This is a genomic window from Clostridium sp. FS41 (genome assembly GCF_000954015.1).
Lineage (GTDB): Bacteria > Bacillota > Clostridia > Lachnospirales > Lachnospiraceae > Enterocloster > Enterocloster citroniae.
In genome coordinates, this window is record NZ_JYHN01000070.1 from 1 (window position 1) to 57,671 (window position 57,671).

A 57,671-nucleotide genomic window follows, 5' to 3' on the forward strand; every position below is an offset into this window, starting at 1 on the left:
TTTGTTACATTCTTACGTTTAGTGCCTAACCTTTTCAGCTAGGAACGTGTCGCACTGTCGATCTCCTCAATCCCTGTCCCAAACACGTACTTGGTGAGGAAGGAAAACTCCGCCATCTCAGTATAAATGGTATCCACCAGTTCCTGACGGTCCATCCCCTTTACTGCGATCCGGTAGTCTTGCACATACTTGGTGATATAGCGCTTAATCTGATCCTTGACATCCCCGCTCCCCTGGTCGATGATCAGCGTAGAATATTTACTGGAAATGTACTCCTGCACTTCTTTTAAAACATCCGTAAATTCCCGGCCTTCTCCCTGCGGAGAAAAGAACAGGTTGTGGGCGCGAGGAACCTGCGATTCTTGAAAAAGCCGCCGCTCTTCGTCCTCTTCTTCTGTTCTACTGATCTCTTCTAAACTCAGTTTTTCCAAAACAGGCTGCTTTTCCGGCACAGCGGCTTCTCTTTCTCCTCTCTGTGCTGATTCATCCTCAGTTCGTACATTAAGCCCCTCGGAATCGCTATATTTCTGCAGTTCTACTTCCTGTTCATTGCCGGCCACTCCTGCCATTGCCGCCTGTCCACCAGTTTCCCGCTTCGGTCCCGGCCCCAATATATCCCCGGAGCGCTTTTCCCCTAACATCCAAACACCTCCCTGCTGATTGCCTCAATCACCTTTCGGAACCCTTTGCTCTCCCGCAAAGATAAATCCGCCAGAAGATCCCCGGCTAGACTCTGCGCCGCCAGTTCCGCGCAATAAGGCAGCTTAAACGTCACACTTCCAAGCACCTGCTCCACATGTTCGCTGGCCTCATTGGGTTTGATGTTGCTGGCTACTTTATACTGTTTTTCCGCATCCCATTTGTTGTCCCGCAGCAGAGGAAGCTGGCTGGAAAGGTAGCTGATACTCTTCAAGTCACAGTTTACCAGGCGGAGAACCGCATCGGACTCCATCAGCGCAATGGCAGACAGAATATCATTGGCAATGTAGCTTCCACAGTCAATAATCACATAAGGAGCTATTTCCCGGAGACACGCAATCAACTCCGTTGCCTGCTTGGCATTATAAGGCGGATAGGTATATTCATTCTCTCCCCGTAGCATTCCCATCATAGTCAGGTAGTCGTACTTTTTATGGGTAATCAGGTTATGACGGACCAGGGATTGCGTCACCTGGGCGGCCGCCAGCACACTTCCCAGGGATTGTTCACATTCTAAGTCCGCCGGAGGACAGATACAGGGCAGCATGGGAGCTGTCATATCGCAGGTTAGGAGGATCACGTTCCGCTTCTTTCCGGCCAGGTACTTTGCCAGCTTCACAGCCACTGTGGATTTCCCGCTTCCCGGGCTCCCCCAGACCGCCAGGACCTGATTCCCTGGCTCATCCATGAAATCCTCCTGCGCCTTTGCCGAACGGTCGAAAATACTCCCCTTTTTGAAATTCAGCATTTATTCCACCCCGCTCTCACTTCCTGCGGTTGACTCCGGCTCCCTTCCCTGAATTGTTTCTTCATCGACTTTTTCTACTGCTTCTGTTCCTGCTGTTTTGCTTTCCCCCTCCGTGTTCCCTTCCGTTTCTTCTCCCTCTGGTGGATATAGTTCTTCCAGCATGATTCTCTGGGCTTCCACAAACTTCCGGGCATTTTCCTTTGTTCCCCGGTATACCAGAGATAAATGCAGCTTCCCATCCGCTTCCAGTTCTGCCAAGACCTTTCCCTGCTCCGGTGTAACCAGAAGGGTCACGGTTCCCGGCAGTTCTTTCTCCGTCTCCTCATCGCCCCGTTCTCCTGTATTGGCGTCATATCCGCTATTTGCTGTAACCGCAATAACCTCCACATACTGAAGCTCCGGCGGTATCACCGTTGATCCCTGTTTCCTATAATCCGGCGCAATCACAGATACAATATCCCCGCTGATCAGCTTTCCGGACAACCCATTGGCAAACGCTTTCACACTGACGGAAATAGCCTGCTTTTCCCCGTTTAGGTTATAAAGATAGGCATTCTCCGCTGCTGGCTCCTCCGCCACCTTGGAACAAATGATATAGTCACCCGGTGCCATATCCGCCGATGCATACTTTCCAACCACTTCATCGATATTACGCACAACGGACTCCGGCAGGTTATAGGCTCCCACCTCAACCGATTTCACCATGTCCTTTGTAATCTCATCCCCAATCCGGATATTTTTGGTAACCCGGACAATCTCTGTTTTCTCACTGATTGTCCGGTTAAACATCGGCGTGATTGCAAAGCAGATTACCAGGGACAGTACAATGCATAGCAAGCCAATCACGGTTCTGTTCTTAAAGAAATTCATCTTTGTCTCCCTTCCTTCTACCCTTGACCCCTACGAAATCCAACTGCATCGGATATTTTGTGTATTGCTCTCTCCATTGCCATATTGATTCTCCTTACCTCACTGCAAACGGTCTGCCCTTTTCCTGAACCGAAGGCCGAGAACACTCATACAGCCAATCAATACAAACAAACTCAGCACTCTTTTCTTCATTTTCCTACTCCTTCTAAACATAATAAGCAACCGCATATCCAATGGCCAGAAATGGAGCCATTGGATATGAAGACCACACCGGCCTTTTAAAAAGCGGCAGCACACACCTTGCGCACAGATGAAACAGAAGCTGGAGCAGCAGCCCCAGCATGGTTCCCATCATGGCATGCTGCAGCCCCAGCACAAGGCCGCAGGCTGCCGCCAGTTTCACATCTCCACCGCCAATTCCCCCTCTTACCGCCGCCGCCAGGAAAAACAGTGCCGGGATGATCCCCAAAAGACATTCCGGCCGAATATGCAGGAGGGAGAGGGCGGCTATGCCGCCGCTCACCCAGTCCGGTATCTCCCGCCGCTTCAGATCCACAAAGGAGGCGGCCAGCAGCAGAACAATAAACAGGGCTCCCTGCATCCTACATCTGCAAACCCGGCTGTTCCCCGGCCTGTTCTGGTGTTTCCTGCTGGGGAGCGCCTGTCTGCGGGGCTACAGACTGTTCCAACGCCTGCTGGTAGGCCGATAACACTGCATTGTGAAGCTGTTCCCTAAACTCTGCCGTTACCGGGAAACACACTTCTTTATATCCTTCCGTTGTCTTCCGGCTGGGCATGGAAACAAAGAGTCCACGCTCCCCTCCATCCACTACTTTGATCCCCCGGATTCCAATACAACTGTCGACCGTGGCGGATGCATACCCCCGGATACTCCCCGCTTCTCCTGGCGGGTACATGGATGTAATTCTTACGTCTACAGTAGGCATATAATGTTCCTCCTTCTTTCTTTTTCTTTCTGTGTTTTCTGTTAGCCTGCATAGTTGAACATCTCGGTAATACGCCGGGATAAAGTGGGTAACACATTTTCAGAGAATAATGCGTACAGACCTGCCAGCAGCAAAGCGCCGATCACAACAGCCATCAGAATTTTGATGGCACTATCAATGAAATTTTCTCCGGAACGGCCCATAAGGACAAACCGTACCTTCCACATCTTCTGTTCCGCCGCATGTTTCATATGCTCAAATCTTGCTTTCATGAATTGCTCCTCCTTACATAATAAAAGGCAGTCTTCGCTGCCTGGTTTCCTTTATTACAGCTGAAGCGTTTGGGAATGGGACGGCTCCGGTCCTCCAAACGCAACCGGTTTAAAGTCCGTATAGTCCACGTAATAAAATTCACTGGATCCCTCATCGTATAACTCAATGACGTCCGACACGGAAAGGGAGTGTCCCATATATCCCGGCACCTCCTGCTCACTATTAAATTTCTCAAAAATCCGCTCCATCTCATTGGTTTCAATTTCACCGTCATACACCATGCGGTAATTATCCGGTTCCGGTTCTCCAAATTTCTCAACCAGCATTTCATATCCAATGAATTTCATATAGATATTGACATCCGGTTTCAACTGCCAGATCCGGCAGTTCTTTAAGGGGTCTCCTCCCTGTATCTCGGCCTGGCCATTCATCAATCGGTCATACACACCGCCTTTCCACACCACCTCTTCTATCCCTCCCTGCCGTTCCAGATAGGTCTCCAGCTCTTTCCCCTTAAAAATTGGATCCACCACCGCCTGGCTGCCGGCAATGTAGCCGGCCGGATTTCCGAAGTACATAATCCGCCCCTGTTCCACTCGAATTCCACGCATAGGGCTTCCACTCCTTTCCTCGTCTGTTTTGTTCATCTTTGGAGCCTGCAGCGTCTTCCCCAGACATTCCTATTTCCTCTAGGTGCATCCCTGACCCAAAATCCATGCCACATCTCAAATTCCTCCTTATACCAGTTACTGGCTCATGCCCTGTGAAAAGGCGTTTCCTTCTTCCTCCTGTTCCAGCTTGTTTTTCCCTCCTGGCTGATTCATCCGATGAGCCGACTGGATCCCTTCATACTTCTCCTTATGAATAATAGCTGCCTTCACATAGATGGTTTTCCCATTCTTGTATTTCCGGTAATGGCCTCTCCTGGTATGAGGCAGCATTTCATACCCCGTCCTCCTAAATCCGCCTCTCCCGCTGTTCTTCTTACTTAAAAAATAAACAGCTCCGATGGAATCCGGGGCTGCTCCTTCCTGTTTCATATCGAACACCTTGATACTATTTTTGTCTACAAACCGCTGACTTTGAATCGCCTTTCCCGCATACTCCGACTTCCTGGGATGATCTTCCAGATACTTGCGCCATCTCTGCTCCGCCAGTTCCATTTCCTGCAAATAGTCCAGGAGACTTAAGAATACGGCAGCCACACCATCTGCCTTTCCGACCATGTTTTCCATGGAAATTTTCCTGCTCCCCTTCAGACGATCCAGGATCTTAATGCAGAGTTCCTCATCCTTCTCTACCAGATAAGCACAGTCTCCGCCACTGCTTCCCTGGATGTTGATGATGTAATGCACATCATCTGCCACCAGTCGTTCCAGGTTCTCCCGGTCTGTTTCGGTCATCTCATAGTAACCGTATTCTTCATAGAGCTGCTCATTGATTAGCAGCAGTTTAGGAACACAGTCATATTCGGTATAATATTTCCCCTTCTCCATGTCGTATTGAAAGCGGCGGCTTCTCTGCTCTGGGGGAATGGATGAGACGGACTTTTCATCCACATATCGCCGTTTCTTTTCGGACTGCCCCTGAAAGAATGGGATCATGAGCAGCATATCCAGGTAATGGTCCAGGCGCTTCCGGAACTGCTTCATGTCCCGCCCCGTCAGATCCTTCAGGCAGCGTTTTCGGTCCTCCTCCTGGCTGTAAATGAAATCCGCCAGACGATTTTTCTTGGTTGCCAGCGTTATTAACGCCTGGCTGCGCTCCTTCTTATTTCCCCTCTCCAGTATCATTTCCGCCGCCAGCAGGTCACTGATCAGTTCTTTCCGTTCCTCCCCATCCCCCACCATGTGGTTGTAAAACCGGTACTGAGGAAGGTTCATTTTGTACACGTATTTAGACATCCGCTGCCCTCACTTTCCTACTTTACCTATTGTGTCAGCTCAACACCATACCACGCTGTACGCCGGAAAGCGATTCACAAAAACCAACAAACATTAGGGCAGAACATGCAGCAGACCTGACAAAACCATGGGCCGCCCGGTAGGCTAAATCGTAATTCTCTTCTTACATCTGTATTGGTCCCGGACTACCTTCCAATCCCTGGCGCATCTGATCTAACGCCTCCTGTGTAGGGTAAACCTGCCTGCCATCCCGCACCTCCCAGACACAGAAATCATTCCGGTCACAGAGCATGATCCGGTGCTGATAGAGCTTCTGCATTTCCACATATTCCATGGCTTCCTTTTCATTGCAGAGCCACACCCCGGCCGCATACCTTCCATCCTCCAGGAAACTGTATCCGCTATACTGGGGTTCATGGTTCTCCAACGGTAGGGCATCGAGGGGGCGGATCTGGGAGAGCTGAAGCTTCTCCTCATCCGGCAAAAGTTCCGGCTTTAACACACCAAGCACATGATCCCGGGCGCAGCGTTCAAATTCACCATTCTTTAAGTTCACCAGAAACACAGGCTTTCCCAAGGCATTCGCATTGGCACCATTCCCGCCTGTGCAGTAATAAAGCGGCCGGACAAAGCCAGCCTCCAGTGCAGATTCTTTTAAAACAACCACCTTTCCTTTCAAAGAGCAGCCGCTTCCTATCTCCACACAATCCCTGTCTGTAAAAATTCGATCATCCGACATGGCTCCCCTCCTTCTCCCGGACCAGCCCGGACAGGTCTGAAATCAAGCTTAACCGAACCGCATCCGGCATAGTTTTAATAGCTGCGCGGACATATGCCTCCACCGCTTCCGGTGACTGGTCCCCCACCTCCACGATTTCCACCTTACGCACGGATACCTTCCCTTCCTGGAGCTGAAGGGCCAGGATATCCCCGCCGCACATACCGGCCGCCAGACGCAGTTCCCTCGGAATCAACACCCTTCCCTTACTGTCCATCACCTTATATACCGGCTTATTCATCGTAGTAACCTCCTTCTTCGATTGTCTTGTACGCTTCCTCCTCGGATATCCCAAACAGGGACAAGATCTCCAGAAGCGGCGCCTGGACCGCCGCCATGGGATCCGTATCACCGATTAAGATCGCCCCCGGAATCGTCTGTACCACCAGCCCTGCATCCATGGGAATATGAGCATCGTTCAGTAAATCATGAGGAACTACCAGTGCTGCTTCCTCCTCATCGGCAATGATATCCGCCTCACAGATACCCGTTTCCACCTGAAACCGCGGTCCATAACCGTTAGCCTCTTTTACCGGACTGGTGGGGGCAAACTCCAGTGCTACCAGATTCCCTGGATTCAGGCACATACTCTCCAATACTCCTGGCGGCAGGATGATGCTTCCATCCTCCGCCACTCTCCCATTTATTTTCACGTTTCTCATTACGCCTCCCTTTCCTCTCCTTCTGCTGTCTTATCCGGCTGTTCTAACTCCCGGATGAATTCCTGAAGTTCCTCCTCACTCACGCTAAGCTGTGCGGTCTCCAGTTCCTTCACAAGCGCCGCCAGTCCGCTTATTTCCTCTGATAGCTGCTCCAGCCGTGTTCCATTGCAGTACCCGCTGAATGTCCGCAGATAGCCCTTTACATCCGCATGATACCGCCCTGTTTTCTGATGCCTGACCATGGCAAAATAACAGGCTGCCAGGCAGCTGTCATCCACCTTCACCAAGAGATATCCCCCGGTCCCGGTGATCAGGCGCTGTTTTCCTTCTGTCTGTTCCTCCAGCCGGCGCTTTGCCCACCAGAGCTTTTCATCCCCCTCCATCTTCCGTCTCACCTCCCAACAGCCCGGCAGAAAACAAGTCCATCTGCTGGTTGCCCCACTTCTTCTGCTCCTGGGGATCATAGTTGGTAATAATCACCTCCGGGAATTCACACCCCCGGTCATAGCGCTGGGCCAGGTTATTGATCCGGCTGACCGCCGTGATGTGGCAGCCCTCGTACAGCCCCCGGATATAGTCGCAATCGTTATAGCTGACCATCCATTTTCCCTGACAGCCTGCCAGGGTTTCCCGAAGCCTCATATGGTCCTGCCTTGGGAAATCCACCTCATAGTGGTCCTCCGTCATAAAATAAGGCGGATCGCAATAAAGAAAGGCGTTATCCCGGTCGTACTGCCGGATGAGCGCCTCAAAGTCTTTATTCTCGATGACCGTATTCGCCAGACGGTCCGCCGCCTGCCAGATCAGGTGGAAGGTCTTTCTCACATCAAAGGGCTGGCAGCCAAAAGATGTACAGCCGCTTCCATAACTGTACCGGATTACTTTGTAAAATGCCGCCGCCCTCTGGACATCCCCCGGCTCTGCGCGTTTCAGAAGGAGGGAACGCAGTTCCTCAAACTCCAGAGGCGGCAGGTTATGCCTTGCCAGCTCCAGTTCCTGTGCAAGAAAAGTTCCTGCAAACTCCTGTCCCTCTAAAAACCTTCGCAGCACAAGGAATTCGTCCCTTCCGTTTAAAGGCAGGAATCCCAACTGGCGTAAAAACTCCATGGTGTGGTTCTTCACACAGGCATATAAATTGGTCAGGTTGGAATTGAAATCATTATAGACCTCCATCACCTTCGGATCCGGCGGTCTCCCGAACAGCACCCAGCCTCCGCCTCCAAACACCTCAATATAGCGTTCAAAACTGGCCGGGGACAATTCATACACCGTGTTCCGCAGCGCCTTTTTGCCTCCCACCCAGGATATAAAACTGTTGATACTTCTTCACCTCCTCTATCCAATTCCCTGCGTCATCATGGAATGGTCCTGCGCCTGAACCTCCTCCAGTCCAGGCTCCTTTGAGACCGCCCCATAGGCCGTGAGCTTCCTTCCGGTCTGGGCATACAGCTCTTTCCCATAGCCTTCAAAATCAAATCTCCGGAACGCCTGTGCCTCCAGGTCCGCTCCCATCTGCTCCAGACATTCCCTGCCGTAAGTAGCGTAGGTCACCTGTACCGGATCAAACGCATACTCGTCCAACCTATCTGTCAGCCTGGCAGCCTGCTCTAAACTGGAACACCTCTCATACTCAGCTACCGCCTTGTACTTCAGCAGTTCTTTCTCTGTCATCGAGGACAGTTTCCTGGCGAAATCGTTCCACCGGTCGATGCCATGGTCTCGCCCTGCTAACTGCTCAAACAGCGGAGCCGCGGTGTACACTTTGGCAATCCTGCATTGTTTGAATGATTCCAGTCCCAAATTCTCTAATACTTGGATTTTTGATGCTTCATCATACGGCAGTTCCAGCCAGGCCCCAACGCCTAAATCCTCCGATTCCGTTCCCTTTGGAACAAGGTACAGAGAAATCTGAGATTGATGAATCTCCACCTGTTCCGGAAGCTGCTTCCCGTCATAGACTTCCTGCCACTGGTCTGAAACACAGTAACAGTATCCATTGGATGTGAACACGCCGTTTTCCTTTTCCCTTATATAAACCCCGACCTTTTCGGTATCTAAGAGCGGATAAATGTCTCCTGGCAAATCCTTTAAAATCGGATCCAGATCATTGTCAATGGTCATTTCCCCGATGTCATTGTCACATTGAATTCCCGGAAGGAATTCAAACCGCTCCAGATTATACAATCCATTGATAACCTGTTTCATGTTTCGTTCCGGAAGCGCCTTTAGAACACCTTCATAAACTCCGATCTGCTTCTCAGTCATCTGTGCCAGCTTATAGACTAACAGATTCAATTCTTCCAGCGTATGATTGTAGCGATCCAGAACCGATTCGATAAATCCCGGCCAGCCCCGGCCGCGCTCCAAAAGATAAGGCTCCCCTTCCTTTAACCTTGCCCTCTGAAACGCATCCCTCACCGCCTCCTGGTGAGCCGGTAGAGACAGATCACTTCCCTGATAGGCAGGATCATCTGCAAACTGACAGGCATAGATCCATACCTGCATCGATTGATTCACATCTCTCAACCTCCTTTTTCACCGTCCTCCTGAATGACTCACTCCATGCTCATTCCCTGTGAAAATGTTTTCCGGATGGACTCGGCCTGCGCCAAACGGCATTTCTCCGCTGCCTGCTGTACCAGATTAAGCGATTCCTCCAGCGCTCTCTTTTCTGTCTCCGAATCTATAGTTGATCTCAATGCCATGCTGATGGTCCTTTCTGCCTGCTGCAAATCGCTGCTGACACGTTCATAATGCATCAATCTCCCTCACCTTCTCTTTCAGATTTCTCGTTTCACATCTATCGGCTGGCTCCTTCCCCTCTCTTTATGAGATGCCGCCCATCCCCTCCATGCCTGTCAGTTCCTGCTCCGGGACAATCCCTTTCAGTTCCTGTTCCGTCTGTATACGGAATTTTGAATGACCAAAATAGACATACAGATCACAGTCCGACTCACACTCGATGCCTTCCTGTGAAAAACCTTCTCCCCAGCCATCATATGCTTGTCCAGCCCATTCCCGTTTGAGGACCTCTAACTCCTCCTGGTTCAGCTCCCCATGGCTCCTGATTTCCAGCACACCCCAGAGATTATACTGATAGCGCTCTACCGTTGGGCACATACTGATTACCCTTTGCTTTAAAAGCTGATTGTCCAGGTAATCTGCAAGTCCTTTTTCTGTTTTTAAGATATCATCTGCAGCAATCGCGTCCCGGATATCCTCCTCATAAGAAATCAATCCAACGGAAGAGAGCAAGGAGGAATACCCATCTTCATCCACCAGTTCTGCCAACAGCGGACTGTACAGTCTGATAACGGAAGCGTTCTCGCACAGTTCATTGCAATGCCACTCATCACACAGTACAGTTCCCTGTTCCGACCATCTGGTTCCATCCCGTTTCATCAGCGCCTTCCCCAGGCTGTTCCAGTCCAGGTATGCTTCACAAAACCGGGAAACATAAAGCGAACCGTCATCCTTCATCCGCCACCTGGCATAGTCTTCTGGTGTCCTAAATTCTGAAAGAACCTGATAATGATCCAGGTCATTTAAAATACCAATGGCCTCATCCAGGCTGCGGGGGCATTCCGCAGTTAACACCGCTTTCAGCTTCTCCACGATTTGCTCCGTGCCATCCAGCACCTTTTCTTTTAAAAACCAGGCAAACCGGTTCAGTTCTTCTACCTTACTCCCTACCGGAAGATAATGACGCAGCTCATCAAGCGGTCCGCCGTACTGATTCCATTGACATTCGGAAAACTCCTGTATCCCCAGCTCCTTTTTTGCCAACTCCATTTTTTCTTTATCTGCCGGGATTGCCAGGGAAAAGTTAACCATACCATTTCGTAAGGGGTGGCGCAGATGAAGCAGAAAAATTGAATTTTTATCATATCCCGGATCCGGAAGGTAGTTCTGGTACACTTCTGTATAAACAGTATCCTCACGCTTTAAAACAAGGCCACTTGGACAGTAATCACCTTTGTGGTCTGCAAAATAGGAATCCCGGATGCGTTCAATATCCAGCATGGGGTACAGTACCTCTGGTATCTCAATCTGTTTTCCCCTGCGTAACAGCTCTGCCGCAATTCGCCCCGGATCACTGATATCCTCCAACAGATCATAGGAATCCAGGTTATAGGAAAGATTGATGATCTCCTTCAGCGTTCCGGGCGTTTCCAATTTAAGCGCCACAGAAAAAATATCCTGCTCTTTCCTTGTCATATGCCGCAGCCGCAAATCCAGGAAGTCCAGTTCCTTCCGCATCGTCTCATCTCCGTAATCCAACCCTGTAATCATCTCTGACAGCGGCTGAACCGGTGAAACCATAGAACGGACCGTCACCGGCTGATTCCCGGTTTTCCCCTCGTCCAGTATCTTTTTGGCAGCCTCAAAGTCTGAAGCCGACATAGGAATTCTCATCAGCTCGGAAACTATATCCCCATAACCAATCCGGATTTCTAACATTCCGCTTCCTCCTCATTTAAGACAGTCCCTACCCCATGCCGGCTAATTAGGACCGCATGGATAATCATACGCAGCAGCCCGTCATGGAACAGTTCCGGATCCCCCAATTCCGATAAAGACACATAAGGTTTTCCGGTACATAATTCCTTCGCCACACAGAACGTTGCGTAGCTGTCTAAATCTGCCCCGCGAAGGCGGAATCGGTTGTAGTCAATCGTGCGCTCCTGCACAAATGGCCCGGCCTTTTCCCAGAGCTTCTCCTCACTGCTCAATAGAAACACGGCCGCTGCAAATCCCGATTCCGTCACAAGCCCCGGATATAGACCACAGCGCATGAGCGCACGAAACCGCCGCCTGTGTTCCTCACTTTTAAAAAACATAATTCCTTTCTCCCCTTCCTCCCGGAGCTTCCCTACCCGGACCGTCAGGGCTGATCCCGGCAGCTCCTCTGCCAACAATCTGAGTAAAATCTGATAGAATGCAGGAGGCATTTCCTCATCCACTGCGGTATACAGACGGCCGTCCATACCCTGTTCTTTTTCTGCTCTCCACACATTGACATACCGGCAGCTTCCAACTCCCGCTGTCTCTCCAGCCTGCCGGCTCCGGATGACTCCGCTTCTACGCGGCCCAAACCCTGGCACCTGCTGCATTTCCCGCTCCAGCTCTGCGATTGACGTCCCTTTCATAAATCTTACAGTCATGGTTCTCAGTCCTTTCTTTCAAATCAGTGGGATTTTGATATAAAAAAAGCAGCTATGCCCTTATTTTAAAAGACATAACTGCGGTTCCACGGTATCACTGGACACCAGCACTTTCCTATCAAAGTCTGGCTGATTATTTTTTCTGCTCTTCTCTCTAACGGAATACCATGGATTCCAATTCATCCAGCCACCCCATATCCATCTCTTCTGCTTTTGAACTGATTCCTTCCATGCGGTATCCCAGTTCTTCCAGCCTGCTCTGGACTCCTTTTACACAGTAGTTGGAAAACCCTTCCGCCTCCTGTTCATTTTCATCGTAACAGGAAAACTCATACTCCACCCTTACCTTGTAGCCGTCCAGAAACCGCAGCGTCAGCTCGCTGGTGATATACCCCTTAAGGCTTTCCTCATTTAAGAATGCGGTCTGGATGTCATTTTTAATCTTTTCCTTCATCCCTTCATACATCAGGCGGTTACACTCCCTATCATCAAATCCTGTATGAAGAGTTATGGCTGTGTTTACTATATAATCATTCAATTCATGGCTCACCATCCTTTTTCGGTGTATTGACTGTGAGGATTCCGACTAATTAACAATTTACCCTTTTACTGCTTCATTGACATCCCAACCAGACCATCCTCCTCGCCTTCCCATGCAGGATGAGACGGGTGTTCACCCTGCTGCTGAATCTCATCTGTCTTTTGTGCAGACACCTCGTCCCGAAAACCTCCCAGCCGATTCGAAACATAATCAGACAGCCAAGTGCCCCCAAACGTCTCATGGCTCTTAATTCTCCATATCGCCAGCTTTCCAAGATCGAGTTTCACATCCTCAAACGGAAACAGCAGGTTGGTCAATCCCTCATGACAAAATGACTTCACATGTTTAAACTCTGTCCCTTCCAATAAAATGCCTTCCTGTGTTAACAGTTCGTTGATTCCGTCTACCCACTCCTGCGCATCCCCTCCACAGCCCTGGAGGATCAGTCCTTCCTGATTTGTCATTCTGCGTAACTCATCGGTTGTGATCTGCATGAAATTCCTCCTTCTTTTTTTATAATCTATTTAAAAAGGCCAGCCATTTTCTAATCTGGCTGACCTGGATTTTTTATTCGATGACCTTTTCATTTACATCTCCAATACTGGCGCCTGCTGATTCTCCATGCTCTGACAATACTCAGTCACCAAATCATTCAACTCCTCTATGGAACCATACTCCGGCAGCCAATCCCACAGCGTTGGCACTCTGCACTGGATGGCTAACTGTTTACATTCGCTCCAGTTTGAAATTCCCATAGCGCTCTTAAGCGCATCCATTTTGCTTTCGGTTGCCGGAAGGGTCAATGTATAGTTATCATAGGGATTCCCTTTATAGATCCATACTTTAAAACTACAAGTCTGCTTGTAATTCGGATCCGGTAACTCCTTCCCTCTATAGATGGGCTCCAATTCTTCCTGACTCCCGCTGGTATAGCCAAATGCATGAAACATACCACCGTGTTTTTTTATATAATCTGTTCCAATCCCTTCATAATTAGATCTGGCTGCCTGCTCCTCCATAGCCATATCAGCATTTCCCTTCAGCAGATGTTCCCCTAATTTTGCTTCTGTTGTCACTCCTGGCAGATATCTGAATTTATCCATGTTGCAGGAAAGATTGATCATATCTTGGAGTGTCTCCGGTTTCATCATCTCAATCACGGTTCCGAATACCGCCTCATCCTGGCTGTCCATCCATTTGGCACGATAGGCCAGGTAGTTCAGTTCCTCCAATCTTTTTTCTGACACAGGTACCTCATACAGGTACTGGCGCAGATTTGGAATGGACGATTCCACATAGGCGGTAGCTGTTTCCAATGGAACTGTATCCGTTCCATTCAGAAGAGAATAGGCTTCTCTTATTTCTTCGATCGCAGCCGGCAGGCTTATTCCTACACCAGGGCTCACTGTCCGGCTCAAATAAATCTTAAACATCTAAATTCCCCTCTCTGTCCCTTCACATATAGCCGTTTCTATTTTTGATACTCTATTAAAAAAGGCCCGCCATTTTTTGATCTGGCTGACCTGAAATTTTACCCCATATCCTCTTTTACCCGTCTCACATCTATGAAAAGGCCAAAAAATCGAGGTCAAAAACGGCCATTTTTTGCCCGATTTTTTCCTCGATTTTTCGCCAAAAACCACTATATCTTGTGGTTCAACCCTTCTATTTTCCTTCTAAACCGCAATTCCGCATCATTATTACCACCTCGACATTCCCCGTCCCCGGAAACATATCCACCCCGCACACCTTCTCCACCCGATACCCTCTCTCCTGCAGCACCACCAGATCCCTCACCAGGCTGGTGGGCTTACAGGATATATACACCATCCGTTCCACTCCAAAATCAATGATCTTTCCCAGCGCTTTTGGATGGATCCCATCCCTGGGCGGGTCCACCACGATCAGGTCCGGCTTATCCTTTAGGCCATCGATCACCTTCAGCACATCCCCGGCAATGAATTCACAGTTATCTAGCCCGTTCAGTCCGGCATTCAGCCCGGCTGCTTCCACTGCCTCCTCCACGATCTCCACTCCCACTACCTTTTTGGCCACAGGCGCCAGGATCTGGGCAATGGTGCCGGTTCCGCTGTAAAGGTCAAATACAACCTTATCCCTTGTCTCACCCACAAAACTACGGGCCGTATCATACAGGACCTCTGCCCCAAGGGAATTGGTCTGGAAAAATGAAAATGGAGAAATTCTGAAACGCAGTCCCAAAAGTTCCTCGTAGAAATAGTCCTGTCCATACAGGATATGGGTCGCATCGCTCTGTACCACATCGGCCAGGGAATCATTTTCCGTGTGAAGGATTCCTGCAAACCCTCCGTCAACAGGCAGTGAAAGCAGACGCTCCTTCCACTCTGAAAGCACCATCTCCTCATCTCTTCCACCCAGATATTCCCGTTGGGTGCTGGTCACCAGATCCACCAGTATCTCCCCTGTTTTCACAGCCCTGCGCACCAGTAAATGGCGCAGATAGCCACGGTGCTGCAGCTTTCTGTAAAACGCAGTCCCAAGCTCCTCAAAATACTCTTTTGTAGCCACCAGGATCCGGCAGAAGTCCGGGTGCACGATCTGACATTCCGGCGTTGTCACAATATCATAAAAGCTGCCCCGTTTATGCATTCCCAGCGCCAGCGGGCCGTCCTTCACCTCATCCCCAAAGGAAAACTCCATCTTGTTTCGGTATCCCTTCACCGCGGGGCTGGCTTTGATTCCCTGGAACTCATAAGTTTCCGGTTCCACCACACTGTCCAGAAGGGATCTTACCTGGCCTTCCTTGATCTTCAGCTGCTCCTCATAGGGCAGGCTTTGGTAAATGCACCCGCCGCACAGGCCAAAGTGAGGGCACTCATTATCCGGCAGTTCCAGAGGGGAACGCTCCAGGATTTCCAGTGTTCTGGCCTCGGACTTTCCCTTTCTTCTTTTTGTGACCACACATTGGATTTTCTGACCCGGCACTGTGTTCTTTATAACCACACGCTCACCATCTATCACCATGATCCCCTTGTTGGGAAATTCTACCTTTTCTATGATTCCTTCGTAAATGTCGCCTTTTTTCATTTCATCTGTCTCCGTTTCCTGCAATTCCATTTTTTCATCGTTTCATTATACCATGGTGCAGCAGCCACATCAAGTTTTCACATCCCATCCGCCTCTTTTCCCTGTTCCTCTCACCCATATGAAAATTTTAAGCCCGCTATATTATCATAAGCGTCTTTGTCATAACATTTTAAAATAAACATCCCACGGAATGTATTGAATCTCCCTTTTGTTCCGGTTTCAAGTGGGAAATGCACCTTTCCCGCATAACTTTTCCCTCTGTTTATATAGCCCTTTTGAAGCTCTGCCTTCACCTTGTCCAGGGCATCCTTCATTCTGCCGTCATAGGGATAGCCAATACGCGTAAAGTATTCCAATGCCCGGAAACAGTCATATTTCCAGCGGCAGGGATAATGGAAATGAACCATGTCCTGGTGGATGGGCTCACCTGTGCTCAGCGACTTGAACAATTCCCTCCTAAGCAGATATTCCTGCCCAAGCGCAGCCTGATCTTTTATTTCTTTCAGCCTGTATCCATACCCGTATCTCTCATAATCCGCCAATGCTTCCAGCACGGAAAGGGTGGTATGTACAGACCCCGCAAGAGAACGGTTATGAACGGAATCCCAGGCGCAGTTCCAGCCTCCATCCTTCATCTGATGCCCCAGAATATAGTCAATGATCTCATAGATCCTTTCATCCTCCATCCTTGCGTAGCATACAATACTCAGCACCATTGCAGACATACACATATCCTGATACCTGGTTTTGGAAATCCTGCCATGGCATTTCCAAAGGTCATCCATCACCATCCCTGCAGCCCCCTGATAGCAGGAATCATTATAGCGTATTTCCATGTATTTAAGCTCCAGAAGGGTGTAAGTACTGCATATCCACTTGCGGGTGTAAATGCTGCCGCCCCACTTTTCTTCTCCTCTATCGTACAAGTCCAGATACCGTCCTATATATCCGCCGTCTTTATGGTCCGTTGGCTGTTCCAGCAGATATTTATTGGCCAGATACTGAATCACAATATCCCCTTCCAATAACCACTCTATGATCGTCATGGCTGTTCTCCCTTCCCCGTATATAAAAAGACCGCCACCACTGTGACGGTCCCTTCAATCTTCCACATTATCTCTATACTGACTGCCTTAACTTAGTCAGCTTTTTTCTCCTCCGGCTCCTCATCTTCAAAGAAGTCATCGTCAAAATCATCATCAAAGTCGTCTTCAAAATCTTCCAGGTAATCTGGTGTAAAGAAACGGTATACGGCATATGCAATACCTGCAACTGCAGCTACTGCGCCAATGATCGCCAATACCCAGAGGATACAATTCTTTTTCTTCTCGTCTTCCTCTCTTTTGTGAAGCAGATCATTGATCCTGCTGGAATTCATAAGTTCTTCTACACGGCTTAAAGCCTCTTTTCCCATTGCATCAAATCTGTCTCTGTCAAATCTGTTCATCCGGTTCACGTCCTTTCTTATATGCAAGCAAATAAGCTCAGATACATACTTTTTAATTATTATATCATGGAAGTCCCTATTTTACTATCCCAATTTCTTGAATTTTTAGCCAATTACATTCATTTTATGAAATGAAAAAACAACTATACCTTCTGAAGCTTTGCAAAGGATGCAAACATTTTCTTCTGTCCCGCGGTATCAAACTCCACAGTCACCTCAAAATCCTTGCCGCCGTCCTTAATGGTTTTGACCGTTCCCGTGCCAAACTTGACATGCTTGACCCGGTCCCCCTCTTTGTAGTCCAGGGACGATGGCTTTTGCACGGTAAATGCTTTTCCAAACGATGGCTGTCTCTGACCGCCCATTCCGCTGCCTGCGCTGCTCCCCAGGCTTCCAAAACCACTTCCTGTGCCGCCAGAGGCGCCCTGGCCGCTTTGACTCCTTGCACTGCCCCTGCCCTCAAACAGGTTCTCTGTCTTGGATGCATACGCATTATAACCCTTGCCAAAGGTGCTGGTGCGTCCCGAAGCCGCGGATTGGTTCCAGGGCAGTCCTGCCTCCTCGGGCATACTGCCGGAGGCGCGGCCGCTGTAGCTACCCAGTACCGGTTCCAGGCGTTCCTCGTCCAGAAGGTCTGCCGGAACTTCCTCCAGAAACCGGCTTGGCTTGCAGTATCTGGTTTCACCGTTGACCATGCGCTGTCTGGCTGAGGTCAGCACCAGCTCCTGTTTGGCCCTGGTAATGCCCACATAGCACAGGCGCCGTTCTTCCTCAATGTCAGTACGGTCATCTGAGTTGATGGACATCATACTGGGGAACAGCCCGTCCTCCAGCCCCACCAGGTACACCTTGGGAAACTCCAGCCCCTTGGCGCTGTGCAGTGTCATCAGGGTCACCCGGTTCTCGGACTCGTCCATGCTGTCAATATCAGCCACCAGCGCCACCTGCTCCAGGAACTCATCCAGGGTGGGGTGTTCGCTGTCCTCCTCATAACTCACTGCCTTATTTACCAGTTCTTCAATGTTTTCAAGACGCGTCTGTGCCTCGATCTCTCCCTCTGCCTCCAGTTCCTGCTGATATCCGGTCTCATCCATGATACCCTCAATCAGATCCTGGATGGTAAAATCATCTGACAGCGCCCGTACGCGAAAGCTCTCCATCTGTCCCATAAATTTTCCAATCTTCTCCGCGGCCTTTCCCAAACCTGGTATCTGACGCGCCTCCTTAAGGGCATCGTACAGGCTCATCCCATGCTCTGATGCAAATGCAGTCACCTTTCCCATGGTGGTTGCCCCGATCCCCCTTTTTGGGACATTGATGATCCTCAGAACTGACAGGTCATCCACACCATTGGCAATGGTCTTAAGATAAGCCAGGATATCCTTGATCTCCCTTCGCTGGTAGAAGTTCACGCCTCCCACCAAACGATAAGGAACATTGTAGAAAATGCACCGCTCCTCCAGAAGACGGGACTGGGCATTGGTCCGATAGAGCACGGCCTGGTCCTGATAGGAATATTCACTGTCCCGGATCTGCCTTGCCACATAATCCGCCTCATCCCTGGCCATGTCGAACTGCTTAAACCGGATCAGGCTGCCTTCATCATTGGCTGTCCACAGAGTTTTATCTTTCCTACCCCTGTTATGGCGGATAACACCATTGGCCGCATTCAGTATATTCTGGGTGGAGCGGTAATTCTCCTCCAGCTTAATAACCTTGGCGCCTGGAAATGCTGACTCAAAACTCAATATATTCTCAATATCCGCTCCCCTGAACCGGTAGATGGACTGGTCGTCATCACCCACCACGCAGAGATTCTTATATTTGGCAGCCAGAAGACTGACCAGCTTAAACTGCGCCATATTGGTATCCTGGTATTCGTCCACCATGATGTATTTAAACCGTTCCTGGTAATAATCCAGCACCTCGCTGCTGTTCTGGAACAGCTCCACTGTCTTTACGATCAGGTCGTCAAAGTCCAGGGCATTGTTCTTCTTCAGCTGTTTCTGATATTCCTTATAAATCTCCCCGATCTTCTTCTGGCGGAAATCCTGACCCGCGTTCAGAAGAAATTCCTCCGGCATGATCAGCTTGTCCTTGGCAGATGAGATGACTCCCAGCACGGCCCGCTCCTTAAACTGCTTTGTATCCACGTCCAGGCTCTTAAACACCTGTTTCATCAGTGTCTTCTGGTCATCGCTGTCATAGATGGAAAAATTGGTTGTGTATCCCAGATATTCAATATGCCTGCGCAGGATCCTCACACAGGTAGAGTGAAAGGTGCTGACCCAGATGCTCTCCGAGCCAAATCCTACCAGCTGGTCCACACGCTCCCGCATCTCTCCTGCCGCCTTATTGGTAAATGTGATGGCCAGGATATTCCATGGATTCACCTGCTTTTCATCGATCAGATAGGCCACCCTGTGGGTCAGCACCCTGGTCTTGCCGGAACCCGCTCCGGCCAGGATCAGCAGCGGCCCATCGGTGTGAAACACAGCCTCCTTTTGCATTGGATTTAATGTATCGTAAATACTCATATTCTATGTACCGCCTTTATTCCTTCATTTATTTGTTCATGGATTTCCACATTGATCTCTACATGGATTTCCACATTTTAATGTCAGGTTTTTAGTATAGCATTCCTGTCCCCATTGTGCAACTTTAATCAGGTGATAAATCCTCTGCCCAGCAAAAGGTATTCTTTCCAAGACTCTTTGCGCAGTATAGTGCCTGGTCCGCTCTTTTGTAAGCGTGCTCAAAGGTCTCTCCCTTCTGACATATGGCGGCAATGCCAACGGAACAGCTCTGCTCCAACTTCATTTGACTGAGGATACGGCTGATTTCCCGGATCAGTCCCCGGGCAGCCTTTTCTCCCAATTCCCTGTCATAAGGCCCGGGCAGAAACATCATGAACTCATCGCCGCCTACCCTTCCCACAATGGCGGAAGGAGGCACATGTTCCGCCATGACTGATGCCGTTTTTTTCAAAAGCTCGTCCCCTTTCAGGTGTCCGTAGGTATCATTTACTTTTTTAAAATCATCCATGTCGATCACAAACAAAAGACCTGTCTCCCGGTCCTGGGACAGCATACGTGTGATGTGGATCTCCGTATATTTTCTGTTGTATAAACCGGTCATAGGATCCAGCTGGATATGCTTTTCCAATATGGCGCTCCGCTTTAATGCCTCCTCGGCCAGATTGGCAAATGTCTTGGGGTAGTATTCTCCCTCCTGCTGATAAATATAAGGTACGGACTGGTGAAGACTGTCAATGACCAGGCCTCCGCCCTTTTCCCTGTGCACGCCGGCCGTTATCCTGGTGTCCATGTCAATGGTAACCCCTTTGTCACCTGCCCCCGCCTCCCGGGCCTTAAACTCCCCGTACACCACGCAGGTATCCTCCGTGATCATCTTGGCCTCATACCAGGCATCCTGCACCACAAACCGGATGCCCCTGGCCTCCTCCTGATCCTTTTCCAGTCCCCTGGCCAGTGCTTCCAGACTGGTGTAAAACTCATGCCTTCCGGTTCCGATCACAAGCACATCCGGCGAAAAATATGCCAGCAGCGCCCCTATGGTCTTTGGGTCCCCGGAAATGTATCCCTCCATCACACGCTGAATCAGTCTGCTTGCTTCCCTGCATATATCATCCCGCATATTTGTTCCTTTCACATTTACACACTTACTCGTCCATATTTACATACTTGCTCTTAACTATCAATATAACATAATCGTGAAATTTCTGCCACTGTTACAATGGTTTCAGCGGATCAGTCCCAATGCAAAAAAGTTTTCCCGATTCTCCCGGTTTCTGAGAGAATCAGAAAAACTTTCATACTGCCAAGCCCAAGAGGGCATCCCCCTGGATTTTTTTTAATAGCAGCTCCAGAATGTGCAGGCGTCTTTACACATCTATCTGCGCGCAATCTTTCCCAGTGATATCAGCTCCCTGGTATCCTTATGGAAAATACATACCCGGGTGCCTGAAATACTCACCTTGATCATTTCCCCCTCAGAAAAATTAATGCTTCCAAACACCACGGAACGCAGGCTGGTTCCCAAACACTCAACGATCACCGTGGTCTCCATCCCGTAGGGAAAGGAGGATATTACCCTGGCCGGTATGTTTCCCTCCTGGCCAATGGCCACGTCTTCCGGCCGTATGCCCACGGTCACATCCCCTCCATACGCCCTGAGTCCTGCCTCATTCTCTGCTTCCACCAGGAAGCGGCTGCCATCTCTTTGCAGTTCCAGTTCCTGGGAGGACGCATCCAGTTGGAAGTCCACGAAGTTCATGGCCGGGTTTCCCACAAAGTCAGCCACAAACATATTGACCGGCTCCGCGTACAGCTTTAAAGGAGGCGCATACTGCTGAAGCACGGCTGTGTTCATCAGGCAGATGGAGGTGGATAAGGCCATTGCCTCCAACTGGTCATGGGTCACATACACAAAGGTGGCATTGGATGTGCTGTGGAGGCGTTTCAGTTCTGTACGCATCTCCAGCCTTAATTTGGCATCCAGATTAGACAGAGGCTCATCCATTAAAAGGATCTGCGGGCTGGTGGCCAGCGTTCTTGCAATAGCCACCCTCTGCTGCTGCCCGCCTGACAACTCGGATGGGTACCTTTCCAGGTAAGGAGTCAGCTGTAAAAGCACACACAGCTCCTCCACCTTGTCCTTTATGTCCTTTTTGCTCCATTTCATATTTTCCAGGCCGAAGGCTATGTTTTTATACACGGTCATATGGGGCCACAACGCATAGTTCTGGAACAGGAAGCCCACGCTTCGTTCATTCGGCGGCACATCGATCCCCTTTTTAGCTGAAAATACCAACTGGTCCCCGATCCAGATCTCACCTTCCGTAGGCGTCTCCAGGCCCGCGATCATACGCAGAGTGGTGGTTTTTCCGCAGCCGGATGGTCCCAGCAGGGAAATGAAACTGTTGGCCGGTATTTCCAGGTCCAGGTGATCCACCGCCACTGATTTTCCGTACCGTTTAGTTATATTTTTAAGTTTTATACTGTTATCTGCCATTTCATCAACCCCCTATACCAGAATCAATGGATGCTCCGGTCAGTTTATTAATAATTGCATTTAGTGATATGACTATGATGACGATCAAAAGCGTGATCGCATTTGCAAACTGCTCATACCCCTTTTGATTGTACATGAACAACAGCGTTGTGAGCAGAACAGAGCCTGGAGTGTATAAAAGCACAAACAGCTCCATTTCCCTTGTACAGCTGATAAATGGCAGGAGATATCCTGACATAATGCTGGTCTTCTGGATGGGAATGAGGATACGGCACATTCTCTTATACCAGGGAATTCCCATGATCATTGCGGATTCTTCAAGGGTGGCGCTGATCTGGAACATGGAATTAAGGCCTGACCTGGAAGCCATGGGCAGGTATTTCACTACACCGATCAGAACCAGCATGGCATAGGTGCCGTACAATGCAGGTATAAATCCTCTCCTGGTGGAGAACATGGACAGGTAAATGGCTGAAAGGGCAATGCTGGGGATCAGATAGGGCAGGAATGTCAGGCTATTGACAGTGGCGGACAGCTTGGTTCCCCATTTTCTGGCAATCCCGTATCCGGCCAGACATCCCACGGTACCGGCTCCAAGGGAGCAGCACAGGGCCAGCAAAAGCGTGTTCTTTAAAGCTTTCCAGAAGGTAGGGTTTCTGAATATGCCGGAAAATCCGATCCCCGCATCCTCCGCGATCCAATAGCGCAGCGTAAAATTAGAAAGGGAATAATCCCCCTTTACCTGCGTAAGGGATTCGGTTGCAAAACTCACAAAGGGCAGCAGGGTTACCGCTACAACAAAAACCACCACCACGGTGCTTACCACTCTGCGTCCTTTCCGCAGTCTGGTCAGTGAAACATTGGAGCTCTTCCCGGAGACCGTTGTGTAGGATTTCCTGGTCCCCAGCATTCTCTGGTTCAGGTACAATATGGAAAAACTCAACACCAGCATCACAACCGCGTACACATAGCCGCGCCCGGGATTGGTGCCGTTGAGGTAACTGTACATCTTTGTGGCCAGGGTATAAAAGTTGACCGGCAGTCCTAAAAACTGGGCTGTGGAAAATACACTGAGGCCTGATGCAAATACCAAAAGTATGGTGGACAGCACGGCCGGCTTTACAAGGGGCAGGGTCACCATGGCAAATATACGGAAACGGGAGGTCTTTAGGATCTGTGCCGCTTCCTCCAGATTGGAATCCATGTTCTTGAGGATCCCGCCGATCAGAATATATGCATAGGGAGCGTAGTGAAGGCCGGTCACCAGAACAATGGGAAAGAATCCGTAGGCGAACCAGTTGGGTGTGGCCAGCCCAGTGACAGCTTCAAAGATTCCAGTGGTGCCTCCAATAAGGCTGTTCTTAAAAAAGTTTGTCCATGCAATTGCCAGTGTCCATCCCGGCATGATATACAGGAACATAAACAGTGTGGAGCAGAGTTTTTTACAATACATATCGGTCCTTATGACCAGCCATGCAAACATTCCGCCCACCGCAATGGCGATCAAGCAGGAAAACACAGCGCACATAAGGGAATTTACAAGGGGAATGACAAAGGTCGAATATACTTCCCCTGACGCGAATGTTTTGTTCCAGTGATATAATGTATATGAGCCTGCCGCTTCATGAACCCTGTTAACTTCTGAGGTATGGACAACCAGCGTATCCTTGAATATGTAGATCAGCGGAACGATCACCAGATATACCAGACAGATAAGCAAAACCAAAAGAATGATGTTATGGGGTCTGCGCAGGAAATTTCCAACTTTTCTAGCTTTTACTTTCAATCAATTCACCTCTATTTTAAAAGAGCTGCCGCATCAATGATTAGGAAATCATAGATGCGACAGCTTTTGAGAACAACGCAGCACCGCAGGCTGCATCCGGTTAACGTAATGTCTCAATAAAATCTTCCACATCTGCACGGTGATTTACCAGGTAATCCGGATCATCCAGTACAATATTCTTCTTTACTTCGTCAAAACTGTAATCCGTGGCATGGACATTGGCCGGATTAGCGGAGAAGCCTCCGTAATAGTCATTGAATGCAGCCCATCCGTTTTCACTCAGCAGCCACTCAGAGAAAAGCTTGGCTGTGTTGGGATGCTGGCAGTTATTAAGAATTATGGAGTAAACCGGGTATGCATAACCTCCCACAGGGTTGCATGCGGAAAGATCATAGCTCAGCTTGATGCCCTTATCTTCCTGGGTACTGAATCTCTGGGTGCTGAAATATCCCACCCATGTGTCGGTCTGGCCCAGGGCTCCCACGGTGGTGGCCGAGGTGGTATCCGAGGTAGTCAGAAGGACGCCGTTCTGGAACATCATCTTAATAAACTCCCATCCTGCGTTGTCCGTTGTTAACGTGATGTCTTTTCCAAAATATTCCTTGTATGCATCTGCCAGCCTTGCCGCATACTCGTCTGATGTAAGCATTGTCAGCATATCGAAGTTTACGCCCTCACTGGAAGGATCCTTCATTGTAAACAGTCCCTTGTATTCCGGATCAGCGATACGCCACAGATTGGTAAGCCATCCTTCTCCAACCAGCTCATCATTATACATAAAGCTCTTGGTGTCATAGTACCAGATCAAGGCAGTACAGTCATCATTGCCCACCAGCTCTCCAACCCGGGAATTGGACCAGTTCATGGCGTATCCGGTGTCTACCAGTTCTGCCATGACCCGGTAGGTATCCTGGGCGCATACAAGATCTGCGCTGACCGCACCGGACTGGCATTCTGAGGTGATCTTCTCGATCATCTCCGTCTCCCCCAGCTGTGTAAACTCCACTTTGATCCCAAACTCTTTTGCAAACCGGTCAGCTGCATCCTGCAGGTATGAATTGGCTCCGTAAAATACCAGGGTCCCCTCGTCCTTGGCCGCTGCAACCAGGTCATCATAACTCATCTCATCTCCCGAGGCGGATGCCTGTCCGGAAGACTCCCCGGTTTTCTGATCCGCCGCCTCACTGCCCGCTGCCTCTGTCTTTGCCGCCTCTGTCTCCTTCTTGCTTTCAGCCGCTGTGGTTGGCGTGGTGCTTCCAGAACCTGTGCATCCGCTTAATGCACCGGCTGCCATGATTCCCGCCAGCGCCACTGCCATCAGTTTGTTTCTTCTCATTGTGTATTCCTCCTCCTTATGGTTCCGATCTTTATTCGGAAACTAACATTACCAGCACACTGTTGCACAGGTATTCCGGCAATGGTGTACTATAGTTTCATATCAGACAGAAATTCCAGCATATCCGTATTCTTCTCCTGTACGACTGCCTGGATTTTCTCATCCTTTGCTAATATATCCATCAAAGCTTCCGCCACGGCCATCTCGCACAGATGACTGTAGTTCCTGTAAAAATCAAACCGTGAAAAATCCCCCTTGGATTCAATCACATAGTCTGCCAGCTCGGCCAGGGACGAATTCTTATATGCGGTAATGGCTATTACCTTAAGATTCCTCTGTTTTGCCAGGGCCACGCCGTCTATCACGCTTTTGGTCGAACCGGACTGTGAGACTGCAAGCACCAGGTCACTGCTGCCGGCCAGATTGATCTGGTTCATGTAATAGTCGGCCACACCGCTGAAGGTGCATTTGATTCCCAGACGCCCAAGCCTGAATCCCATATGTTCAATGATCGGCGTGGTATTGCCGGAGGCGATCAGATGGATCTGGTCGCAGCTTCTCAGCAGGTCCACGCACCCATAGATGATATCCGGGTTAATATTATCCGCGATATTCAGCATGATCTTGGAATATTCCCGGAATACATCCCCCACACTGTTCACCGTATTGTCTGTTTCATGATTCTGATACCTTACCAGCTCCTTGGAAAGGGACATGCGGAAGGGCCAATATCCCTTAAATCCCACATGCTGACACATCCTCACCACGGTTGCTTCACTTACATCACTTGCCAGGGCCAGGTCTTTTACCGTAAAATCAACTACCTTTGCAGTGTTCTTCAGTATATAATCCGCCAGTTTCCTCTCTGTGGGGGAAAGACTTTCATACTGCGCCTGCATGTTTTCAATTGCAGATAGTTCTGTCATAAACAGCCTCCTTTTCTTACAGGTGTACTCTCGGAGTCTCCTGGTACTCAGATTTGCGGGATGATTTTTTGTCAGTTGTGAATAAATTTGTGTGCGGCTGGCGGGAAACCGGCCGCAAAGATGGGTGCCAAGGAGACTCCGGGAGTACACACAATGCTATATCCTGCTCCTGCCATTATACCAGAGCATGTCCTAAAAATCATTCCCATCATACGTACACCCTGCTTTGGGACATATAAGAGTGTATTTAAGACATGCGTTAGAATCTGCACAAGGTTCTCATTCTGTTTTCGACATAAGGCAAAAGCCTGGCATGGATATACTCCGGCATATGGATGATCTTCACAGGATCCATATTTCCTCCATTTTCAGAAACGTACTGTTCCATGGCCTGATAATATTTTCCTAAAAACTCTGTTCCCAGATTAAACTTGCTGATCCCCTTTGAAAATGCCGCCAGCAGCTGGTCATCCGGTATCCCGCTCCCTCCATGGAGCACCAGGGGAACCTTTGTGACCGACCGTATTTCCTCCAGTCTTTTTATATCAAGATGAGGTGTATCTATATATTCGCCATGGGCATTTTCAATGGAAATTGCCAGGGAGTCAACCCCTGTCTCTTTGCAAAACAACTCCGCCGCATCCGGCTTTGTGTACAGATCTTCCTTTGAGTTATCCGCATCAGAGGCCGCGCCCACATGTCCGATCTCTCCTTCCACAGCCGCCCCCAGCTCATGGACCGCCCTCACCACATCCCCGGTTATCTCAATATTCCTCTTAAGTGGATTCACCGACCCGTCCATCATTACGGATCCAAATCCGCAGCGGACCGCGTTCAGAATCGCTTCCTTCGTGTAATCATGATCCAAATGAAGACCAATAGGCACGGAAACCTCTCCGGCCAGCTCCTTTACCATCTCAGCAAAGCTTTTCATACCCGTTGTTTTTTGTATTGACACATGCTCCGGATACAGCATGACAATGGCCGGGGTATTAGCTGCCTGGGCCGCGTATACAACCGCTCTCGCCATGTTATAGTCCTGACAGATAAATGCGATCACCGCCGTGTTGCATTCCCTGGCTGTCTGTAAAATATTGGTTACCTTCTCATACATCTCTGCTTCCTTTCTTAACCTTATTTGCTGCGGACCAGATCCTATTTCCTGTTGGCCCAATCTTATTTCCTGTTGGCCAGCGCCGGCAAGAGACCCCCTGCAAAAAAATCTCCCAGGCCAACCGTGGTGGGCCTTTTTGCAAACTCCAGATCCCTGCAGGGGATGCAGCAAACCATGGGATCCTCCTCCATTACCTGTTTGCTGAATTCCCTTCCTCTTTCATTCACATTCCAGGTGCGGATATTCCTGTACTCATCGATTCCAAACTCATCTCCGTACACATATCTTGCAGATGCAAGCATGATCCCGCCTTCCAGGGCCTCCTTAAGGTCATGGGACCCTGTTCCGTATGCAAGGGCCCATGCATGGGTGTGTATAATAAGAAGGGGAACCTTCAGGGACCGGTAAACACAGCTGACCCCATCCAAAACCTGGTCCGGGTCAAGGATCTGTATCCTTTTGCCCACAAAGTCCTGCAGCTCGTCCTCATTCATGCTGATCACATCCAGCACCGGCGCCAGTTTTCTATGCACCATCCGCCGAAACTCCCCATTGACATAGCATCCGTCCTCCATGATCACAAACGTCCTGTCCCTGATACCGGCCAGAAGATTAAATACCGTGTCCAGCCTCTTTGTCAGTATGGATGCATCCAGCACCTCGCTGAAGCATGAGAGGAGAAACACATCCGCATCTCCTGCCTGATTCCCAAAGTCCTCAGCTATCACCATGTTCATGCTGTCCGGATCCCGTGAGATCAGGATCCTGTTGTGGCATGAGGTAGTAAAATCAATGTCATTGACCTGGATATGTACGCCGGAAGGATACTGAAGGATAATGTGCGGATAAACCTCATCATGGTCCGGCCCCGTTCCTGAATAACATGTAATGCCGGCCGGAAGGAGATCTTCCATATATTGATTAAAACAGCACATTCCCAAAGTGCTCTCATATCCTATCTTCCCTATGGCGATCGCCGCCCTGGCAGCGGTCCCTCCAATGGTGATCTTATAAGAGAAGTTTTTTGCAAACTCCCTGCACAGCCCGCAGTCTTCGGGAATGATCTCACATCCTGTGCCCTGCCTCATGCAGGAAAGGATCTCAATCATTAGACCCTTCATGGACTCTATCCGTTCTGTGTCCCCTGTCTGCCTCACGCCATTCAGCCCCACGCTATCCAGTTCCCCGGCATGGACCTCACATTCTTCCATCAGATGCTCCATGGAGGAAAGATTCCATTCCAGTTCATAATCCACACACGCGTGAAACCCCAATGCTATTTTTTGCTTTTTATTTCCATCCATATGTCTGCTGCAGGTCATCGATATAAGGATGCCTTCCCTGCGGAGTGGAACAGTTCGATCTTCTGACCCGCCACCTTCCTCAAAGCCTCAATACAGGGAGGATATATGGCATTTGGTTCCCTTAATGACCGGTCAGCCAGGACTTCCCTGCATTTCTCGTAGAAGGGAGCTTTGATATCACTTGAAATATTGACCTTATTGATTCCGTGGCACACGGCTGCCTCGATCTCGCTGTCCGGGTTGGATGAACCTCCGTGAAGCACCAGCGGCACATCGGCCACTTTCTTGATCTCATCCAGGATATCGATTCTGAGTTTGGGTTCAAATCCCTTTGGATACAGCCCATGGCTGGTTCCGATGGCAATCGCCAATGCGTCAATTCCTGTTTCCTTTATAAACCGCTCCGCGTCCTCCGGATCCGTGTAGCGGATCTCGTTGGTTCCTGTCTCAATGGAATCCGTATTGCCGATGGTTCCCAGTTCCCCCTCAACCGATACGTAATCCGCTGATGCATGGGCTGTCTCGCATACCTTTTTGCAAAGTGCGATATTTTCCTCAAAGGGCAGCAGCGATGCATCGATCATAACAGAGGTAAAGCCCAAACTAATAGCCTTTACGCAGTCCTCGTAGGAGCCGCCGTGATCCAGATGAATGCACACAGGAACCGGGGCATGATTCGCTTCATCGATCACTGCTTTGATAAAAGAATTCTGTACAAATGATAATTCATCCGGATGAATGGCCACAATAACCGGTGAATCCTGGGCAACGGATTCCTGGATCACCCCGGTAAGAATCATGTTGCTGGATGTGTTAAAGGCCGGTACTGCAAAATTGTTCTCTTTCGCGACTGCCAAAATGTCTTTCATGTTTACAAGCATCTCTTCTATCCTCCTGATTGTCTCTGACCCTAAGCCATAAATTGTTTTCTTAGCTATATTATATTGCTATGAAATAAAATGTCAATATGTTTTTGTAATGAAATTTCTTTTCAGTCAATATATTGAAATTTTTCATTCAAATTTATGCACAACTACGAAGCACAAGCCCCCTCCGTCAATTATGACCAATGAAACAGCCCGCAGCAAACCAGGCCTCGGTTAAACTCCGTTAAAATAACGGTTGGTAAAATAAAGGACATTTGCCCCTTGTCATCTAGTATTGAATACTATATAATAGATATAGCAATGTGATTTTAAAGACAGAGGTGACTGACAGATGAAGACAAATGAAGAACGCGTTCGGGATCTGCTGGCCTATCTGGGAGGCCTGTCCCATGTTAAGCCGGAAGATATACCTGACATTGATTTATATATGGACCAGGTTACTACCTTTATGGAAAGCCATTTAAAAGACATGCGGCGGCACCCTGAGGACAAGGTCCTGACCAAGACCATGATCAACAACTATGCCAAGAACAACCTGCTCCCTCCGCCCGTTAAGAAGAAGTATTCCAAGGACCACATGCTCATGCTGATATTTATCTATTATTTCAAGAGCCTGCTATCCTTTCATGATATTGAGGAACTGTTCCGCCCCATCACATCCAGACACTTTTCAGGCAAGGATTCGCCCCTGTCCCTGGAGGATATTTATACCGAGGTATTTACCCTGGAAAAGGGTGAGATGGGCAACCTGATGAAGGATGTCACCGCCAAGTTCGCCCGTTCCCGCAAGACCTTCCAGGACGTGCCGGTGGATGAGGAGGATAAGAATTATCTGCAGCTTTTTTCATTCATATGTGAGTTGTCCTTTGATGTCTATCTGAAGACGCAGATGATCGAGATGATCGCAGACCAGCTGCGGGAGGAGAACCCGCCGCAGCGTAAGAAATAAGACGCAAATTAATGATAGAATCAATTTAACGATAGATTCAGATCAATAAAAGAAGAACGGATATTCCAGCCTCTCATCCGGCGGATTATCCGTTCTTTTCATGCTCTAAAGGTTTCGTGTTTTAATACATCTGCCTATTCTTTATTCTCCGGCTCCCCTGTTCCACAGTCCACCTGGAGCCTGGAAAATACCATGTCATATCCATCGCTTCCATAATTCAGGGACCGGTTCACCCTGCTGATGGTTGCTGTGGATGCTCCTGTCTTGTCCGCAATCTCCAAGTACGTTTTGCCCTCTCTCAGCATCTTGGCAACCTCATAGCGCTGTGACAGTGACAGCAGCTCATTGATCGTACATACGTCCTCGAAGAATTTATAACACTCCTCCGGACTTTTAAGCGTAAGTATGGCATCAAATAAATGGTCCACTGCATCCGTTTTAATCTTTTTGTTCATGTCCTGGTTCTCTCTCCTTATGTTTCATACGGTCTGGGGTATGTTTGAACATTACCTTTTGTCATCTGTGCGCCCCGCTTAATGGGAGATCTGGCCCAAATGAACGCGGCGCAGGGAGCTGCGTCAAATGAGCTTGGGCCAAATATACCGCGAAGCGGGACATACAGATGACGGAAATGAATTTCAAACACTCCCGCTCCCCCGGGCCGCATGTGTTTTTAGAATAATTGCCCCTCATAAAAAGGCACAGGCCATATAAGCCTCATACTTATTCATTTTAGCATATTAAAGTTTGAAAGTCCATATGTGACATCACTTTTTCAATGTGAAGTTTTAGAGTGTGCTCAGGGGTGCTTAGGGCAGGATCGTGGCACTGCCGCTATTCCATTTTTTCCGCCGGGACCCACACCTCAAAATACCTGGTAAACACCCCATCCTCATGTATACGCATCAACAGCCGCCCGATCAGTGATTCCGTGATCTCATACCCCATATCCCATATTGGCAGCAGCACCTGCTCATAAAGACATTTGGTAAATGTATTCCTCCCATAAGCTTTAAACACCGTATACAGGCACTGCCTGGAAGGACAATATTCAACATGTTCCTCCATGGACAAGGCAAGGTCCCTCACTCTGTCCGTGGGTACGGAAAACCCCCAGATATACTCGATCCCTTCCTTTTTTCCAGGATCAAGTCCATATCCTGGGATTTGAAAGGTAGCCCTTGCAATGGGCATACTGTCCAGCCACTGTGTAATATCCGGCAGCCCGCCTTCGCCTTTGGCCATGGATGTGAAGTCATTGTTCCGGCGGTATGGATCAAAAAAGATCCTGGGGCTTTTGTCCGCCTTAAATTTGCCCAAATGGTCCTTATGCCTGTTGATCCGGTCCTTCTCACTGTGCAGTTCATCCAAGATATCCTGATAATGCTGGATCAGGTTCAAAAGTTTTCTCTCCTGGTCTGCAAATCTGGCATTCATTTTCTGGAAATCATCCCGGTTGATCATCTCCTCTATTTCTGCATTTGAGAACTCAAAGGAGCGCAGATAACGGCTGTCCAACAGAAAATTCACGTCCCATGCATCATAATATCTGTAATTGCTTTTACTGTCCTTGCTGGGAGTTACAAACCCACACTCCTCAAAATAATGCAGAGTCTGTATAGGTATCCCCAATAATTTAGAGATCGTGCCGATCTTGTACTTTTCTTCCATTGTCTTCCTCTTTCCCCAAAACAAAATCCCGGAGGCATAATAAAACCTGATACCCACCATAGGGTTTTCAGTCATGGATCTTTATAAGTTAGACTTAGTATACAATAGAACTCATATTTTGTTAAGAAAATCACATTGTTTTTTGTTGGATTTTCCCCATAAGATTGGGATTGACTTAACAGAAACCATAAGGTTTATACTCCTTTCAACCAATGTGCAGGCTCGGAGTCTCCCCGGCGCCCCCGCAAATCTGAGTGCCGGGAGACTCCGGGAGTACACCAATTAAACCAGGAGGATTCCATATGAAAGCAGAACGTATTTTTACACCCTATCACATAGGAAACTGTGAAATTCCTAACCGTCTCGTAGTCCCGGCCATGGTCGCCAACATGTGCCCTGACGGAAATGCCACCGAACAGTATATTCGCTATCATGAAGAAAAAGCAAAGGGCGGCTGGGGATTGATCATCACTGAGGATTACAGGATCAATGAACATGCAGCCGGCTATCCGGCTGTGGCCGGTCTGTGGAAGGAGGAGCAGATACCAAGCCACCAAAAGCTGACCGATGCCATCCATCGTCATGGTTCAAAGATCTTCTGTCAGATATATCATGCCGGACGCCAGGCAAACCGCCATGTCAACGGCGGGATACAGCCCGTGTCATGTTCTCCTGTTCCCTGTCCCTGGAACAAAGAGATCCCCCGTGAACTGACAACGGAGGATATCCGGCAGCTGGTGAAGGACTTTGGAACAACCGCCCTAAATGCCAGGAAGGCCGGTTTTGACGGAGTGGAGATCCACGCAGCCCACGGGTATCTGATCCATGAATTCCTGTCTCCTAACTGCAACCACAGGATTGATGAATACGGCGGGACCTATGACAACCGGATGCGTTTCCTCCGCGAAGTTTTCAGCGAAATCAGAACACAGGCAGGTCCTGATTATCCGGTGATCATCCGATTCTCCGCCCAGGAAAATTCCGAAGGCGGGCGGGGCATGAGCGAAAGCCGCCAAATGCTGCGGGATATGGAGGAAATGGGGGCTGATGCCATCCACCTGTCCAATGGCATGTACGGCGTCCGCTCCTCTCTTGGAATAGTGGCCTCCTTTTTCCAGCATCACGGCTGGAACGCTGATTTTGCCGCTGAGGCAAAGAGCTTTCTCCATATTCCTGTCATCACCGTAGGGCGCATTTCAGATCCATGTATGGCGGAGGATATCATTGTCTCAGGCAAGGCGGATTTTGTTGCCATGGGACGCGCTTCCCTGGCAGACCCCCATTGGCCAAAAAAGGCCAGGAGTGGATGCAATAATGAGATCCGTCAATGTATCGGATGCCTCCAGGGGTGCACGGCTTCCACCTACCAGGGCGTGCCGATCTACTGTATGGTCAACCCGGAATTGGGCCATGAGTTTGAACTGGATTACTCCCAAACGCCCTCTGCCAAAAAAATATTCATTGTAGGCGCGGGAATCGCGGGAATGGAAGCAGCCAGGGGAGCCGCACTCAAAGGGCACCAGGTTGAGCTGTTTGAAAAGAACAGCACCGTGGGAGGACAGCTTATTTCCGCCGCCTATCCCCCTTACAAAGGAGAATTTGCCACCTATACGGCATGGCTGTACCGGGAAATCAAAAAGCATGACAATATCCACCTGCACCTTAACACAGAGCTGACCGCCCACATGGTAAGGTCCGCAAAGCCGGATAAGGTCATTCTGGCAACAGGCGCAAAGCCCATCATCCCCCAGGTTCCTGGAATCCACAATAAAAATGTGGTCCTGGCAGAGGACGTTCTTTTGGGAAAATCTGACACCGGCATGAATGTCCTGGTGGCAGGAGGAGGAATGGTGGGCTCTGAGACAGCTGCTTATCTGGGAATGCAGTGCAAATCAAAGGTTACCGTCATTGAGATGAGGGATGAGATTGCCCTTGACATGGAGGCAGGCATCCGCGATGACCTGAAGGACTGTCTGAGACGCTGTTACGTTGATATCCTGACCGGGACCAGCCTGGCAGGCGTCACAGAAGAAGGCGCGCTGGTCAAACAGGGCCATACCGTCACGCTGTTGCCCTGCGATACCATTGTGCTGGCCATCGGAACCCGGGCATTCTGTCCGCTTAAAGATGAACTGGAGGGTATCTGCGAAACAGTGACGGTGGGCGATGCCGTAAAAGCCCGGCAGGCGATCCAGGCTTCCAGTGAAGGTTTTTATGCCGGATATCATGGGTAATGCCCGGTCAATAGATTCAAATCCATACAGGCGTTTACAGTCCATATATAAAACAAAAAATGAGGAAAATACATATGATAGGAAAACAACATTTTGGCCGGATCATCAATTTTTCAATCAACATAGCCCTGGGACTGGTTTTGACCTATGTGGGCTTATCCATAGCCGGCGCCATAACCTCCCTGGCATTTATACAGAGTTTTGTGGTCAGTATGGCCGTGGGGTATACAATCTGTGATCTGATCCCGGCTCCTGCATGGGGGCAGATGTTTACAGAGCGGATCGGAATTAAAAACAGGCTGGGATGCCATCTGGTATCCACAGCCATCGGAGGTCTTGTACTGATCACCTGTATTAGTTTTTTCTGCCAGTTTGTGGCAGTTGGCGGCGCCATACTGGCGGTATGGCCCCATGCCCTGCCGTATCTTCTGATGTCCGGTTATATGGTGCTCATTATTTTCATGCCGGTATGCGAACGGATTGCCGGTATCCTGACTCATTGATCCTTATTTAGATTTGCATCACTGCTGCATGGCAGCATGGCATTACATCGCATTGCATGGCATTGCATTATATATCATTCTCATGCACGTCCCAGCATAAACTTCTCCACAACCAGGCCCACCCCGTCCTGGTTGTTGGAGGCAGTGATGTAATCTGCAGCGTTGCGCACAGGCAGAACAGCATTTTCCATGGCCACCCCCAAGCCCGCGTACTTTATCATGGTCAGGTCATTATAACCGTCACCGCAGGCAATCATCTGCTCACGCTCCAGTCCAAGGATGTGTAACAGACGCTCCAGGGACTGGGCCTTGTCAATTCCCTTTGGCATTACCTCCAGAAAATACTCCTCGGAACGGTACACGCTGAAGTCACGCCCCATGGCTGCTTTTACCCGGGGTTCCACGGTCACCAGGTAATCCCCGTCATCCAGCATCAGGAACTTGGGAACCTGGAAATCCACATAGGATTTCATGTCCTCTACCTGACGCAGGGGAAGGTGGTTGATGTTGGATTCCACCACAGCGTAAGGGCATTCCTTGTTATTGGTAATGATATCCCCGCCTTGATAGGTCAGGATATCCACCCGGTACTCCTCCGCCAGGCCAATGATCTTTTGGTTGGACTCAAGGGGAAGGAGGGATGTGAATACCGCCTCCCCTGTTTTGCAGTTGGTGATCATTCCTCCGTTATAGGACAGGATATAGCTTCCAAAGCGGTCCATCTCAAGTTCTTTAGCCAAAGGCTCCACTCCGGGCGTGGGACGGCCCGAAGCCAGAACCACGATGTTTCCGGCTTCCTGGGCTTCCATCAGGGCTTTTTTTGTTCTCGGGGTGATGATCTTATCCCGGTTGGTCAAGGTGCCGTCCAGGTCCAGTACGATGATTTTGTAGTTCATTCTATTTTTTCTCCTCGTTTGTGTGTTTATCGTGGTTGATTAAAACATTGGCAGTGATCATTGAATCAGTTTAATGATGGTATCCGCAATTCTCACAGCGCCTCCTGCATTTTTAAAAAAGCCGAATACAGTATTGAACTTTGACATTAGGGCAAGTACATTCTTCATGACCGTTTTATCAGTTTCTGTCTTACACTCATTGGTCATCAGGCATAAGGTACCTATTGTCCTGGTTACACTATCCTTCACTTCCTCCATGCCAAACAAATTATACTTTAGGATAGATTCATATACACTGTTTAAATGCACCAGTATGATATCTTTTAATTCTTCATTGATTTCTGCTTCTTTTATATCATTTCTCAGGGAATTAATCTCTTCAATAAAATTATCCAACGCTTCCTGTTCCACCTTTGGTACAGAACAGTTGTCTATGAGGAAATCATCGCAGGCCTCAATCCTGCCCGTCATGTCGTCTTTGATAATACTCTCAAGATCAATATTAAATGAACCTTTTTTCATATAAGAATGGATCATTGCTTCTTTTAGATCATTAACTGAATCCAACTTTTTCTGCCTAGTATTCCTATTTACGGTTTGTATCTGCTTTATACTCAAGTCACATAGTTTCAAAAAATCAATTAGAAAAGCAATATAATCCTCATCTTTTTCAAGTTTAAATATTTCTTTGCATGTCCCCTTTTTTATACTGCGTAAAATATATAACAAGCTCCCCGTAGGAAAACCAGATTCATTTTTTATATCCATGCAACTCCCTCCTTCGCATCACGTTTCATGACCCACATAAGTTTAAGAATTCTTTTTTTCATACCTTTTCCGGTAGTGGTCCATTGTTCTGTATTCGATCACATCCCCCATCTGCCTTTTTTATCTTTTCCTCAAAATCATGTTCAGCCATTGTTCCTCATCTCTCCCAGGACGCACATCAGATGTTACCCACATTTCTAAAGTTGGAAATCCATGGACAGCCTTTAATAGCCCTTCCATTTTCTCCTCTGTCATGTCCGTAAAATACCTACCGTTCCGTTCCCCTTCCCCTGTCCCATATTTAAAGGAGGTATAGAGGACTCCGCAGGGCACCAGCGCACGGTGCATTTTCCCGAACACGTCCGCCAGTTCATCAAAGGTCAGGTGCAGAATAGAGGAACAGGCCCAGATCCCCTCATATGCCTCCCTTTCATCCAGATCCTGAAAAAACATCTGTCTGACGTTTGTGCCGGTATATTCAGATGCGATCTTTACCAGCTCCACAGAGCCGTCCACAGCATCCGCCATATATCCTCTGCTGATAAAATACTTTGTGTCCCTTCCTGATCCGCATCCGAAATCCAGGATTCTGGCCCCCGGTTTCAGATAGCCGAGAAACCGGTCCTGTATCTGCGTAAATTCAACATCCCTTGTACTGTCAAAGAACTCTCTGGCATGCTGGTTGTAGTACTGTAATGAATCTCCCATGTTGACCGCACCTTTCTTATGATCTATGGACCATTTTATCATTTTTTAATTGGGCCTGCAATTATAATGTAGAGGTCATGTAGATTAATCCCTCGTTGATTTTGGGTAATGGATGACTTATAATAAAATTAATCATGCCCTATTGATCGCAGGAGGATAATCGCATACAACTATGTCCGAAAAAGAAAAAACAGTTCTATCTATTATTTCGTTAATGGAGCATGCGCTTGAGCTCCGGGATTACACGGTTCCAGATCCGGCCTGGGGGGCTGGCTGTCTTCTATTCACCCTTTCCAGCCTTTTAAGAGAGGAACAGAAAGCTAACATAAAAATGATGGGGTTTCACACCGGTCCTGATATTTGCTGCTCTGTTTCAGATGATCATGATCCAAACCAGTTTGATCTCATTCTGGCAAACCCGCCTTTTGCCTATGAAGGAGGAATTGGAAGACTGGAGTCAAAGATGCTGATCCGCGCCATGGATACCCTGGCGGATAACGGCCGTGCCAGCGTCATCATGCCCTACGGTTTTTTAAGCAGACAAACGGATCATCTTATCAGAGAACGTTTATATAAAAATTTTGAGATACTGTCTATGGTTTTGCTTCCGTTAGGTCTGTTTAAGGCAAGGGTCAACACATGTATCCTTACCTTTAAAAAAAGTGATCCTGTCAATCAATACATTGAAATAAACGATTTCAGGAACTGCCGGGATATCAACCTGTACCACGGTCATTTTTCCCGCCTCTTCCATCACCCGGATGCCGTGTCCGTCCACTTGTCCAGGGAGCAGATTACAGAACCTGATTACTTTTTTGCACCGGAAAAATATGGACTTTCATCAAATAAAGACCATACTCATGACCAGAAAAGCGGTTACGAACAATTATCCCTGTTTCCGGATAAAGATCTGGAAAACAGCATCATTGCCTCTGATCTGTTCCGGCAAATGTTTGTGGATAAAGGTTTTCCCTCCATCAGAGGGGAGGAGCTGTTTAAATTGCGCTCCGGAACAAAGATTGTTTCATCGGATCATGAGGGACCGTATCCGGTCATAGGTGCCAATGGGAGCTATTCATCCACCGATCAATGCAATGTCCATGGACCCATTCCCACCATTATTATCAATCGGGTGGGCGAACACTGCGGACAGGCATCCATCCTTGATAAGCCCGGCTTTATAACAGGCAACGCAATTTACATATCCTTATATTATAAGGAAACCGACCTGCAATACCTTTGTTATCTTCTGAACTTTATGAACTTGAATCAATACAAGACAGGTTCCGGCAAACCATATATTACACAGCGCGACATTTATGAGAAGGGATATCTGTTTCCTCCTCTGGATCTGCAAAAAGAATTTTCCAACAAAATCAGGAATCTGATCTCTCTCAATACAGGAGGAGCTTACTAATGGCAAAAGGCAACCGTGATCTACCAATTGATACCATGGAATCTGATCTATTCGACCTGGACCGCTATTACACCGGGTTGGCTGATTTTATCAAAAAGTGCGAGACCCCGTTGACCATTGCATTGCAGGGAGACTGGGGATCCGGCAAAACCTCAATGATGAACATGATCATGGGGAAATTAACCGAGCCCAATTTAAAGTGCCTGTATTTTAATACCTGGCATTACGCCCAGTTTTCTTCCGAGGACGATCTGTCCATTGCATTTCTCAGTGAACTTACCACCGAAGTGCTGAAGTCGGTTTCTGCCCCGGAAAAAATAGTAAACACTTTTTCATCCATGATGAAAAATATATTTAAAAAGACAAAGATCAACGCCAGCTATTCCCTCCTGAATTGTTCTGTTCAGATGGAAACTGATTTTGAGGAGTTATTTAATCTGAACAGCAGTTTTTATCAGGATATCAAAAAGTTCACAAAGGAATTTGAGATAGCGATCCATTCCTTTGTGAAAAAGGCTCCTCGCCGAATCGTTATTTTTATCGATGATCTGGACAGGCTGAATCCGGAGCGTGCAGTGGAATTGCTGGAAATAATCAAGATATTTCTGGATGTGCCGGGATGTATCTTTGTTTTGGCCATTGATTACGAGGTGGTTACCCTGGGCGTTTCCAAGAAGTACGGCGAGGGCCTGATGTATCAAAAGGGTAAAAGCTTTTTTGATAAAATGATCCAGGTTCCCTTCCGTATCCCGGTTGCATTTTATAAAATGGACAAACTTCTGATGACTTCATTTGAGCGCATGGAAATCGATTTGAATGAGGATTCACAGATCATCAGTGATATTATTAAAAATAGTGTGGGCGCCAACCCACGAACAGTCAAACGGCTGTTAAATACCTTTGAACTGATCAGGGACATTTTAAAGGTAAGCCAGGATGATCACAAAACAAATGTATTGCTTTTGGCAATTTTGTGTATTCAGCTCTGTGATGACAGGCTGTATCAATATTTGACCAGCACAAGGGAATGGACGGATGTTGACAGTAACACGGTATTTTCTTTTAAAAAGGATTCCGATCCCTTATTTCCGAATTACTCAGATTTTCTTGCTGATAAGCTGTCGCTGTGGAACGAGAAGGCGGGTTCTTATAATTATAAGCAGACCCATAACCTGCTGTCTCTGTTAAATGAGTATATTCACTCGGATACAAGGGATATGGGTCTGGATGATGACTCAGATGATTTTGAAATATTTATAAACTTATTAGACCAGTCGCAAATGACTGCTTCCAATGCGGTAAACAGCACACAGCATGACAAAGAACTGCTCACGGATAATCTGGACCTTAAAAAGCTTGTTATTGAGGGATTTTCCATTGGTGATGGCGGGATAATTCCTGCAGCCAGTTTTACAGAAGCTTTTTGCAAAATTCTGGAAACGACTGTAAATCCTTCCGATTTTATAAAGCTGGTAAATGACCGGTCAAAAACCGCCCAGTATGGTTTGCCGGACCGGATATTTTATCGATTGGACAGGGATAAAGATAACGATGACTATTCTGATTTGGGATATAAAAAATCTACCATTAAGCGCATCCATGGTCAGGATATCATCCTGCATTACGGGCGTGAAGATTTAAAAAACTATCTGCTGAAATTCCTGAGGGCATTTCATGTAGATAACAGGATCTATCTGTATGTCAAATCAAATACAAATGAGCCAATTTAACGGATATGTGCTCTGATCTATTCTAAAAAGCGAGGCACCAACCAGAGAGCAGCGGGTTTGGATGCCTCTTTTTTTGGTATTTTCCCTCTGCAGCCTTCCATTTTTATTCACCGGTCCATGTCCCCTCTAATAAACTATATTATAAGTGAATACACAAGGAGTCTGTTATGAAAAAAATATTATGCACATTACTGGCAGGAGCCATGGCAGCCGCTGCCCTTACCGGCTGTGCAAAGGCCCCGGGCACGGCTTCCTCCGGCAATACGCCGCTGGTACTCAATGAGGTAGCCCACTCCATCTTCTATGCCCCCCAGTACGCAGCCATCGAGCTGGGTTACTTTGAGGACGAGGGCATTGACCTGACCCTGGTCAACGGCGCGGGCGCCGACAAGGTAATGACCGCACTCATCTCCGGGGATGCCCAGATCGGGTTCATGGGCTCAGAGGCCAGCATCTATGTATATCAGGAAGGTTCCCAGGACTACGCTGTAAACTTCGCACAGCTGACCCAGCGGGCCGGCAACTTCCTGGTGGGCCGCCAGCCTGAGGATAATTTTAAATGGGAGAACCTGAAGGGCAAAAAGGTCCTGGGAGGACGTGCCGGCGGCATGCCGCAGATGGTATTTGAGTACATCCTGAAAAAACACGGACTGGACCCCAAGACAGACCTGGAGATTGACCAGAGCATTAACTTTGGTCTGACGGCAGCTGCATTTACATCCAATGACGCTGATTACACGGTGGAGTTTGAGCCATTCGCCACCACACTGGAGAGCGAGGGAAGCGGAACCGTTGTAGCATCCCTGGGAACAGAATCAGGTTATGTTCCCTATACTGCCTACTGTACAAAGAAAAGCTATATGGAAAAAAATCCTGAGCTGATCCAGAAATTTACAAACGCCATCCAAAAAGGCATGGACTATGTAAACTCCCACTCTGCCGAGGAGATTGCAAAGACCATTGCCCCTCAGTTCAAGGAAACTCCGGTGGACAAAATCGCTACCATCGTAGGACGCTACAAGGACCAGGACACTTGGAAGGACGACACCATATTTGAAAAGGAAAGCTTTGAACTTCTGGAAAATATACTGGAGGAAGCCGGCGAGCTGTCAGAGCGGGTTCCTTATGAGAAACTTGTGACCACGCAGTTCTCTGAGGCTGCTGCAAAATAATGGTTACAGCGTTCAAAAAGCCTGTCGCATCTGGATCTTTCAGCATGCGGCAGGCTTTCCTGCTTCTCTCTATTCCCCCGGAACCGGAGTCAAATTCGCCCCATCGATCAGCGATTGCCCCTGATCCGAATACACGAACTCAAAATACCTTTGGACCAGGGGATTCTGTTTCTCTATGGCTCCCATGGTCGCCATTACCATTGTCTTGTTCAGGGAATAGCTTCCATTCTGCACGTTCTCCCTGGTTGGCTGGACCCCCTCCACCGACACTGCCTGTACCGTATCGTCCAGCTGTGCCATGGAAATATATCCCACCGCTCCCTGGGTAGCGGCAGTCTTGATCAGAACAGCTCCGGATCCGCTCAGTTCATTGGCGTACCGGCACTGATCCACAATTCCCAGTATTTCCTCAAAAGGATCCCTTGTACCGGAACCTGCCTCATGTCCGGTTACCACTACAGGCATGTTCGGACCTCCCAGTTCATTCCAATTAGCTGTTCTTCCACAGAAAATATCCCTTAGTTCATCTGATGTGAGATTCTCGATCCCGGTCACCTCCTTGTTCAGGATAACCGCTATTCCATCTCTGGCCACAATGTTTTCCACCGCTCCCTTTTCCAGCTCCTCCTGGGTCAGGTTCCTGGAAGATGTACCAATGTCCACAGTCCCCTCCAACAATGCTTCCATACCTGCTGTCGAGCCAATGTACTCAGCGGATACCGCGATTCCCGGCTCCTCCTCCATGAATGTTTCCCCAATGGCAACACACATTTCCTCCATGGAAGTACTTCCCGCCAGCTGGATATTTCCGGTCAGCTCTTCCGTTTTCTTATTGCATCCTGCGATCATTATCACCACACCGGCCAAAAGAGCTGCTGCCCCCAATGCAGTTCTGTTTACAACTCCGCCTTTTCTCATCATTCCTCTCATCCCAGTCTCCATCCTGCGTTTTCAAAATCCCTCATCATATGTGCAACAATATCCTTACTGTACTGATAATCCCCTTCCCCTTTCAGAGGATGGATCGCTGCCAGGGGGATCTGCCGCTCATACAGTGAACCATGGGTCCTCACCTGATCTGTAACCAGATATTCCCCCTCCACTTCCCCAAAGGCGCATCCTTCAGAAGCAAATATCACATAATCCCCAATCCTGTCTTCAGGCAGATGATAAAGAGCCGCCGCTTCCTCCCTGCCAAGGATCTTCTCAATCTCCGGAATCTCCTCTGCCAGTGCACACAGCCTCTCTCCATCCTTTTCGTTTTCCAAAAACAGATAGAGAATACCGCCTTCCTGATAAATATGGTTTTCCACATACCGGTCCTTTAAGGGCGCCAGGCAATACAGAGGGATCCCCTTGTTGTCCGCAATGTGCTTAACATTCAAAAGCCTTTTCTTCTGATTCATCCCATGGTCCGCGGTTATGTAGATCCGCCTTCCAGGGTCCGCTTCATGGATCCTGCCAATATACTCGTCAATCCACCGCATCTGCAGCCTTGCCTCCGATGTCTCCGGTCCGTAATGATGGAATCCATAGTCATTGGTGGTGCAGTAGACGAAATCGGGATGTTCCTTCTCAATACAGGCCAGGGCTGCTTCCATGATCCACCGTGTGCTGGACAGGTCGCTTACCTCAGGCGGCATGTCCAGCCCCAGACGGCTAAGGAGTAATTTATCCGGTGCCTGGACACTGATTCCGATGTCAGCACCCTCACCGTATACGCCCAGAACCTTACCCTTAACAGTGAGGAATGCGGTCTTTTTTCTCATTTTCCCATAAGCGTTCAAAATGGTGGGCGCTTTCATGAACCCTCTTTCTTCTATAAATCCTTCTTCCCCGGTATCCGGGTCGTAATAATAATTCCCTACTATTTTTGTGTCCTCCGGGAATTTTCCTGATAAAATACAGGCGTGGTTTACATTGGTTACCGTGGGTACCGCACTTTGGACCTCTTTTACAAATCCATGAGCCCTGGCCAGTCTGTAAATATTAGGCGCTGTCTCCGGTGTCAGATAATCCGGTGCGCATCCGTCAATTACTACGATTAAACATCGATCCATTTCCATTCTCCTTTCGTATGCCCTCATTCTATCACGCATTTTTACTATTGAAAAATATGAATATAATGATAATATTATAAGTAAATACTAATATCAGGAGTTGAACATGACCATACGGAATCTGGAAATATTTGTGGAAGTCTGTAAACATATGAATATGAGCAAGACAGCGCAGAACATGATGATCTCACAGTCATCCGTCAGCCAGGCAATCCACTCCCTGGAAAATGAATACGGCATCCGTCTCTTTGAGCGCCTGAACCATTCCCTTTTTCTCACCAATGCGGGAAAGCAGATGCTCTATCTGTCTGCCCAGATCCTTAAGAACATCGAACAGCTGGACACCCGCATGAAGGATGCCTCCTTTTGCAACACCTTAAGCATAGGAGTATGCACCACCATAGGCAATTGCCTGATCCATCCCCTTTTAGAGCACTGCCGATCCCTCTATCCGGATACCAGGATCCTGGTGGAGATCACCAACAGCAAGGCCCTGGAAAAAAAGTTATTGTCCGCCAAGCTGGATCTGGCTATTGTCCAGAGAACAAAGCGTTCCCCGTATCTGGAGCATATACCGATCCTGGAGGATCAGCTGGCTATTATCTGTCCGAAAAATCATCCCCTGGCGGGTAAGACAGTGGAGTTAAGAGAATTGGAACAGGAAGTATTTATTGGACGTGAAAAGGGAAGCGGAACTGAAATGCTGCTGGAGCATGCATTTTCCAGCAGCAGCCTGTCCCTGAACATTGGATGGGTCTGCAACAGCATTGAAACAGTGAAACAGGCTGTCCTGCACAATGCCGGAATTGCAGCCATTTCCTCCTACCTGGTACAACCGGATATCAGCAGTCATCAGATGGGTATGATACAGGTCAGAAATCTCCGGCTGAACCGCCAGTTTGATCTGGTATTCCATAAAGACAAGATCCGCGACACCTGCTTTCAACAGTTTGTGGACACCTGTACCGGTCTGGGAATGAAAGGAATGGACAACCTGATTCTGAACGCGCTGCAGGCTTCTTTGCCTGAAACACCTGATCATCAGAAAAAATACGAATAAAAAGGAGTCTATCATGAATAAAAAAAGAGTATCGGCAGCAACCGCCGTGGTGATCACGATCCTGATATCCGGATGCGGGATCACGCAGGGGGAAGGGATGTCCGCAGCGGACAGAAAAACTGCTGAAAAGGTGGTAGAATCCACCCAAGACGACACCGCCGGATCCGGGGCAGAGTCAGCAGCAGGATCCTTTCAAATAAAAAACCACATTGACCAGACACTGACCAATCAGTCGCTGCCCAGCCAGTCACCGACCGGCCAATCACGTCATGACCTGTCGGCCATCCCGATACTCAACGGCCAGCCCTCCCCGGACAGCACTACCCATAACGCCGCAAACAGTGCAAGTACTGCAGATTCATCCGCCCCATACAATTCATCCGCCCCGCCCAATTCCTCCACTTCATCCAATCATCTTATGGAACAGGCCTCCCCGGAAACCAGCGCAATGACTCTGTACACCTATGACGGCAAAAAGGTTCGCATCGCCTATCTGTTTGACAGCGCAGAGGAACAAAAGATCCTGGAATCCCTGAACTCAGTAAAAGCCACCAGGGTAAAAAGCTGGTCCGCAGACAATGCCGCTCTGCCTGTTTACGGGATTGAAATCGGCCGAAAGGATGGGTTCAGTATCTTTGCCGCCTGGACAAACGGCAGGTGGATCGCCCAAGACGGAAGCGTTTACCAGTTGGATTTTGACTTTGAACAGCTATCTGAAAATGGGAACTGGGAGGATGCAGGAGAACTGCCCTCTTTTACCTCCTTTCCCTGCGCCCGCCTGTTTACCCAGGAAAACGGCGGATGGAACACGCGTTTCCTGGTCCCGGCAGCGCCTTTAAACCCGCCTGGGGGAGTTACCATGACCCTGGATTCCTGGAACCAGGATGTGGCGGAGGTTACTATCTCCAACAAAAGCGGCCAGGAATGGGGCTGCGGGGAGTTTTATGAACTTCAGGTATCAGTGGATGGCACCTGGTATGAAGTTCCCGCCATACCAGGTAACTGGGGATTCAACTGCATGGGTTTTTATGTACCGGACGGGGAATCCCTGGGCATGGTCAATCATGTTGCCATGTACGGGCAGCTGCCTCCGGGAAACTACCGTCTTGTACTCAATGAACTGTCCGTGGATCATAAAATCCAGTGACATCAACCATCTGACCATACTTTTTGGAATGTTTGATCCCTGCCTGTACTATAATTATACTATAGTAAAACAAATCATTCCCGGCGGATTTTAGAAAGGTATCGGTATACGCTGGCCTGGGAAATTCCCAGGGCCAGAGCTGCATCCTTTACCGCTCCCTTTAGAAGGAATACGCCGTCCCTTTCCAGCCGTTCCATCACTGCCAGACGCTGGGACTGGGACAGGCTCTTGCCATTCAGGTCCATTTCCCTGAAAATACGTGACAAGGCCTCGTTCACTGTTTCTCCGCCGGAAACAGGCACTGTCTCTCCAGACAGCGGCTGGACTGATGGATTCCCGGTTCCCGGTTCTCCGGACTGAGACTTTCCCTGACCGGCCGGTATCTCCTTGTAAGTCTCGTCATAGCGGAAATTGGTTTCCACAAATGTATCCGGGTGACACAGCCCCAAAAGCTGCTTTGCCAGGTCCGTATATTTGCTGTCGTCAAAATTAATGGTCAGCAGCCCGATCAACTCGTCTGACGTATTCTCAATAAACAGCGTGGAGGAACGCAGCTTCTTTCCAAGGGCGGATACCCCCATATAATGGGTACGATAGGAATAATTGTGATAGCTCTTATCCGCAATGATCTGCAGGATCTCACCGGACAGCGGAGCCCCCAGCTCCTGTCCGCTGACATGGTTGTTGGAGATTGCAATAATGGACCGTTCCTTGTCCTCCAGACTGTGGAGCACAATCTCATAATCCGGACCAAGGGTACGGCCAAGAAATTCCGTTAACTTTATATAATGCTGAAGAATTGAATGATTTTCTGTATTCATGACCTGCTTCTTTCTTTATACTCATATAGTGCTATTGTATCAAAATACACTTTTAATAGCTAGAGGGTGTTTGAGTATATGTCGCAATAATATTTTATCATTCTCATCTTATTTACGATAATTTTTTATTGCTATTTTCTCCATTTTATGCACTATGTATATTTTTATGCCCTAAAAATTATTTTTTTATCATTTACAACAAATCAGCTTGACATTATTCTCAAAATATAATAATATATTCTCGTAAGTTGAGAAAACATTATCACATCTAGTATCCTTTCTTCTCAGCTTGAACCTATTACATAATACTGTCCGCCAGTCGGCAACGATGACCGGGGTATTTGGAAGCGGCAAAGGCCCGCATCCAAACCAAAATCATTTTATGGAGGTATTATTATGGCTATCAAGTATGTTCCAGAACCATTCCGTATCAAGGTGGTTGAACCACTGAAAATGCTCACACGCCAGGAGCGCGAGCAGGCGATCGCCCAGGCCAAATACAACATGTTTGGCTTAAGAGGAGAGGACTGCTACATTGATCTTCTCACTGACTCCGGCACCAATGCCATGAGCGAGGACCAATGGGCGGGAATCATGAAGGGCGATGAGGCCTATGCCGGCGCTTCCTCCTACTACAAACTGGTTGACGCCGCCAAGGACATTTTCGGATATGGATATGTCCAGCCCGTACATCAGGGACGCGCTGCTGAAAAGGTTCTGTTCCCCACCTTCCTCTCCGAAGGTAAAATTGCGATTTCCAACATGTTTTTCGACACCACCCGTGCCCATGTGATCCTGGCCGGCGCGCGTCCCATTGACTGCGTGATCCCGGAAGCAAAGGACCCGTCCCACCGCTGCAAGTTTAAGGGCAACATGGATGTGGAAAAGCTGGAACAGATCATCCTTGAAAAGGGAGCTGAGAACGTAGGCCTGGTGGTCATGACAATTACCAACAATTCCGCGGGCGGGCAGCCTGTTTCCCTGCAGAACATGAGGGACGTTTCCGCAATCTGTAAGAAATACAACATTCCCCTGGACATTGACGCGGCGCGCTACGCTGAAAACGCATACTTTGTTAAACGTGATGAGGAGGAATGCAAGGACTGGCCGATCAAAAAGATCATTAAGGAAATGTTCTCCCTGGCCGACATGTTCACCATGTCCGCAAAAAAGGATACCATTGTCAACATGGGCGGTATGATCGGAGTCAAGGATGGAGAGTCACCCTTAATCCTGAAAATAAAAGCAAACTGTATTTCCTTTGAAGGATTCTATACATACGGAGGACTCAACGGACGCGACCTGGAAGCCCTGGCGATCGGGTTATACGAGGGCATTGATGAAAATTATCTCCGTTACAGGATCGGACAGATGGAATATCTTGCATCCAGGCTGGATGATGCCGGTATCGCTTATCAGGCTCCGGTTGGAGGCCATGGCGTGTTTGTGGACGCAGCAGCCATGTTCCCCCAGATTCCTTATTATGAATTCCCCGGCCAGGTATTGGCCATTGAGCTTTATAAGGAGGCAGGCATCCGCACCTGCGATATTGGATCTTACATGCTGGGCAATGACCCGGATACAAATGAACAGCTTCATGCCGACTTTGAATTCACACGTCTGGCCATTCCGCGCCGGGTCTACACCCAGGCTCATATTGATATAATGGCAGACGCATTGATTGCAATTAAAGAGCGGGCCCATGAGATCAAACATGGTTACAGGATTACATGGGAGCCACCGATCCTTCGTCATTTCCAGGCTTCCCTGGAACCCATTGAGGATTGAAGGTAAGGGGCAGACCGCATGACGTTTCAAATGTAATTTGAAATCATGTGATGTGCTTGGCAGCAATAAGATAGGGCATCCTATAGTAGTTTAAAGATTACTGTGGGGGCCCTTTTTGTCTTCATTTTGTATCGAAAAGGAGAAGAAATATATGGGAAAAACATCCAATGGCAGTAACAGGGAATCATGGGGATCGAAATGGGGTTTTATTCTTGCGTGTATTGGTTCGGCAGTGGGGATGGGAAATATCTGGCTGTTTCCCAGCCGGGTTGCAAATTACGGCGGCGCGTTTCTGGCAGCATATCTTATCTTTGACATTCTCATCGGGTTTTCCGGCGTGATCGGTGAAATGAGCTTTGGACGCAAGGCAAAGGAAGGCCCTGTGGGCGCCTTCAGACAGGCCTGCGCATCACGGGGAAAAGGGAATACAGGCGCCCTGATAGGAGGTATTCCCATGGCGGGGGCGCTGATGCTGGCTATCGGCTACTCCGTAGTGGTGGGCTGGATTTTTAAATATGTGTTCAATGCATTTACCGGTAAAGCCCTTTCCTATGGTGCGGATGTGTCTGATATCTCAGGTTATGAACAGGCATTCGGCGCCACTGCCTCTCCCTTTGGCAATAACTTCTGGCTGATCATTGCACTGGCAGTCACCTTTGCCATCATGGTACTGGGTGTTGCCAGCGGCATTGAAAAAGCCAATAAGATCATGATCCCTTTGTTTTTCCTGCTGTTTATAGGCCTGGCCGTCTATGTTTATTTCCAGCCCGGAGCTTCTGAGGGTTATAAATACATGTTAACCATTGATCCGGAAAAGCTGAAGGATCCCATGATGTGGGTCTACGCCCTGGGCCAGTCATTTTTCTCCCTGTCCCTGGCCGGCAACGGAACGGTTATTTACGGCTCATACCTGTCCGATGATGAGGATATTGTCAGCTCCGCATGGAAAGTGGCCCTGTTTGATACTCTGGCCGCATTCCTGGCCGCACTGGTCATTGTGCCTGCCATGGCAGCAGCCGGCTCCACTGCCTTTGGCGGGGGCCCCGGCCTGATGTTCATCTATTTGCCCAACCTGTTCGCAGCCATGCCAAGCGGACACATTGTAATGGTGGTATTCTTTGTGGCCGTGCTGTTTGCAGGCCTTACCTCCCTGGTGAACCTGTTTGAGGCTCCCATCGCCACCCTTCAGGATAACCTGCACTTCAGCCGTGCCAAAGCAGTTACCGTCATCGGTATTATTGGGGTTGTGGTGGCGCTGTGTATCCAGGGTATTGTTTCCGGCTGGATGGACTTCGTATCCATCTATATCTGCCCTCTGGGCGCCGGTCTGGCCGGGATCATGTTTGCCTGGATCTGGGGAAAGCAGGCCGTGGAGGACGCGGTATCCCTTGGAAGAAAACAGCGGATCGGCGGCTGGTACTATCCCCTTTATAAATATGGATTCTGTATTCTGACCATGGCAGTGTTTATTCTGGGAATCGTCAACGGCGGCATTGGCTGACACAGCCTGAGCCGGGGCCTGATCCCCTGCCGCGCAGAGAAGTCTTAAATGCCGGAGTAAACAGGAATATATAACGGCATGACAAAAGGCCATTGTTTTCCACCTGGCGTATGTGGAAATACAATGGCCTTTTGCGCTTAGGGGGAGAATCCGGCCTCCCCATCATTTGTATTTACTCTTCCGGTTTACCGGTCTTCTCCGCTCCGTTCACAGAGTGGGGCAGATGCTGCCTTATTGTCCTTTTTTTATTTCTCCGGACAACCAGCAGTACGATCACCGCGATCACTGCCAGTGGGATCCAGAAGGGGCTGGATGCGATCAGCCAGATCAGGAAATTAGTCAGCCCCTGGGATACGGAATTCAGATTCTTTGAAAAACCTTTTTGAATCCTCTGTCCCAGCCCCTCCGGTTCAGTGGGGGTAAAGGAAGCCGCTCCTTTGATCTCATTGATGGAAAGGCAGACCGTGCTGTAATCCACCTGATTGTCATACAGCCTGAGCTGTGATTCCATGGATTCCAGCTGATAACGGATCTCGGACAAACGTTCCTCCAGGGCAATGACCGATTCCAGAGTATCTGCCTTTTCAAGAAGGGCCCAGATGCGGTCCTGCTCCACGGTCAGCGACTTCTTCCTGCTCTCCAGGTCGCTGTACTGCAGGGTGACGTCCTGTGCGGACTCGGATCTGTTGGTCACATTGCCGTTCTGCTCCACCGCTGAAACAAAACCATCCAGCTTGCCTATAGGAAGGCGGACGGTGAGTGACGCATAGCGGGGAATGGGTTCATTCTGATCGTTCAGACTGTTCCCCGATATATCCGACTGCTCCACATACCCGCCCAGGTCTCCTACCTGGGCCGTCAGTATGCCCAAAAGCTGGTCGAACTCGTCTGTCTCCACCGTCATGGTAACATTGCGGATCAGTTTACGGCCGGAGGGAAGCGCCTGGGAAACAGGCGTCTGGTCCGTCAGACTTGTTGATGCCGGGTCCATCCCGCTTACCTTATCCGCAGACAGGTTTATCCTCTCCATCCCTTCCTCATACACCGCTGTTTCAGCCGCCGCATCATAGGTGGCCGCCGCCATAGTGGCGGAACTGCTTTTTGCACTGCCTCCGCAGGCAGCCAGTCCCAGCAGAACTGCCAGAAGAACAGCTCCTGCGCCGTACATCCTCTTTCTTTTCATAATACTCTCCTCCCAGAAAAATCAGAATTTTCACGTTCCCGTCTGATAATTATACGATATCATGAGAATGCCGACTTTTCAATAGAAGTAAAAAAGGATTAAGAAAATCTACTGTTTTCGTTACATAAAGCGGATCCCTGTCATGCTTCTGACCTGGTCCATCACTTCCATTTCCAGAAGAGAGCCCTTTAGATGGCCGCGGACCAAATCATCCACCGGATGTCCCTCTCTTCCCGTTTCAATCAGGTCCATGAACCGCAGGATCTCATAATACATGTTATTATCCTCTTTGGCAATTTCATATGTCTCCTGACTGCCGTCCCTGTATACGATCCGGATTTTCCTTGTATCCTGGATCTGCCATATGAGCATGGTCCCATCCTCGCCCTGGATCTCGCTGGGCTGTGAGGAATAGGTTATCTTGGAATACCTGGCCTCGCCCACCATGGCGCCGTAATCCATTAGCACGGTTCCTGTTCCTTCCATATGATTGTGCAGGAAAATGCTGGAGGCAGTGACACGGTCCGGTTTTCCAAACAGCAATACCATGGGGTGGATACAGTATACGCCGATATCCATGAGGGCCGCGTTAGATAATGCAGGGTTAAAGGCATTTTCAATGATCCCCTTTTTGAAGGCATCATACCTGGATGAATACTGGCAATACTGGAAAATAGCCCTCCGTATCCGTCCCACCTTTGGCAGCAGTTCTTTTATCTTTGCAAAGCCGGGGTCAAAAACCGGGCGCATGGCTTCCAAAAGGATCTTATCATTTACTCCGGCCGCTTCTGTCATGGATTCCAACTCCCCGGCAGTGGAGGCTATGGGCTTTTCACACAGCACATGCTTGCCGTGATTCAGCATACATATGGACTGGCTACAGTGGAAACTGTTGGGGCTTGCTATGTAGACCGCGTCCACATTGCTGTCATTGCCCAGTTCCTCCAGGGATGTATAGATCTTGTCCGATCCGTAAGGCCGTGCAAACTCCCTGCCTTTTTCCACGGACCTTGAATAGACTGCCTCCAGCCGGAAGCCGGGCGCCTTCAGGGCCGCTCTCATGAATGTGTGGCTGATTTTTCCTGTTCCGATTATACCAAAACGAACCATGGATGTTCTCTCCTTCCCGTACTGCGTACAGCGGTGTTTAATTTATAACGTCCAGTCATTGGGGATTTCCAATTCAATACTTTCCTTTTTGATAGTATCTATCTTAAATGTGCGTTCTTTCTTTATTGAGTATATCATGTTATACTATTGGAAGTCCAGATCAATGAATGAGGTGACAAATATGCGTTTCCTGAATACAAGTATAAAAATTCAAACTATGGAATTGAAAAACCGTCTTGTTATGCCGCCTATGGCGATCTCCAAAGCTGAGGAAAATGGCAAAGCCACATCAAAGACGTTTGATTATTATGCTGAAAAATCTGCCGGCGGATATATCGGTCTAATTATTGCGGAACACACCTATGTCAGTCCGGAGGGGAAAGCCAGCAAAGGACAGTTATCTATTTCAGAGGATAATGATATTGGTGGATTAAAGAAGCTTGTGTCATTGGTGCATAAGAATGATACGAAAATCATGGCACAAATTAACCATGCAGGCGGAGCAGCAACACCTGATATAACAGGATTAGGGCAACTTAGTGCCAGTGCTGTCAGAATATCCAAAGGCAGCTTAACGGTCCCGGAAGGAAACCTGACCACACCCTTGCCAAAAGAAATGAATCCAACGGATATTAAAAAAGTGGTAAATGATTTTACAAAAGCAGCATTAAGGACAAAGGCAGCTGGTTTTGACGGAGTAGAAATACATTCTGCTCATGGCTATTTGCTTAACCAATTTTATTCTCCATTGACGAACAAACGAATAGACGAATACACTGGGGATACAATCCGCGGACGGATAAGACTACATTTAGAAATCATACAAGCCATTCGCGAAGCAGTTGGAAAAGATTACCCGGTTGCACTGCGATTAGGGGCTTGCGACTACATGACAGGTGGAAGCACAATAGAGGACAGCGTACTCGCGGCACAAGAATTTGTCAAAGCAGGAATTGATCTTATAGATATATCCGGCGGTTTATGTGGCTACATTAACCCAACATCTCATAAGCAAGGATATTTTGATGAACTGTCAAAGGCAATCAAAGATACTGTTTCCATTCCGGTCGTTCTAACGGGAGGTATTACTGACGCAGAAACGGCCGAAATGCTTTTAGAGCAGAAAAAGGCAGACCTTATAGGCGTGGGGCGAGCAATCTTAAAAGACAGCGAATGGGCTAAGAGAGCTATGAAGCCGTAAACCGCTCTGTACCGCCGCCAACATACTGATCATGCAATTTATCCCTCCGCTTATCCCTATGGATCAAAGCGGAGGGATCCTATTTGCAAGGGCAGGGGACGCAGGTCCCCCACGCCCTGCCGGTTCAGGTTTCAGTCTCTGCCGGTTTAAATTTCAGTCCCCTGCCGGTTCAGATTTCAGTTCCCTACCGGTTCAGTTTCCACGCCCCCACAAGCCGTTTCAGGTAATCCATATATCCGGCTTCCCTGATACTTCCGTTGGTAAGTACATTGACCTCGCCCAGCTTTTTGCCGCCCAGGGTGTATTCCAGCACACCGGCCTTCTGCCCCGGCTCCACGGGCGCGGGGATGGATTCCTCCAGTACCAGGTTTTTCTCAATCGCTCCCAGGTCCTCGCCCTTCAGGCTGAGATAGGAAAATGTCCCTTCATAGGTAAGGGCAACCTCATCCTCCACACCTCCTGTAACAGGCATCTGCGGAAGGGGAAGGTGTTCCTTATCTTCGTACAGCTTACAGTTGGCATAGCCGTAGTTTAGCAGTGTCTGCGCATCGCCAAACCTGGCCTTAAAGTCAGGAGCTGCCATAATGGCGGCGATCAGCCGGACTCCGTCCTTTTCAGCCGTTGCCGACAGACAGTATTTTGCAATGGAGGTGGAGCCGGTTTTCAATCCGGTCACCTTGAAATTGGTGGCCATCTTTAGCAGTTTATTGGTGTTGGAAAGACCAAATTCCTTGGTCCCCTGCTTTGTCACATGGGTTATGTTCTCCATCCAGATGGTGGAGTAGTTATGTATCTGGGGATATTTGTTAATTAATTCCCGGCTCATAATGGCAATGTCCCTGGCTGTTGTCAGATGTTCCGGGGACTCCGTAAGGCCGCAGCAGTCCACAAAGTGGGTATTGGTCATTCCCAGGCCGGCCGCCCTCTCATTCATCATCCGGACAAATTCCTCCTCTGTGCCTGCTATGTATTCCGCCATGGCCACGGAGGCGTCATTTCCCGAGGCAATCACAATACATTTTATCAGTGTCTCTACGGTCTGCACCTCTCCCTCCTCCAGAAAGACCTGGGAGCCGCCCATGGATTTGGCATGAGCGCTGGTGACCACCTCGTCCGTCAGCTGGATCTTTCCCGACTGGAGCGCGTCAAAAATAAGAATCAGGGTCATGACCTTGGTCACACTGGCCGGGCTCCGCTTTTCATCAGCCCCCTTTTCATAGATCACCTGTCCTGTGGATGCCTCCATCAGCACGGCCGAGGGCGCCGCGATCTGGACCGCCGCCTGGGTGTCCGGGGAAGTCTGCTGTGAATCCCCGGCAGGAGCTTCCACAGCCATGGTATCCCCGATCTGCAGTCCTGTCTCCTGCCCCTCTGCCTTTCCTTCGCTCTGACCTGTATCCAATCCACTGCCAGCAACGACTGCTCCTGCCGGTATGGCGATATTGGGCTCCTGCCCCAGTGCTGTGGCCGCAGGATGGACCAGCAGGACTGTAATTGATAACAATATGGCTGCAATCCGTTTCATATCTTCCTCCGATAAACTCATCTGCTACTAATTGTATGGGGGCGGACAAACAGCATATTCCCCTTCTTTGGGCATTTTCTTACTCTTTCTGCATTTTTACATTTATCCGGCATTTTCTTACTCTATTGGATTTTTCCAAAAAAAGAACCCCTCCATCCCCTATGGCATGTAAAGGTTCCTCTCATTGTTTTACCGCGTCTGTTTTTACCCTATCTGTTTTACCCTATCCTTTTCTCCGTTCCGGTTCTACTGCACCCCTTCCACTTCCACCTCCCTCAGGCACCGCTCCATAACATACAGCCAATGGCTGCGCATCAGCTCCGCTGCCAGATCCGCATCCCGGTCATACAGGGCTTTCAGGATGTCCCTGTGGTGCTCCACCGAGGTTTTTCTCAGCATATCCCTGTGAAAATAGTGGTACTTGATCCGCTGTACATGGAGGAGGAGCATGTGGGAAAATTCCATGATGTATTCGTTATCCACTGCCCGCAGGATCACTTCGTGGAATTTGTTGTCACAGTGAATGGCCTTTTCCGCCTGATCCGCCCTGCACGCCTCCTCAAAACCCATCTGTACTTCCTCCATGCGCGCCAGCTGTGCCTCTGTCAGTCTGGGAGCAGCCAGGCGTGCGGCCAGGCCCTGTATTTCCGCCAGGGGGCGGTAGCATTTTTCAATATCATTCTTATCCACGCCGGCCACCGTAGTGGCGCGGCCCGGAGTCACCTTGATCAGCTTTTGGGTCTCCAGCATCTGAAGCGCTTCGCGCACCGGAGTCCGGCTCACGTTAAAATAGGCTGCCAGCTCCGTGTCCAGCAGCTTCTCACCGGGCATCATCTCGCCGCGGATGATCCAGTCACACAAGGTTTCGTATACCAGATCCTTTGCAGATTTGCGCTGAAGGGCGCTGTCTTTTTTAGGTATGGGCAAGGTAGTTCCTCCTTATCGGTTCCTTTTGTTTTTCATAGATGTGTACGTTATATATAATATATCACATACACTATTCCCTTTCAAGACTGTCAAGAAAATATCGATCATTTCTATGTATTATTTTTCTCCTATAAACAGCTGTAATTTATTGTGTATTATGACTATATTTTCAGCTATACTTCTATGAGTTATGACGGTTTTTACATATTACCATGATTTTATCTTTACTTTTTGTTCCCATCTATGCTATATTCGATATGCAATATATCGCACACAAAATATTGCATTTTCACAAAAACAATCACTGAAAGTGAGGGCTATGCGCTATGAACAAAGAAGAACGGTTAATATCCCTGTGCCAGGAGGCAGTCCGTATCCCCAGTATGTCCGGTCAGGAAAAACAGGTGGCTGAACTCATGAAACACACCATGACTAGTTATGGTTTTGATGAAGTGAACATTGATAAGTATGGAAGCGTCCTGGGCATGATCCACGGCAGCCGTCCCGGCAGGACTATTCTGATGGACGGTCATATTGATACGGTGGATGTGATTGACCGTGACCAATGGACCCATGATCCCTTTGCCGCTGAGATTGAGGATGGAAAGATTTATGGACGCGGTACTTCTGATATGAAAGGAAGCGTCTGTGCCATGATCACGGCAGCCGCACAGTACGCGGAGGATACGGGAAAGGATTTTGCAGGAACCATCTGCGTGTCCTGCACCGTACACGAGGAATGTTTTGAAGGGGTATCCTCCCGTGAGATCAGCCGAAATGCAAAGCCGGATTTTGTCATTATCGGCGAAGCCACCACTACCACGGTCAAGATCGGACAGAGAGGACGTGCCGAGGTGGTGGTTGAAACAGAGGGAAAAAGCTGCCACTCCTCCAATCCGGAAAAGGGCGTAAACGCAGTGTATCATATGATGGCTGTCATTGAAGCCATCCGGGATATCCAGGTGAATGAACACCCGATCCTCGGCAAAGGTATTCTGGAGCTGACCGATATCATCTCCTCCCCTTATCCAGGCGCATCCGTGGTTCCCTCCATCTGCCGGGCCACCTTTGACCGGCGCACCCTGGTGGGCGAAGATGAGGCACTCATTCTTGGCCAGGTAGAGGAGGCCATTGAAAAAGCCAGGAAAAAGGTTCCTGATTTAAAGGCAAGGGTATTCCTGGCTGAAGGAAAGGAACAATGCTGGACCGGGGAAACCATTGAGGCAAAGAGGTATTTTCCTGCATGGCTGATCGATGAAAAAGACGAGCTGGTACAAAAAGCCCTGGCAGGGCTTAAAGAAGCAGGGATCGATGCTCCCATTTCACACTTTTCATTCTGTACCAACGGCAGCCATTTCTGCGGCGAAGCCGGCATCCCCTGTATCGGATTTGGGCCGTCACTGGAAAGCCTGGCCCATGTCAGGGATGAGTACATAGAGGTAGAACAGCTGAAAAAGGCCTGCAGGGGATTTTACGGCATTCTTTCACAGCTGACAAAATAGTAAACAGCCATTTTCAGATAAAAATTGTCTTATTAAGAAACGAGGTAAAGGTATGGAAAACTTTTTGGTAAAGCTTAACTCATTTCTCTGGGGTGCCCCTGTATTAATTCTGCTGTTCGCCGTAGGTCTTTTGTACGCTGTGAAAACACGTTTTTTTCAGTTCCGGCATTTTAAACATATTCTTAAAAATACAGCAGGTGAAATGTTCAAGAAAGGTTCTGCAAAAGGAGATGGAACCCTGACACCGCTCCAGGCAGTCTCCTCTGCTTTGGCTGGTTGTGTTGGAACCGGCAACATTTTCGGTGTGGCCA

56 protein-coding genes and 1 pseudogene (1 of these 57 running past the window's edge) are annotated in these 57,671 nt (G+C 48.7%); 13 read left to right on the top strand and 44 right to left on the bottom strand.

Translation table 11 applies throughout. From position 1 onward, the window contains the following. Positions 1-56 precede the first annotated feature (56 nt). From CLFS41_RS23770 to CLFS41_RS23925, 32 genes and pseudogenes are all read right to left on the bottom strand, one after another. A pseudogene (locus CLFS41_RS23770) lies at positions 57-641 on the bottom strand (type II secretion system protein E); the annotation flags it as partial. Further along, entirely contained in the window at positions 635-1,447 is an 813-nt protein-coding gene (locus CLFS41_RS23775) for an ATPase AAA (RefSeq protein ID WP_045093699.1), read from the bottom strand. The pseudogene CLFS41_RS23770 and the gene CLFS41_RS23775, both read right to left, overlap by 7 nt. Continuing rightward, positions 1,448-2,317, bottom strand: coding sequence for a Flp pilus assembly protein CpaB (gene cpaB, locus CLFS41_RS23780; protein ID WP_045093700.1), 870 nt, complete (start codon positions 2,315-2,317; stop codon positions 1,448-1,450). 205 nt (positions 2,318-2,522) lie between these two features. Continuing rightward, complete coding sequence (locus CLFS41_RS23785; RefSeq protein WP_045093701.1) at positions 2,523-2,918, bottom strand: A24 family peptidase; 396 nt, start codon at positions 2,916-2,918, stop codon at positions 2,523-2,525. 1 nt (position 2,919) lies between these two features. Beyond that, positions 2,920-3,264: a SpoVG family protein gene (locus CLFS41_RS23790; RefSeq protein ID WP_045093702.1), complete on the bottom strand. Its 345-nt coding sequence runs from the start codon at positions 3,262-3,264 to the stop codon at positions 2,920-2,922. A 41-nt stretch (positions 3,265-3,305) separates the two neighbouring features. Then, positions 3,306-3,536 carry a DUF6133 family protein gene (locus tag CLFS41_RS23795; protein WP_045093703.1) on the bottom strand — a complete coding sequence of 77 codons (231 nt, stop codon included), beginning with the start codon at positions 3,534-3,536 and terminating at the stop codon, positions 3,306-3,308. 54 nt (positions 3,537-3,590) lie between these two features. After that, positions 3,591-4,148, bottom strand: coding sequence for a YodL domain-containing protein (locus CLFS41_RS23800; RefSeq protein WP_045093704.1), 558 nt, complete (start codon positions 4,146-4,148; stop codon positions 3,591-3,593). Positions 4,149-4,283: 135 nt separating this feature from the next. Continuing rightward, positions 4,284-5,441, bottom strand: coding sequence for a hypothetical protein (locus CLFS41_RS29145; RefSeq protein ID WP_117451828.1), 1,158 nt, complete (start codon positions 5,439-5,441; stop codon positions 4,284-4,286). Positions 5,442-5,604: 163 nt separating this feature from the next. Then, positions 5,605-6,180: a hypothetical protein gene (locus tag CLFS41_RS23810; protein WP_045093705.1), complete on the bottom strand. Its 576-nt coding sequence runs from the start codon at positions 6,178-6,180 to the stop codon at positions 5,605-5,607. Continuing rightward, positions 6,170-6,460 (bottom strand): AbrB family transcriptional regulator, encoded by a 291-nt coding sequence (locus CLFS41_RS23815; RefSeq protein ID WP_045093706.1) that lies wholly within the window; start codon positions 6,458-6,460, stop codon positions 6,170-6,172. The genes CLFS41_RS23810 and CLFS41_RS23815 overlap by 11 nt, the downstream gene beginning before the upstream one ends. After that, entirely contained in the window at positions 6,453-6,881 is a 429-nt protein-coding gene (locus CLFS41_RS23820) for a hypothetical protein (protein ID WP_045093707.1), read from the bottom strand. The genes CLFS41_RS23815 and CLFS41_RS23820 overlap by 8 nt, the downstream gene beginning before the upstream one ends. Next, positions 6,881-7,264: a hypothetical protein gene (locus tag CLFS41_RS23825; RefSeq protein ID WP_045093708.1), complete on the bottom strand. Its 384-nt coding sequence runs from the start codon at positions 7,262-7,264 to the stop codon at positions 6,881-6,883. Before CLFS41_RS23825 ends, CLFS41_RS23820 begins: the two co-directional genes overlap by 1 nt. Next, complete coding sequence (locus CLFS41_RS23830; RefSeq protein WP_082082678.1) at positions 7,251-8,201, bottom strand: DNA adenine methylase; 951 nt, start codon at positions 8,199-8,201, stop codon at positions 7,251-7,253. Before CLFS41_RS23830 ends, CLFS41_RS23825 begins: the two co-directional genes overlap by 14 nt. 15 nt (positions 8,202-8,216) lie before the next feature. Then, positions 8,217-9,398: a hypothetical protein gene (locus CLFS41_RS23835; RefSeq protein ID WP_045093710.1), complete on the bottom strand. Its 1,182-nt coding sequence runs from the start codon at positions 9,396-9,398 to the stop codon at positions 8,217-8,219. A 38-nt stretch (positions 9,399-9,436) separates the two neighbouring features. Beyond that, positions 9,437-9,640 (bottom strand): hypothetical protein, encoded by a 204-nt coding sequence (locus tag CLFS41_RS23840; RefSeq protein ID WP_045093711.1) that lies wholly within the window; start codon positions 9,638-9,640, stop codon positions 9,437-9,439. A 67-nt stretch (positions 9,641-9,707) separates the two neighbouring features. After that, positions 9,708-11,342, bottom strand: coding sequence for a hypothetical protein (locus CLFS41_RS23845; protein ID WP_045093712.1), 1,635 nt, complete (start codon positions 11,340-11,342; stop codon positions 9,708-9,710). After that, positions 11,336-12,046, bottom strand: coding sequence for a hypothetical protein (locus CLFS41_RS23850; RefSeq protein ID WP_045093713.1), 711 nt, complete (start codon positions 12,044-12,046; stop codon positions 11,336-11,338). Before CLFS41_RS23850 ends, CLFS41_RS23845 begins: the two co-directional genes overlap by 7 nt. A gap of 154 nt (positions 12,047-12,200) precedes the next feature. Then, positions 12,201-12,512, bottom strand: coding sequence for a hypothetical protein (locus tag CLFS41_RS23855; protein ID WP_242856905.1), 312 nt, complete (start codon positions 12,510-12,512; stop codon positions 12,201-12,203). Positions 12,513-12,652: 140 nt separating this feature from the next. After that, complete coding sequence (locus CLFS41_RS23860; protein WP_045093715.1) at positions 12,653-13,081, bottom strand: hypothetical protein; 429 nt, start codon at positions 13,079-13,081, stop codon at positions 12,653-12,655. A gap of 93 nt (positions 13,082-13,174) precedes the next feature. Further along, complete coding sequence (locus tag CLFS41_RS23865) at positions 13,175-14,020, bottom strand: hypothetical protein (RefSeq protein ID WP_045093716.1); 846 nt, start codon at positions 14,018-14,020, stop codon at positions 13,175-13,177. A 232-nt stretch (positions 14,021-14,252) separates the two neighbouring features. Further along, positions 14,253-15,653: a 23S rRNA (uracil(1939)-C(5))-methyltransferase RlmD gene (rlmD, locus tag CLFS41_RS23870; protein ID WP_045093717.1), complete on the bottom strand. Its 1,401-nt coding sequence runs from the start codon at positions 15,651-15,653 to the stop codon at positions 14,253-14,255. 110 nt (positions 15,654-15,763) lie between these two features. Then, positions 15,764-16,699 (bottom strand): hypothetical protein, encoded by a 936-nt coding sequence (locus CLFS41_RS23875; protein ID WP_045093718.1) that lies wholly within the window; start codon positions 16,697-16,699, stop codon positions 15,764-15,766. A 92-nt stretch (positions 16,700-16,791) separates the two neighbouring features. Further along, positions 16,792-17,100 carry a hypothetical protein gene (locus tag CLFS41_RS23880; RefSeq protein WP_007860109.1) on the bottom strand — a complete coding sequence of 103 codons (309 nt, stop codon included), beginning with the start codon at positions 17,098-17,100 and terminating at the stop codon, positions 16,792-16,794. A 143-nt stretch (positions 17,101-17,243) separates the two neighbouring features. After that, positions 17,244-19,637, bottom strand: coding sequence for a DNA helicase PcrA (pcrA, locus tag CLFS41_RS23885; protein ID WP_045093719.1), 2,394 nt, complete (start codon positions 19,635-19,637; stop codon positions 17,244-17,246). 124 nt (positions 19,638-19,761) lie between these two features. Next, a complete protein-coding gene (locus tag CLFS41_RS23890) occupies positions 19,762-20,772 on the bottom strand; it encodes a diguanylate cyclase (RefSeq protein WP_242856906.1) in 1,011 nt (336 codons plus the stop codon). A gap of 240 nt (positions 20,773-21,012) precedes the next feature. Beyond that, the gene (locus tag CLFS41_RS23895) at positions 21,013-22,134 is read right to left on the bottom strand and encodes an ABC transporter ATP-binding protein (RefSeq protein ID WP_045093721.1); all 1,122 of its coding nucleotides are present in this window, start codon (positions 22,132-22,134) and stop codon (positions 21,013-21,015) included. Positions 22,135-22,138: 4 nt separating this feature from the next. Then, entirely contained in the window at positions 22,139-23,920 is a 1,782-nt protein-coding gene (locus tag CLFS41_RS23900; RefSeq protein WP_007860113.1) for an iron ABC transporter permease, read from the bottom strand. Positions 23,921-24,020: 100 nt separating this feature from the next. Beyond that, positions 24,021-25,256, bottom strand: coding sequence for an ABC transporter substrate-binding protein (locus CLFS41_RS23905; RefSeq protein WP_007860115.1), 1,236 nt, complete (start codon positions 25,254-25,256; stop codon positions 24,021-24,023). 89 nt (positions 25,257-25,345) lie between these two features. Then, on the bottom strand, positions 25,346-26,182 hold the full coding sequence (locus tag CLFS41_RS23910) for a MurR/RpiR family transcriptional regulator (RefSeq protein WP_007860117.1): 837 nt from the start codon (positions 26,180-26,182) through the stop codon (positions 25,346-25,348). A 259-nt stretch (positions 26,183-26,441) separates the two neighbouring features. After that, positions 26,442-27,296 carry a class II fructose-bisphosphate aldolase gene (locus tag CLFS41_RS23915; RefSeq protein ID WP_045093722.1) on the bottom strand — a complete coding sequence of 285 codons (855 nt, stop codon included), beginning with the start codon at positions 27,294-27,296 and terminating at the stop codon, positions 26,442-26,444. 62 nt (positions 27,297-27,358) lie between these two features. Further along, positions 27,359-28,600, bottom strand: a complete 1,242-nt coding sequence (locus tag CLFS41_RS23920) for an ADP-dependent glucokinase/phosphofructokinase (RefSeq protein ID WP_045093744.1) — start codon at positions 28,598-28,600, stop codon at positions 27,359-27,361. Positions 28,601-28,614: 14 nt separating this feature from the next. Next, a complete protein-coding gene (locus CLFS41_RS23925; protein WP_007860122.1) occupies positions 28,615-29,481 on the bottom strand; it encodes a ketose-bisphosphate aldolase in 867 nt (288 codons plus the stop codon). Positions 29,482-29,818: 337 nt separating this feature from the next. On the opposite strand from CLFS41_RS23925, the gene CLFS41_RS23930 reads away from it, so the two are divergent. Beyond that, a complete protein-coding gene (locus CLFS41_RS23930) occupies positions 29,819-30,436 on the top strand; it encodes a DUF1836 domain-containing protein (RefSeq protein ID WP_007860124.1) in 618 nt (205 codons plus the stop codon). A 134-nt stretch (positions 30,437-30,570) separates the two neighbouring features. Here the strand turns inward: CLFS41_RS23930 and CLFS41_RS23935 are convergent, their stop codons facing one another. Beyond that, a complete protein-coding gene (locus CLFS41_RS23935) occupies positions 30,571-30,891 on the bottom strand; it encodes a YerC/YecD family TrpR-related protein (protein WP_007860127.1) in 321 nt (106 codons plus the stop codon). A gap of 379 nt (positions 30,892-31,270) precedes the next feature. Beyond that, positions 31,271-32,107: a MerR family transcriptional regulator gene (locus CLFS41_RS23940; protein ID WP_007860128.1), complete on the bottom strand. Its 837-nt coding sequence runs from the start codon at positions 32,105-32,107 to the stop codon at positions 31,271-31,273. A 302-nt stretch (positions 32,108-32,409) separates the two neighbouring features. Here CLFS41_RS23940 and CLFS41_RS23945 point away from each other — a divergent pair, with 302 nt between their 5' ends. Both CLFS41_RS23945 and CLFS41_RS23950 read left to right on the top strand, forming a co-directional pair. Continuing rightward, complete coding sequence (locus CLFS41_RS23945) at positions 32,410-34,341, top strand: NAD(P)/FAD-dependent oxidoreductase (protein WP_045093723.1); 1,932 nt, start codon at positions 32,410-32,412, stop codon at positions 34,339-34,341. A gap of 74 nt (positions 34,342-34,415) precedes the next feature. Next, positions 34,416-34,844: a hypothetical protein gene (locus tag CLFS41_RS23950; protein ID WP_045093724.1), complete on the top strand. Its 429-nt coding sequence runs from the start codon at positions 34,416-34,418 to the stop codon at positions 34,842-34,844. An 80-nt stretch (positions 34,845-34,924) separates the two neighbouring features. On the opposite strand, the gene CLFS41_RS23955 is transcribed toward CLFS41_RS23950, so the two are convergent. The 3 genes from CLFS41_RS23955 to CLFS41_RS23965 form a co-directional block, all read right to left on the bottom strand. After that, positions 34,925-35,740 carry a Cof-type HAD-IIB family hydrolase gene (locus CLFS41_RS23955; protein ID WP_007860132.1) on the bottom strand — a complete coding sequence of 272 codons (816 nt, stop codon included), beginning with the start codon at positions 35,738-35,740 and terminating at the stop codon, positions 34,925-34,927. Positions 35,741-35,797: 57 nt separating this feature from the next. Beyond that, positions 35,798-36,508 carry a hypothetical protein gene (locus CLFS41_RS23960; protein ID WP_007860134.1) on the bottom strand — a complete coding sequence of 237 codons (711 nt, stop codon included), beginning with the start codon at positions 36,506-36,508 and terminating at the stop codon, positions 35,798-35,800. A gap of 120 nt (positions 36,509-36,628) precedes the next feature. Continuing rightward, positions 36,629-37,216 (bottom strand): class I SAM-dependent methyltransferase, encoded by a 588-nt coding sequence (locus CLFS41_RS23965; RefSeq protein ID WP_045093745.1) that lies wholly within the window; start codon positions 37,214-37,216, stop codon positions 36,629-36,631. A 331-nt stretch (positions 37,217-37,547) separates the two neighbouring features. On the opposite strand from CLFS41_RS23965, the gene CLFS41_RS23970 reads away from it, so the two are divergent. The 3 genes from CLFS41_RS23970 to CLFS41_RS23980 all read left to right on the top strand — a co-directional run bounded on the left by CLFS41_RS23970 (position 37,548) and on the right by CLFS41_RS23980 (position 41,535). Then, a complete protein-coding gene (locus CLFS41_RS23970) occupies positions 37,548-38,633 on the top strand; it encodes an N-6 DNA methylase (protein ID WP_161797507.1) in 1,086 nt (361 codons plus the stop codon). After that, positions 38,633-40,363 (top strand): P-loop NTPase fold protein, encoded by a 1,731-nt coding sequence (locus tag CLFS41_RS23975; RefSeq protein ID WP_007860140.1) that lies wholly within the window; start codon positions 38,633-38,635, stop codon positions 40,361-40,363. The genes CLFS41_RS23970 and CLFS41_RS23975 overlap by 1 nt, the downstream gene beginning before the upstream one ends. A 167-nt stretch (positions 40,364-40,530) precedes the next feature. Then, a complete protein-coding gene (locus tag CLFS41_RS23980) occupies positions 40,531-41,535 on the top strand; it encodes an ABC transporter substrate-binding protein (RefSeq protein WP_007860142.1) in 1,005 nt (334 codons plus the stop codon). Positions 41,536-41,604: 69 nt separating this feature from the next. On the opposite strand, the gene CLFS41_RS23985 is transcribed toward CLFS41_RS23980, so the two are convergent. Both CLFS41_RS23985 and CLFS41_RS23990 read right to left on the bottom strand, forming a co-directional pair. Next, positions 41,605-42,465 (bottom strand): phosphate ABC transporter substrate-binding protein, encoded by an 861-nt coding sequence (locus CLFS41_RS23985; RefSeq protein WP_045093726.1) that lies wholly within the window; start codon positions 42,463-42,465, stop codon positions 41,605-41,607. Continuing rightward, positions 42,462-43,595 (bottom strand): nucleotide pyrophosphatase/phosphodiesterase family protein, encoded by a 1,134-nt coding sequence (locus CLFS41_RS23990; protein ID WP_045093727.1) that lies wholly within the window; start codon positions 43,593-43,595, stop codon positions 42,462-42,464. The genes CLFS41_RS23985 and CLFS41_RS23990 overlap by 4 nt, the downstream gene beginning before the upstream one ends. Before the next feature lie 106 nt (positions 43,596-43,701). Between CLFS41_RS23990 and CLFS41_RS23995 the strand changes: the two genes are divergently transcribed. Beyond that, positions 43,702-44,655 (top strand): LysR family transcriptional regulator, encoded by a 954-nt coding sequence (locus CLFS41_RS23995; protein WP_007860147.1) that lies wholly within the window; start codon positions 43,702-43,704, stop codon positions 44,653-44,655. A gap of 13 nt (positions 44,656-44,668) precedes the next feature. Beyond that, complete coding sequence (locus tag CLFS41_RS24000; protein WP_045093728.1) at positions 44,669-45,802, top strand: immunoglobulin-like domain-containing protein; 1,134 nt, start codon at positions 44,669-44,671, stop codon at positions 45,800-45,802. A gap of 74 nt (positions 45,803-45,876) precedes the next feature. Here the strand turns inward: CLFS41_RS24000 and CLFS41_RS24005 are convergent, their stop codons facing one another. Continuing rightward, the gene (locus CLFS41_RS24005) at positions 45,877-46,623 is read right to left on the bottom strand and encodes a PAS domain-containing protein (RefSeq protein WP_045093729.1); all 747 of its coding nucleotides are present in this window, start codon (positions 46,621-46,623) and stop codon (positions 45,877-45,879) included. Between the two features lie 396 nt (positions 46,624-47,019). Between CLFS41_RS24005 and CLFS41_RS24010 the strand changes: the two genes are divergently transcribed. Then, complete coding sequence (locus CLFS41_RS24010) at positions 47,020-48,411, top strand: tryptophanase (RefSeq protein WP_007860152.1); 1,392 nt, start codon at positions 47,020-47,022, stop codon at positions 48,409-48,411. 151 nt (positions 48,412-48,562) lie between these two features. Next, positions 48,563-49,912: a sodium-dependent transporter gene (locus tag CLFS41_RS24015; RefSeq protein ID WP_045093730.1), complete on the top strand. Its 1,350-nt coding sequence runs from the start codon at positions 48,563-48,565 to the stop codon at positions 49,910-49,912. 172 nt (positions 49,913-50,084) lie between these two features. Here the strand turns inward: CLFS41_RS24015 and CLFS41_RS24020 are convergent, their stop codons facing one another. Together CLFS41_RS24020 and CLFS41_RS24025 are read right to left on the bottom strand one after the other, a co-directional pair. Then, positions 50,085-51,095 carry a DUF4349 domain-containing protein gene (locus CLFS41_RS24020; protein WP_045093731.1) on the bottom strand — a complete coding sequence of 337 codons (1,011 nt, stop codon included), beginning with the start codon at positions 51,093-51,095 and terminating at the stop codon, positions 50,085-50,087. A 120-nt stretch (positions 51,096-51,215) separates the two neighbouring features. Next, positions 51,216-52,205 carry a Gfo/Idh/MocA family oxidoreductase gene (locus CLFS41_RS24025; protein WP_045093732.1) on the bottom strand — a complete coding sequence of 330 codons (990 nt, stop codon included), beginning with the start codon at positions 52,203-52,205 and terminating at the stop codon, positions 51,216-51,218. Positions 52,206-52,386: 181 nt separating this feature from the next. Here CLFS41_RS24025 and CLFS41_RS24030 point away from each other — a divergent pair, with 181 nt between their 5' ends. After that, the gene (locus CLFS41_RS24030) at positions 52,387-53,406 is read left to right on the top strand and encodes an NADH:flavin oxidoreductase (RefSeq protein WP_045093746.1); all 1,020 of its coding nucleotides are present in this window, start codon (positions 52,387-52,389) and stop codon (positions 53,404-53,406) included. Positions 53,407-53,590: 184 nt separating this feature from the next. Here the strand turns inward: CLFS41_RS24030 and CLFS41_RS24035 are convergent, their stop codons facing one another. Together CLFS41_RS24035 and CLFS41_RS24040 are read right to left on the bottom strand one after the other, a co-directional pair. Further along, complete coding sequence (locus CLFS41_RS24035) at positions 53,591-54,931, bottom strand: D-alanyl-D-alanine carboxypeptidase family protein (RefSeq protein ID WP_007860161.1); 1,341 nt, start codon at positions 54,929-54,931, stop codon at positions 53,591-53,593. Between the two features lie 246 nt (positions 54,932-55,177). Next, positions 55,178-55,858 carry a GntR family transcriptional regulator gene (locus CLFS41_RS24040; RefSeq protein ID WP_007860162.1) on the bottom strand — a complete coding sequence of 227 codons (681 nt, stop codon included), beginning with the start codon at positions 55,856-55,858 and terminating at the stop codon, positions 55,178-55,180. 326 nt (positions 55,859-56,184) lie between these two features. Here CLFS41_RS24040 and CLFS41_RS24045 point away from each other — a divergent pair, with 326 nt between their 5' ends. After that, the gene (locus CLFS41_RS24045) at positions 56,185-57,360 is read left to right on the top strand and encodes a YgeY family selenium metabolism-linked hydrolase (protein ID WP_045093733.1); all 1,176 of its coding nucleotides are present in this window, start codon (positions 56,185-56,187) and stop codon (positions 57,358-57,360) included. A 52-nt stretch (positions 57,361-57,412) separates the two neighbouring features. After that, a protein-coding gene (locus CLFS41_RS24050) for a sodium:alanine symporter family protein (protein ID WP_045093734.1) crosses the window boundary here: on the top strand, positions 57,413-57,671 show its start. Its footprint extends 1,139 nt past the window's final position; the window shows 259 of its 1,398 coding nt (coding positions 1-259); the start codon lies at positions 57,413-57,415; its stop codon lies beyond the right edge, outside the window.

Coding starts and splice junctions, on each gene's coding strand:
- CLFS41_RS23840 (WP_045093711.1), bottom strand. CDS start 9,640: ATGCATTATGAACGTGTCAGCAGCGATTTGCAGCAGGCAGAAAGGACC.
- CLFS41_RS23965 (WP_045093745.1), bottom strand. CDS start 37,216: ATGGGAGATTCATTACAGTACTACAACCAGCATGCCAGAGAGTTCTTT.
- CLFS41_RS23820 (WP_045093707.1), bottom strand. CDS start 6,881: ATGAGAAACGTGAAAATAAATGGGAGAGTGGCGGAGGATGGAAGCATC.
- CLFS41_RS23960 (WP_007860134.1), bottom strand. CDS start 36,508: ATGGATATAAAAAATGAATCTGGTTTTCCTACGGGGAGCTTGTTATAT.
- CLFS41_RS24005 (WP_045093729.1), bottom strand. CDS start 46,623: ATGAATACAGAAAATCATTCAATTCTTCAGCATTATATAAAGTTAACG.
- CLFS41_RS24000 (WP_045093728.1), top strand. CDS start 44,669: ATGAATAAAAAAAGAGTATCGGCAGCAACCGCCGTGGTGATCACGATC.
- CLFS41_RS23880 (WP_007860109.1), bottom strand. CDS start 17,100: ATGAACAGATTTGACAGAGACAGATTTGATGCAATGGGAAAAGAGGCT.
- CLFS41_RS23925 (WP_007860122.1), bottom strand. CDS start 29,481: ATGCTTGTAAACATGAAAGACATTTTGGCAGTCGCGAAAGAGAACAAT.
- CLFS41_RS23825 (WP_045093708.1), bottom strand. CDS start 7,264: ATGGAGGGGGATGAAAAGCTCTGGTGGGCAAAGCGCCGGCTGGAGGAA.
- CLFS41_RS24045 (WP_045093733.1), top strand. CDS start 56,185: ATGAACAAAGAAGAACGGTTAATATCCCTGTGCCAGGAGGCAGTCCGT.
- CLFS41_RS23990 (WP_045093727.1), bottom strand. CDS start 43,595: ATGGATCGATGTTTAATCGTAGTAATTGACGGATGCGCACCGGATTAT.
- CLFS41_RS23855 (WP_242856905.1), bottom strand. CDS start 12,512: ATGTATGAAGGGATGAAGGAAAAGATTAAAAATGACATCCAGACCGCA.
- rlmD (WP_045093717.1), bottom strand. CDS start 15,653: ATGAAAAAAGGCGACATTTACGAAGGAATCATAGAAAAGGTAGAATTT.
- CLFS41_RS23950 (WP_045093724.1), top strand. CDS start 34,416: ATGATAGGAAAACAACATTTTGGCCGGATCATCAATTTTTCAATCAAC.
- CLFS41_RS23980 (WP_007860142.1), top strand. CDS start 40,531: ATGAAAAAAATATTATGCACATTACTGGCAGGAGCCATGGCAGCCGCT.
- CLFS41_RS23905 (WP_007860115.1), bottom strand. CDS start 25,256: ATGAGAAGAAACAAACTGATGGCAGTGGCGCTGGCGGGAATCATGGCA.
- CLFS41_RS23975 (WP_007860140.1), top strand. CDS start 38,633: ATGGCAAAAGGCAACCGTGATCTACCAATTGATACCATGGAATCTGAT.
- CLFS41_RS23800 (WP_045093704.1), bottom strand. CDS start 4,148: ATGCGTGGAATTCGAGTGGAACAGGGGCGGATTATGTACTTCGGAAAT.
- CLFS41_RS23795 (WP_045093703.1), bottom strand. CDS start 3,536: ATGAAAGCAAGATTTGAGCATATGAAACATGCGGCGGAACAGAAGATG.
- CLFS41_RS23930 (WP_007860124.1), top strand. CDS start 29,819: ATGAAGACAAATGAAGAACGCGTTCGGGATCTGCTGGCCTATCTGGGA.
- CLFS41_RS24030 (WP_045093746.1), top strand. CDS start 52,387: ATGCGTTTCCTGAATACAAGTATAAAAATTCAAACTATGGAATTGAAA.
- CLFS41_RS23970 (WP_161797507.1), top strand. CDS start 37,548: ATGATGGGGTTTCACACCGGTCCTGATATTTGCTGCTCTGTTTCAGAT.
- CLFS41_RS23845 (WP_045093712.1), bottom strand. CDS start 11,342: ATGTTAGAAATCCGGATTGGTTATGGGGATATAGTTTCCGAGCTGATG.
- CLFS41_RS23850 (WP_045093713.1), bottom strand. CDS start 12,046: ATGACTGTAAGATTTATGAAAGGGACGTCAATCGCAGAGCTGGAGCGG.
- CLFS41_RS23785 (WP_045093701.1), bottom strand. CDS start 2,918: ATGCAGGGAGCCCTGTTTATTGTTCTGCTGCTGGCCGCCTCCTTTGTG.
- CLFS41_RS24035 (WP_007860161.1), bottom strand. CDS start 54,931: ATGAAACGGATTGCAGCCATATTGTTATCAATTACAGTCCTGCTGGTC.
- CLFS41_RS24020 (WP_045093731.1), bottom strand. CDS start 51,095: ATGAAAAGAAAGAGGATGTACGGCGCAGGAGCTGTTCTTCTGGCAGTT.
- CLFS41_RS23915 (WP_045093722.1), bottom strand. CDS start 27,296: ATGTATGAGAAGGTAACCAATATTTTACAGACAGCCAGGGAATGCAAC.
- CLFS41_RS23995 (WP_007860147.1), top strand. CDS start 43,702: ATGACCATACGGAATCTGGAAATATTTGTGGAAGTCTGTAAACATATG.
- pcrA (WP_045093719.1), bottom strand. CDS start 19,637: ATGAGTATTTACGATACATTAAATCCAATGCAAAAGGAGGCTGTGTTT.
- CLFS41_RS23945 (WP_045093723.1), top strand. CDS start 32,410: ATGAAAGCAGAACGTATTTTTACACCCTATCACATAGGAAACTGTGAA.
- CLFS41_RS23910 (WP_007860117.1), bottom strand. CDS start 26,182: ATGACAGAACTATCTGCAATTGAAAACATGCAGGCGCAGTATGAAAGT.
- CLFS41_RS23955 (WP_007860132.1), bottom strand. CDS start 35,740: ATGAACTACAAAATCATCGTACTGGACCTGGACGGCACCTTGACCAAC.
- CLFS41_RS24010 (WP_007860152.1), top strand. CDS start 47,020: ATGGCTATCAAGTATGTTCCAGAACCATTCCGTATCAAGGTGGTTGAA.
- CLFS41_RS23815 (WP_045093706.1), bottom strand. CDS start 6,460: ATGAATAAGCCGGTATATAAGGTGATGGACAGTAAGGGAAGGGTGTTG.
- CLFS41_RS24015 (WP_045093730.1), top strand. CDS start 48,563: ATGGGAAAAACATCCAATGGCAGTAACAGGGAATCATGGGGATCGAAA.
- CLFS41_RS23875 (WP_045093718.1), bottom strand. CDS start 16,699: ATGACGATCATAGAGTGGTTATTGGAAGGGGATATTGTGATTCAGTAT.
- CLFS41_RS23920 (WP_045093744.1), bottom strand. CDS start 28,600: ATGGATGGAAATAAAAAGCAAAAAATAGCATTGGGGTTTCACGCGTGT.
- CLFS41_RS23985 (WP_045093726.1), bottom strand. CDS start 42,465: ATGAGAGGAATGATGAGAAAAGGCGGAGTTGTAAACAGAACTGCATTG.
- CLFS41_RS24025 (WP_045093732.1), bottom strand. CDS start 52,205: ATGGTTCGTTTTGGTATAATCGGAACAGGAAAAATCAGCCACACATTC.
- CLFS41_RS23790 (WP_045093702.1), bottom strand. CDS start 3,264: ATGCCTACTGTAGACGTAAGAATTACATCCATGTACCCGCCAGGAGAA.
- CLFS41_RS23935 (WP_007860127.1), bottom strand. CDS start 30,891: ATGAACAAAAAGATTAAAACGGATGCAGTGGACCATTTATTTGATGCC.
- CLFS41_RS23895 (WP_045093721.1), bottom strand. CDS start 22,134: ATGGCAGATAACAGTATAAAACTTAAAAATATAACTAAACGGTACGGA.
- CLFS41_RS29145 (WP_117451828.1), bottom strand. CDS start 5,441: ATGTCTAAATACGTGTACAAAATGAACCTTCCTCAGTACCGGTTTTAC.
- CLFS41_RS23860 (WP_045093715.1), bottom strand. CDS start 13,081: ATGCAGATCACAACCGATGAGTTACGCAGAATGACAAATCAGGAAGGA.
- CLFS41_RS23940 (WP_007860128.1), bottom strand. CDS start 32,107: ATGGAAGAAAAGTACAAGATCGGCACGATCTCTAAATTATTGGGGATA.
- CLFS41_RS23775 (WP_045093699.1), bottom strand. CDS start 1,447: ATGCTGAATTTCAAAAAGGGGAGTATTTTCGACCGTTCGGCAAAGGCG.
- CLFS41_RS23810 (WP_045093705.1), bottom strand. CDS start 6,180: ATGTCGGATGATCGAATTTTTACAGACAGGGATTGTGTGGAGATAGGA.
- cpaB (WP_045093700.1), bottom strand. CDS start 2,317: ATGAATTTCTTTAAGAACAGAACCGTGATTGGCTTGCTATGCATTGTA.
- CLFS41_RS23865 (WP_045093716.1), bottom strand. CDS start 14,020: ATGTTTAAGATTTATTTGAGCCGGACAGTGAGCCCTGGTGTAGGAATA.